The organism is Fervidobacterium pennivorans (assembly GCF_001644665.1).
GTDB lineage: Bacteria > Thermotogota > Thermotogae > Thermotogales > Fervidobacteriaceae > Fervidobacterium > Fervidobacterium ngatamarikiense.
Genome location: NZ_CP011393.1, coordinates 631,816 through 689,486, shown reverse-complemented (window position 1 = coordinate 689,486; position 57,671 = coordinate 631,816). Strand labels below are relative to the sequence as shown.

54 protein-coding genes and 4 pseudogenes (2 of these 58 only partly in view) are annotated in these 57,671 nt (G+C 37.1%); 21 read left to right on the top strand and 37 right to left on the bottom strand.

What is annotated here, in order from left to right; genetic code table 11:
• Both JM64_RS03255 and JM64_RS03250 read right to left on the bottom strand, forming a co-directional pair.
• Window positions 1–1,081, bottom strand: the 5' portion of a protein-coding gene (locus JM64_RS03255) for a CPBP family intramembrane glutamic endopeptidase (RefSeq protein WP_011994754.1). Its footprint begins 164 nt before the window's first position; 1,081 of the gene's 1,245 nt are visible here — the first part of the coding sequence; it begins with the start codon at window positions 1,079–1,081; its stop codon lies beyond the left edge, outside the window.
• Between the two features lies 1 nt (window position 1,082).
• Entirely contained in the window at window positions 1,083–1,493 is a 411-nt protein-coding gene (locus JM64_RS03250) for a hypothetical protein (protein ID WP_011994753.1), read from the bottom strand.
• Between the two features lie 196 nt (window positions 1,494–1,689).
• Here JM64_RS03250 and hisE point away from each other — a divergent pair, with 196 nt between their 5' ends.
• Entirely contained in the window at window positions 1,690–1,869 is a 180-nt protein-coding gene (gene hisE / locus JM64_RS10290) for a phosphoribosyl-ATP diphosphatase (protein ID WP_082204756.1), read from the top strand.
• Window positions 1,870–2,022: 153 nt separating this feature from the next.
• Window positions 2,023–2,748 (top strand): glycogen/starch/alpha-glucan phosphorylase, encoded by a 726-nt coding sequence (locus JM64_RS03245; protein ID WP_033192267.1) that lies wholly within the window; start codon window positions 2,023–2,025, stop codon window positions 2,746–2,748.
• Here the strand turns inward: JM64_RS03245 and JM64_RS10140 are convergent.
• The gene (locus JM64_RS10140; RefSeq protein ID WP_231882451.1) at window positions 2,690–3,157 is read right to left on the bottom strand and encodes a hypothetical protein; all 468 of its coding nucleotides are present in this window, start codon (window positions 3,155–3,157) and stop codon (window positions 2,690–2,692) included. The genes JM64_RS03245 and JM64_RS10140 overlap by 59 nt on opposite strands.
• On the opposite strand from JM64_RS10140, the gene JM64_RS10135 reads away from it, so the two are divergent.
• Window positions 3,143–3,742, top strand: a complete 600-nt coding sequence (locus JM64_RS10135; protein ID WP_158510139.1) for a DDE-type integrase/transposase/recombinase — start codon at window positions 3,143–3,145, stop codon at window positions 3,740–3,742. The two genes, JM64_RS10140 and JM64_RS10135, sit on opposite strands and share 15 nt — an antisense overlap.
• A gap of 321 nt (window positions 3,743–4,063) precedes the next feature.
• Here the strand turns inward: JM64_RS10135 and JM64_RS03235 are convergent, their stop codons facing one another.
• From JM64_RS03235 to JM64_RS03215, 5 genes are read right to left on the bottom strand one after another with little or no spacing between them, the layout of a single operon-like run.
• Entirely contained in the window at window positions 4,064–4,534 is a 471-nt protein-coding gene (locus JM64_RS03235) for a pyridoxamine 5'-phosphate oxidase family protein (protein WP_011994751.1), read from the bottom strand.
• Window positions 4,535–4,552: 18 nt separating this feature from the next.
• Window positions 4,553–4,828, bottom strand: a complete 276-nt coding sequence (locus tag JM64_RS03230; protein WP_064011464.1) for a PD-(D/E)XK nuclease domain-containing protein — start codon at window positions 4,826–4,828, stop codon at window positions 4,553–4,555.
• 40 nt (window positions 4,829–4,868) lie between these two features.
• Entirely contained in the window at window positions 4,869–5,819 is a 951-nt protein-coding gene (locus tag JM64_RS03225; protein WP_187146486.1) for an IS3 family transposase, read from the bottom strand.
• Between the two features lie 32 nt (window positions 5,820–5,851).
• Window positions 5,852–6,268, bottom strand: coding sequence for a transposase (locus JM64_RS03220; protein WP_011993257.1), 417 nt, complete (start codon window positions 6,266–6,268; stop codon window positions 5,852–5,854).
• A gap of 56 nt (window positions 6,269–6,324) precedes the next feature.
• Window positions 6,325–6,771, bottom strand: a complete 447-nt coding sequence (locus JM64_RS03215) for an IS110 family transposase (protein WP_231882448.1) — start codon at window positions 6,769–6,771, stop codon at window positions 6,325–6,327.
• A gap of 587 nt (window positions 6,772–7,358) precedes the next feature.
• On the opposite strand from JM64_RS03215, the pseudogene JM64_RS03210 reads away from it, so the two are divergent.
• The 9 genes and pseudogenes from JM64_RS03210 (at window position 7,359) to JM64_RS03170 (ending at window position 15,955) form a co-directional block, all read left to right on the top strand.
• Window positions 7,359–8,601 (top strand): annotated as a pseudogene (locus JM64_RS03210) (IS110 family RNA-guided transposase).
• Window positions 8,580–9,386: pseudogene (gene rho, locus JM64_RS03205) on the top strand (transcription termination factor Rho); the annotation flags it as partial. The pseudogenes JM64_RS03210 and rho (JM64_RS03205), both read left to right, overlap by 22 nt.
• Window positions 9,387–9,432: 46 nt before the next feature.
• Window positions 9,433–10,296: a sulfide/dihydroorotate dehydrogenase-like FAD/NAD-binding protein gene (locus tag JM64_RS03200; RefSeq protein WP_004103198.1), complete on the top strand. Its 864-nt coding sequence runs from the start codon at window positions 9,433–9,435 to the stop codon at window positions 10,294–10,296.
• The gene (gltA, locus tag JM64_RS03195; RefSeq protein ID WP_004103199.1) at window positions 10,287–11,690 is read left to right on the top strand and encodes an NADPH-dependent glutamate synthase; all 1,404 of its coding nucleotides are present in this window, start codon (window positions 10,287–10,289) and stop codon (window positions 11,688–11,690) included. The genes JM64_RS03200 and gltA overlap by 10 nt, the downstream gene beginning before the upstream one ends.
• 13 nt (window positions 11,691–11,703) lie before the next feature.
• A complete protein-coding gene (locus tag JM64_RS03190) occupies window positions 11,704–11,976 on the top strand; it encodes a hypothetical protein (RefSeq protein ID WP_004103200.1) in 273 nt (90 codons plus the stop codon).
• Between the two features lie 412 nt (window positions 11,977–12,388).
• A complete protein-coding gene (locus tag JM64_RS03185) occupies window positions 12,389–13,636 on the top strand; it encodes a radical SAM/SPASM domain-containing protein (RefSeq protein WP_011994746.1) in 1,248 nt (415 codons plus the stop codon).
• Window positions 13,633–14,370, top strand: a complete 738-nt coding sequence (locus JM64_RS03180) for an ABC transporter ATP-binding protein (protein WP_004103201.1) — start codon at window positions 13,633–13,635, stop codon at window positions 14,368–14,370. The genes JM64_RS03185 and JM64_RS03180 overlap by 4 nt, the downstream gene beginning before the upstream one ends.
• Before the next feature lie 11 nt (window positions 14,371–14,381).
• Window positions 14,382–15,155 (top strand): ABC transporter permease, encoded by a 774-nt coding sequence (locus JM64_RS03175; protein ID WP_011994745.1) that lies wholly within the window; start codon window positions 14,382–14,384, stop codon window positions 15,153–15,155.
• Window positions 15,149–15,955 carry an ABC transporter permease gene (locus tag JM64_RS03170; protein WP_004103205.1) on the top strand — a complete coding sequence of 269 codons (807 nt, stop codon included), beginning with the start codon at window positions 15,149–15,151 and terminating at the stop codon, window positions 15,953–15,955. The genes JM64_RS03175 and JM64_RS03170 overlap by 7 nt, the downstream gene beginning before the upstream one ends.
• Before the next feature lie 73 nt (window positions 15,956–16,028).
• Here JM64_RS03170 and JM64_RS03165 read toward each other — a convergent pair.
• Window positions 16,029–16,619 (bottom strand): annotated as a pseudogene (locus JM64_RS03165) (substrate-binding domain-containing protein); the annotation flags it as partial.
• Window positions 16,620–16,720: 101 nt separating this feature from the next.
• Between JM64_RS03165 and istA the strand changes: the two are divergent.
• Window positions 16,721–17,950, top strand: a pseudogene (istA, locus tag JM64_RS03160) (IS21 family transposase).
• On the opposite strand, the gene JM64_RS10285 reads toward istA, so the two are convergent.
• The 7 genes from JM64_RS10285 to JM64_RS03125 form a co-directional block, all read right to left on the bottom strand.
• The gene (locus JM64_RS10285) at window positions 17,868–18,113 is read right to left on the bottom strand and encodes a transposase (RefSeq protein WP_409976130.1); all 246 of its coding nucleotides are present in this window, start codon (window positions 18,111–18,113) and stop codon (window positions 17,868–17,870) included. The pseudogene istA and the gene JM64_RS10285 overlap by 83 nt on opposite strands.
• 290 nt (window positions 18,114–18,403) lie before the next feature.
• Window positions 18,404–18,658, bottom strand: coding sequence for a transposase (locus tag JM64_RS03155; RefSeq protein WP_033191379.1), 255 nt, complete (start codon window positions 18,656–18,658; stop codon window positions 18,404–18,406).
• A 128-nt stretch (window positions 18,659–18,786) separates the two neighbouring features.
• Window positions 18,787–19,347, bottom strand: coding sequence for a hypothetical protein (locus JM64_RS03150; RefSeq protein WP_033191378.1), 561 nt, complete (start codon window positions 19,345–19,347; stop codon window positions 18,787–18,789).
• Between the two features lie 449 nt (window positions 19,348–19,796).
• Window positions 19,797–20,654 (bottom strand): metallophosphoesterase, encoded by an 858-nt coding sequence (locus JM64_RS03145; protein ID WP_064012482.1) that lies wholly within the window; start codon window positions 20,652–20,654, stop codon window positions 19,797–19,799.
• Between the two features lie 38 nt (window positions 20,655–20,692).
• Entirely contained in the window at window positions 20,693–21,619 is a 927-nt protein-coding gene (locus tag JM64_RS03140; protein ID WP_014451313.1) for a recombinase family protein, read from the bottom strand.
• 605 nt (window positions 21,620–22,224) lie between these two features.
• The gene (gene rlmD, locus JM64_RS03130) at window positions 22,225–23,595 is read right to left on the bottom strand and encodes a 23S rRNA (uracil(1939)-C(5))-methyltransferase RlmD (protein WP_064011462.1); all 1,371 of its coding nucleotides are present in this window, start codon (window positions 23,593–23,595) and stop codon (window positions 22,225–22,227) included.
• A 60-nt stretch (window positions 23,596–23,655) separates the two neighbouring features.
• Window positions 23,656–24,756, bottom strand: coding sequence for an MFS transporter (locus JM64_RS03125; RefSeq protein ID WP_231882446.1), 1,101 nt, complete (start codon window positions 24,754–24,756; stop codon window positions 23,656–23,658).
• 182 nt (window positions 24,757–24,938) lie between these two features.
• Here JM64_RS03125 and JM64_RS03120 point away from each other — a divergent pair, with 182 nt between their 5' ends.
• The 6 genes from JM64_RS03120 to JM64_RS03095 are packed head-to-tail and all read left to right on the top strand — an operon-like array spanning window position 24,939 to window position 31,731.
• Window positions 24,939–25,370 carry a diguanylate cyclase domain-containing protein gene (locus tag JM64_RS03120; protein WP_064011460.1) on the top strand — a complete coding sequence of 144 codons (432 nt, stop codon included), beginning with the start codon at window positions 24,939–24,941 and terminating at the stop codon, window positions 25,368–25,370.
• Window positions 25,348–27,951 (top strand): valine--tRNA ligase, encoded by a 2,604-nt coding sequence (locus JM64_RS03115; RefSeq protein WP_014451318.1) that lies wholly within the window; start codon window positions 25,348–25,350, stop codon window positions 27,949–27,951. The genes JM64_RS03120 and JM64_RS03115 overlap by 23 nt, the downstream gene beginning before the upstream one ends.
• Window positions 27,948–29,258 (top strand): bifunctional folylpolyglutamate synthase/dihydrofolate synthase, encoded by a 1,311-nt coding sequence (locus JM64_RS03110; RefSeq protein ID WP_064011459.1) that lies wholly within the window; start codon window positions 27,948–27,950, stop codon window positions 29,256–29,258. Before JM64_RS03115 ends, JM64_RS03110 begins: the two co-directional genes overlap by 4 nt.
• Window positions 29,259–29,615 carry a ribosome silencing factor gene (rsfS, locus tag JM64_RS03105; RefSeq protein ID WP_082868264.1) on the top strand — a complete coding sequence of 119 codons (357 nt, stop codon included), beginning with the start codon at window positions 29,259–29,261 and terminating at the stop codon, window positions 29,613–29,615. It abuts the gene before it with no gap.
• Window positions 29,615–30,847 carry an amidohydrolase gene (locus JM64_RS03100; RefSeq protein ID WP_064011458.1) on the top strand — a complete coding sequence of 411 codons (1,233 nt, stop codon included), beginning with the start codon at window positions 29,615–29,617 and terminating at the stop codon, window positions 30,845–30,847. Before rsfS ends, JM64_RS03100 begins: the two co-directional genes overlap by 1 nt.
• Window positions 30,848–30,888: 41 nt before the next feature.
• Window positions 30,889–31,731, top strand: a complete 843-nt coding sequence (locus tag JM64_RS03095; RefSeq protein ID WP_064011457.1) for a TIGR01212 family radical SAM protein — start codon at window positions 30,889–30,891, stop codon at window positions 31,729–31,731.
• 462 nt (window positions 31,732–32,193) lie between these two features.
• On the opposite strand, the gene JM64_RS03090 is transcribed toward JM64_RS03095, so the two are convergent.
• Window positions 32,194–34,041 (bottom strand): ABC transporter substrate-binding protein, encoded by a 1,848-nt coding sequence (locus JM64_RS03090; protein ID WP_064011456.1) that lies wholly within the window; start codon window positions 34,039–34,041, stop codon window positions 32,194–32,196.
• A 309-nt stretch (window positions 34,042–34,350) separates the two neighbouring features.
• Here JM64_RS03090 and JM64_RS03085 point away from each other — a divergent pair, with 309 nt between their 5' ends.
• Window positions 34,351–34,803: a peroxiredoxin gene (locus JM64_RS03085; protein ID WP_064011455.1), complete on the top strand. Its 453-nt coding sequence runs from the start codon at window positions 34,351–34,353 to the stop codon at window positions 34,801–34,803.
• 25 nt (window positions 34,804–34,828) lie between these two features.
• The gene (locus JM64_RS03080; RefSeq protein WP_064011454.1) at window positions 34,829–35,314 is read left to right on the top strand and encodes a ferritin; all 486 of its coding nucleotides are present in this window, start codon (window positions 34,829–34,831) and stop codon (window positions 35,312–35,314) included.
• Window positions 35,315–35,385: 71 nt separating this feature from the next.
• On the opposite strand, the gene JM64_RS03075 is transcribed toward JM64_RS03080, so the two are convergent.
• The 20 genes from JM64_RS03075 to JM64_RS02980 all read right to left on the bottom strand — a co-directional run.
• Window positions 35,386–36,048, bottom strand: a complete 663-nt coding sequence (locus JM64_RS03075; RefSeq protein ID WP_064011453.1) for a hypothetical protein — start codon at window positions 36,046–36,048, stop codon at window positions 35,386–35,388.
• A 146-nt stretch (window positions 36,049–36,194) separates the two neighbouring features.
• Complete coding sequence (locus JM64_RS03070; RefSeq protein WP_064011452.1) at window positions 36,195–36,857, bottom strand: endonuclease V; 663 nt, start codon at window positions 36,855–36,857, stop codon at window positions 36,195–36,197.
• Between the two features lie 30 nt (window positions 36,858–36,887).
• Window positions 36,888–38,180: an ArsB/NhaD family transporter gene (locus JM64_RS03065; RefSeq protein WP_064011451.1), complete on the bottom strand. Its 1,293-nt coding sequence runs from the start codon at window positions 38,178–38,180 to the stop codon at window positions 36,888–36,890.
• A gap of 17 nt (window positions 38,181–38,197) precedes the next feature.
• Entirely contained in the window at window positions 38,198–39,445 is a 1,248-nt protein-coding gene (locus tag JM64_RS03060) for an ArsB/NhaD family transporter (protein WP_064011450.1), read from the bottom strand.
• Entirely contained in the window at window positions 39,442–40,611 is a 1,170-nt protein-coding gene (locus JM64_RS03055) for a tetratricopeptide repeat protein (RefSeq protein WP_064011449.1), read from the bottom strand. Before JM64_RS03055 ends, JM64_RS03060 begins: the two co-directional genes overlap by 4 nt.
• Before the next feature lie 29 nt (window positions 40,612–40,640).
• Window positions 40,641–41,891 carry a transcription termination factor Rho gene (rho, locus tag JM64_RS03050; protein ID WP_197473464.1) on the bottom strand — a complete coding sequence of 417 codons (1,251 nt, stop codon included), beginning with the start codon at window positions 41,889–41,891 and terminating at the stop codon, window positions 40,641–40,643.
• A 72-nt stretch (window positions 41,892–41,963) separates the two neighbouring features.
• The gene (gene upp / locus JM64_RS03045) at window positions 41,964–42,587 is read right to left on the bottom strand and encodes a uracil phosphoribosyltransferase (RefSeq protein ID WP_014451331.1); all 624 of its coding nucleotides are present in this window, start codon (window positions 42,585–42,587) and stop codon (window positions 41,964–41,966) included.
• 2 nt (window positions 42,588–42,589) lie between these two features.
• Window positions 42,590–43,639 (bottom strand): peptide chain release factor 1, encoded by a 1,050-nt coding sequence (gene prfA / locus JM64_RS03040; RefSeq protein ID WP_014451332.1) that lies wholly within the window; start codon window positions 43,637–43,639, stop codon window positions 42,590–42,592.
• On the bottom strand, window positions 43,639–44,697 hold the full coding sequence (locus JM64_RS03035; protein ID WP_064011447.1) for a type IV pilus twitching motility protein PilT: 1,059 nt from the start codon (window positions 44,695–44,697) through the stop codon (window positions 43,639–43,641). The genes prfA and JM64_RS03035 overlap by 1 nt, the downstream gene beginning before the upstream one ends.
• Window positions 44,698–44,723: 26 nt before the next feature.
• Window positions 44,724–46,319, bottom strand: a complete 1,596-nt coding sequence (gene dnaX / locus JM64_RS03030) for a DNA polymerase III subunit gamma/tau (protein WP_064011446.1) — start codon at window positions 46,317–46,319, stop codon at window positions 44,724–44,726.
• A gap of 41 nt (window positions 46,320–46,360) precedes the next feature.
• On the bottom strand, window positions 46,361–47,269 hold the full coding sequence (gene miaA / locus JM64_RS03025) for a tRNA (adenosine(37)-N6)-dimethylallyltransferase MiaA (protein ID WP_064011445.1): 909 nt from the start codon (window positions 47,267–47,269) through the stop codon (window positions 46,361–46,363).
• 64 nt (window positions 47,270–47,333) lie between these two features.
• Window positions 47,334–48,002: an LPS export ABC transporter periplasmic protein LptC gene (locus JM64_RS03020; RefSeq protein ID WP_064011444.1), complete on the bottom strand. Its 669-nt coding sequence runs from the start codon at window positions 48,000–48,002 to the stop codon at window positions 47,334–47,336.
• Window positions 48,003–48,053: 51 nt separating this feature from the next.
• The gene (locus tag JM64_RS03015; protein ID WP_064011443.1) at window positions 48,054–48,809 is read right to left on the bottom strand and encodes a hypothetical protein; all 756 of its coding nucleotides are present in this window, start codon (window positions 48,807–48,809) and stop codon (window positions 48,054–48,056) included.
• Window positions 48,781–49,563: a patatin-like phospholipase family protein gene (locus JM64_RS03010; protein ID WP_064011442.1), complete on the bottom strand. Its 783-nt coding sequence runs from the start codon at window positions 49,561–49,563 to the stop codon at window positions 48,781–48,783. Before JM64_RS03010 ends, JM64_RS03015 begins: the two co-directional genes overlap by 29 nt.
• 30 nt (window positions 49,564–49,593) lie before the next feature.
• Window positions 49,594–50,868: an S-layer homology domain-containing protein gene (locus tag JM64_RS03005; protein WP_064011441.1), complete on the bottom strand. Its 1,275-nt coding sequence runs from the start codon at window positions 50,866–50,868 to the stop codon at window positions 49,594–49,596.
• 36 nt (window positions 50,869–50,904) lie between these two features.
• Window positions 50,905–52,326 carry a PEGA domain-containing protein gene (locus JM64_RS03000; RefSeq protein WP_064011440.1) on the bottom strand — a complete coding sequence of 474 codons (1,422 nt, stop codon included), beginning with the start codon at window positions 52,324–52,326 and terminating at the stop codon, window positions 50,905–50,907.
• A 44-nt stretch (window positions 52,327–52,370) separates the two neighbouring features.
• Window positions 52,371–52,835, bottom strand: a complete 465-nt coding sequence (locus tag JM64_RS02995) for a MarR family winged helix-turn-helix transcriptional regulator (RefSeq protein ID WP_064011439.1) — start codon at window positions 52,833–52,835, stop codon at window positions 52,371–52,373.
• A 17-nt stretch (window positions 52,836–52,852) separates the two neighbouring features.
• The gene (locus JM64_RS02990; protein ID WP_082868260.1) at window positions 52,853–54,196 is read right to left on the bottom strand and encodes an aminopeptidase; all 1,344 of its coding nucleotides are present in this window, start codon (window positions 54,194–54,196) and stop codon (window positions 52,853–52,855) included.
• A 37-nt stretch (window positions 54,197–54,233) separates the two neighbouring features.
• Window positions 54,234–55,172 carry a UDP-N-acetylmuramate dehydrogenase gene (murB, locus tag JM64_RS02985; RefSeq protein WP_082868259.1) on the bottom strand — a complete coding sequence of 313 codons (939 nt, stop codon included), beginning with the start codon at window positions 55,170–55,172 and terminating at the stop codon, window positions 54,234–54,236.
• Window positions 55,156–57,671, bottom strand: the 3' portion of a protein-coding gene (locus JM64_RS02980) for a diguanylate cyclase domain-containing protein (protein ID WP_064011437.1). Its footprint extends 1,435 nt past the window's final position; the window shows 2,516 of its 3,951 coding nt (coding positions 1,436–3,951); its start codon lies beyond the right edge, outside the window; it ends in the stop codon at window positions 55,156–55,158. The genes murB and JM64_RS02980 overlap by 17 nt, the downstream gene beginning before the upstream one ends.

Here is a 57,671-nt window from a genome sequence, read left to right as displayed (position 1 = left end):
TAAAAGCTAAAAAATTATACAACAAACCGTTTTCACGTACGAGAATTGCTACTAAAATTGCTACTGATAGAAGTATTACACTAAGTTTCATTTTCAAAACAATTTCGATTACTATTAATACAGTGCTTAGGCTTGGAATAAGAATGTATTCAAGCTTATGTATAATCTTTTGTTTTCTTAGGTGAACATAAAGAAATATGTATAAAATAGAAAAGTTTATAATGTTTTTTCCTTCTTTTACATTCAGAAAGAGGTTTAAAAATATGTACCAAAATGTTGTGTAAGTGTATGCCATAAACACCGAAAAGAAATTTTTGAATTTTTCAGAGAAGTAGAAAATAAAGATCGATACTGATGTTAAAACAAAAAGAACGCTCACGTACGTTTGAATATTGTTATACTTAGGATCAATAAATATCTCTTCTTTTTTTAAATCATACCCGTACAAAAACGGAATTGACAAAATAATGAGAAAATGCTGAGATTGAAGATAACACCATTGCAAAAAATCCATAAAATTGAGCTTTTTTCTTTCTTCTTTTTGAATAGGTAAAGTTGAATTTTTCTTATAATAAAAGTACAAAACTAAAAAGAACGAAACAAAAGATATAACTGCAGAATCTGAATAGGAAACTGATATAATAGGGAAAAATTGTTTTGGAATTTTTTGCCTAAATACATTTTCCAAAAAGTGCATTAAGGAAGTAAAAAGAACGGAATTCGTATAGTCAAATATTACACAATACTTTAACCCCAAAATGAAAATGTTAAATAACAAAAGAGGTGAAGAATAATATTGTGTGTGCGCAATTGAAAAGATAACTGACGAAAATATAGCGGCGATTATGGAATTTTTCCTTTTTCTTAAAAAACCATACAAAAATTTCCTGAATATAAGCTCTTCAAAAAATGCAATAACAAACATATAAAATACCCCACCATATGTGGGGACAAAGCTTTCTTGTGCTCCGTTTATTAAAGAAAAGAATATTACAAATAAGGTTACGAAAATTACATATTCAAAAATTCTACCACGATGGCTCAAAAATCGGTTTAAAAAACTATCCTTTGACTGTTTCATTTCACTCTCCATTTTCGGTTTTTTCAAAGTTATTCATTGTGAAGTAAGAGATTGGATATATTTGTTCTATAGTCAATGTACTTGAAATAACCTTTTTGTTATACTCCATCATCTCTTCCTCTTGAATTGCATTGTAAAGCTTCCATATAGCTTCTTCTGTAGTTTGCCCAATTGCTCTGACAGTCTTGATTCCAGTTTCTACTACACCTACGATATTAAAAAATTTATACACATACTTTGCTACCACTATAAATCCTTGCCAAGGTGAATTTAATTGATAATCAGAGAACGAATTATTGAACGAATTATTTTGCAATCTCAGAGTTTCCGCTTTTAGGACAGAGCCATTAATGAACAAAAAAAATAATGTTACCATTATCAAAAGAAATCTACTTCTTTCTTGAATCTTCATAATACTTCCTCCCCGTAATATTGATTTATATCCATCAAACCGGTTTGATGTTCTGACTAATTTTATTATAGTACAACTTCTTTTGATGACAATCGCGAGTAATTGTAAAAAAAAAAAGAAATCTAATTAATTAATGCTCAATATATTTTCTAATCTTATGATTATTTATTATTTTGGCTTGTAGAAGGTTCTTGTTATAATACGATTCAAAAAATTCGGTGAAGAAAGTATCGAAGTTGTATTGGCAGCCATGGGAGAAGATAGAGAGCATTTGATATACAAATTAGCCGATTTGAAGTACCACCTCACGTTACTGTTGTCGGCGAAGGATATTGAATGGAGTGAATTTGTAAATGAACTGATTAGGAGGCATTAGCATCACAAAACAACATTTAATCGTCTAAAATTTGAGAATTCAAGAGTATGTTCGTTTTTCCTTGTGTATTTGACATTTTTCGAATTTAGTGTAAATTTTAAGATGGATTTTTGTTGGAAACGGTTCTGAAGTTTTAGAAAAGGGGTGCGGATGGTGGCAAGAAATAGCAAAAAACTAGACTTATCGACGCAATTTAAGTACCACATGCATCATTCCTTGGCGGAAAAAACGGAGTATTCCACGTTGCTACAGAAATTCTTTGCACTTTCCTACTCTGTTAGAGACCTGATTGCCGAAAAATGGCTCAACACAGAAGAGATAATCTACAAAAAGAAAGATCTGAAAATAGTCAATTATCTATCGATGGAATTTTTGATAGGTAGGTTGTTGTACAACAATATCTTGAACTTGAAAGCGGAAGATGAAGTTAAAGAACTTTTGAGTAAATACAACGTATCTCTCGATGAAATTGCGCTTTTGGAAGAAGATGCAGCGCTTGGTAACGGTGGACTTGGAAGACTTGCCGCCTGTTTTCTCGATTCCTTAGCCACCCTCGGTTGCCTTTCTTACGGATACACGATTAGGTATCAATACGGCCTGTTTAAACAAGCTATCGAAAATGGATTTCAAAAGGAACTCCCAGATGATTGGCTAAAGAATGGATATCCATGGGAATTTCCAAAGCCGGAAGAAGCGGTAAAGGTTAGATTTTTTGGCAGAAGTGAACCTTATACAGATGAAAAGGGTAATTTGAAATTTAGAGACTGTTCTAGACTGTTCGATAAAATTATGATAACCATCCGAATTCGTTGTATAATTCTTAAAGAGGGGTACACCCCCCTCCATCCTCACGAAAGTAGATTACCCTATGCCACGTAAATCCGACTTCTCCAATCGTCCTCGCTGTCCTTACTGCGATCATCCAACTAAAGTCTACATCAACGCTCACTATCATCGTCGTGCTCCCGATGGTTCTTTGGTTCAAGTTACCAGTTTCATCTGTTCTGAATGTAAACGCACTTTCTCTTTCCCTAAAGCTCAGCGTAAGAAACGCTTCGATTTCCCTTATCCTCGCTGCCCTCATTGTGATCGCCCCATGAAAATCTCCAAAGTCCGTCATTCTTACGTCCGTTTCCGTTGTCGCACTTGTGATTTCAAAACTAACGTTGACCTTTTTACTCTTTCTTTGGTTGAGTATTTCTCTTCTATCCGTTTTTCGCCTAAGTATCCTATTTCTGTCTGCTTGCATGCCTTTGAGCTTTTCTATTCTAATTTGTCTATCAGACAAATTAGAAATGTTTTAATTTCTCAAGGTTACTCTCCAAGTGTATCTACTATTTATCAGTGGATCATCAATCTTTCTAAAGCTATCGTATTTTCTCCTATCCTGTCTGATATTATCAACGTCGATGAGAAGTTTGAGAAAATCAAAATCGGTGATGAAAGACGTAATTTGTACATTTTCTTTGCCGTGAGTAAGTACAGAATCGTTAACTTTGTTGTTTCCACTAATCGTGATACTTTTGAAGCTTTGCAACTAATCTTTCCATGTAAACCTAAACTTGTTTACTCTGACGGTCTACCTTCCTATGCTGTAGCTTGCGAAAAACTCAATATCAAGCACAAAATCATCGATTCAAAGAAAAATCAACCAGCTGAATCAAGAAATAGTCTTCTTGCAATGTTTACTCAAGTTAGAAGAGGATTCAAAAAATTATCGAATGTGTTTTATTACATCAAAGCGTTTGTGGTAATGCACAATATCAAAAGAGAACTAAGAATAAAACATCAAGCAAAAAACTGGACAAAGATACAAAAACCGTTACTGAATTACTTGTTTGAACACCATCAAGAACTATTTGCACTACAGTAAAACAAACAAGTAAAGAAAAATCAAATCCAAGTAAAAAAGCAATGTGGAGACAGTGAAGATATTTTTTAGTGAAAAAAGCTTAGAAATTGACTATCAAAGAACGAAAATTACCAATTTCAAAAACCGACGAAGAAAAACGACAAAGGTTTTCAGAAACAAATCTTGATGAAGAACAAGAATTTTACTTTTTTGCCCTACTTTTTCATATCACCGAACAGTCTATTGGGATTTTTTCCTTTTCATATATATAGACACCCAGGATGGAAATTTCTGACAAATGAAAAAAATATCGCAAAATGCGATATCGCATTTTGCGATATACTATCTTTTTCTTGATTTACCAGATATGTGTTCGATTTCTATTTTTATAATGCTCACTCTCTGTATTGAATCTGCGATTTCGCCTTTTATTTTCTCTAAGTTATTTGAATATTTCTTTCCTATCAGTTCAAGTGCTCCGCGCTTTTCGTCTTCATTTTCAACTATTGAAGCTTTTCCAAAGGCAATTACGCTTTCATATGCAGTTGATAGTTCATCAGGCAAAATTTCGTAGCTTTTGACAATAGTAAAGCATACGTTTGAAAATTTTTTTATGTTTTCTATCTTATGACCTTCTTTAGCACAGTGAATATAGATATACTCTCCATCAAATGCATAGTTTACTGGTATCCCATATGGATATTCGCCGTTAAATGTTGCTAAGACACCATAATCACCGGATTTGAGTATTTCAAACGTTTGTTGTTCTGGTAATTCTCTATCTTTTCTACGCATAGGTGGAAATTTCTCCATCGTTATCAACCTCGCTTTTTACTTTGCCTCGATAACTTCGTAGGTCCATTCCTTTATGTTTTTTAACCGACTATCTATACTCACACCTATAAGATAACATTTCTTGCTTGTGAATCCTTCATAATATCTTCTTTCCTTTATCTGTTCAAGCGCTTCTTTTGCACTTTTGTCAACCTTCAGCTCAATTATATACGCAACCCCGTTGTTTTCTATCAGAATGTCTATTATCCCTCCGGATACTTCTTTTTCTATCTCATGGTACACTCCACTTCCAAATAATATCCCGCTTATCACCGGTTAAACCCCCTGTTTTTGGAGAATAATTAAGCGAGTCTCATTTTTTCACAACCACCACTCTGTTAATTGCGCCTTTCCTACTTTCTTGCTCGTTTAATAGTTCATCATATTCGCTCGGTGTCATATATCCTAATGATCCGTGCGGCCTTATCTCTTGGTAGAAGTATATGTATGCTTTGTATGCATTGTATACGTCTTCTATGTACTCAAATTCATTCATTTGTACGAATTCTCTCTCTACTACTGAATGATGTGACTCTATGTATGCTTGGCTGTTTGGATTGTTCTTGTATCCAAATTCATGCTCTATTCCCATTTCTTCCAGGTATCCTTCCGTTGCTTTTGATTTGAATTGTGGCCCATTGTCTGTCCTTATCGTCAGTTTCTTCGTATCTACTTTCCTGTATTCTATCGCTCTTTCTATGCATTCTATGAAGTTCTTCGATTTGCTCTTCTGTCCCAAATGTGTCCCTACTATCGTTTTGTCTCTCACGTCTATTATGTCAAGCATCGGTACGTATCCGTCTTTCTTTGTCGGTATGAATTTAATGTCTGCTTCCCAATATCTATTTGTCTCTCCTATTTCATGATCCTTTGGCCTTTTCTTTGGATGTTTTGCATGTTTCTTGTACTTACGTATTAGTCCGAGTTCTTTCCTCATTCTGTATATTTTCTTGTGATTTACTATTATTCCGTATCTTCTCTTCAGTACTTTCGAGAGCTTCTTGTCTCCAAGTGTCTTGATGTAGTATTCTGGATCATTACAGTTCTCATTCTCGTATATCGTAACTAAAAGTCCCTCTATTTCTTCGTCGCTGATTGTTTCCCCTGTTACCTTTGTTGAGTAGCCTTTGCATCTTCTTTTGCTCTTTCCCTTTATCCAATCTATTGAAAAGAACGTTCGTGTTGTTGCGTAAAATGTGCTTGAACTCATTTGAAACTTCCCTAAAAGATATCTTAGGCATACTCCAATTCTCTTGTACTTCAAACTTATTAACAATTCTCCAACATTTGTCGATTTTACTTTTGTTGATTCTCTTTCTTGCTGTTTGTTTTTTTTAATAACTCTATTTGGTCTAATGCTATCCTCAATTGTACTTCCTTCTCGAGCAGTATCTTCTCGTAGTATTCAAGTTTCCGTTTCAAGGCAATTGTGTCGTTCGGATTGGTTGAATCGTCTCTCCGAACACCTGCCGATTCAAAGATGAATGGCGGTATCTTTGAATAATCTGATATGATTGATCCCGGCCTTCCTCTGCTGACATTGAATACTGAATCATCGTATCCTGATTCCTTGTAATTCTTCAACCATCTGAAGAATATGCTGGGAGAGATTGAATATTTCTCACAAATCTGCGCTTGTGACTTATCACCGTTAAGATATTCCTTGACGACAGTAAGTTTGAACTCTGGAGAATACTCTTTCCTGCTCTGCATACGACTCACCCCTCTAAGATGAATTTTATCACTCTCCTAATTTCCCTCCAAATCCTTCATGGGGTGAATATGAAATGCATATCGAAATATCTTCCATCTTTGATTAATTTGGCTATTAATCCTGCATCTTTCTTGTCATTTTTACTAGGTGAGTTATCATCAAATTCTTTGCTTTTCTTCACATGATATGGATTTACTCCAACAAGATAATTTACTTGCTCGTTAGATTTCATTTGCCAAGCTAAAACCTTCCAATAATGCCCTGATGGTTCCATGCCTAAGATTACGTTGTTTAACCCTTCCTTTTGCTTAATAATTCTTATTTTTTCCTCTAACATTTTAATACCATCTATGGTATTATTAATCTTGAAAGGGCTAATCAAATCAATTCCACGATAATCAGTCATCCTAACCCAATGATTTCTTTTAGCAACATCAATACCGACAATTAGAGTGTCTTGAGAAATTCTTGAAACTTTTGGATTAACATACTTTTGTTCCATGGTATCGCCTCCTGATTTTAGTGTGATGGGGTAATTATATATTATCAGGAGGCGATACTTTTTTCAAAATCTATTTTTCCTTACAGGAATGCTCGTATAATATGATTATCAAATCAATAAAAAATTTATTTCTCAATTGGTACATTAAATTATTAGTACCAATTGATTACTGGAAATTCATTAAATTAAATTCTCTTCCCTAAACACTCACTTCTTAAAAATTGAATATTAAAATTGACTGCTACAGCTTAAATTTGCCCTTTATCTTTGGTAAACTAAAATCAGAAAAAAGTTAAGCCTGATTTTAGTTTGTTGGATATTTTTGGCTCACCCCTGCTGGACGTGCTTTGATAACTGCACGCCACAGCTTGCGAGAGACTGAACCCCAAAGGATTACATGAGTAATGTTTACTCGTTTGCTGTGCACGGTCAGTTTACCACATCTGATTTGAGCATATCAGATGTGTGCACCCTGTAAACTGCTCCGTAGCTCTAATATCGGCGAGGCTGCTATTGTCATGTAATCCCCAGGGATAAAGGGCTTAACTCTTTTCCTAACACCACACTTTAGAAAGGAGGTCTTTCAATTGCCAAACACTTTAATTGTGGGCATTGATATAAGTAGTCAGTCAAATTCTATCTTCTTCATCGATGATGCCGGTAATCACTTGATTAAAAAACCTTTTTCCTTGCCTAACGATCAAGAAGGCGCTAACGAATTAATCAAAAGAGTTATTGATTGTCTCAGCCAGTATAATCTATCCTGTATTAAGTTTGGCATGGAAGCTACTTCACATTACACATGGCACCTTCACCTTCATCTTGCTTCTTCTTCTGAACTACTACCTTACAAACCAACCTTCTACGTACTTAACCCAAGCATCGTCAAAGGATTTAAAAAAATCTACACTTTCTTGCCTAAAACAGATAACATCGATGCCATCATTATCGCTGAATGTGTCAGGTTCAGCAAACTCAATCCTACTCCTTTACCAGACTTTAAATATGCTGCACTACAACGTCTTACCAGAATGCGCTACCACCTTGTTCATAATCTAACTCGTGAAAAAAACAGAGCTCTCAATCTCATATACCTTAAATTCTCTACTTACTCTCAAGACTGTCCATTTTCAGATATCTTCGGTAAGGCATCTTGCGCTATCATCGAAAACTTTACACCTGATGATATCGCTTCTATGCCTTTAGAAGACTTAATTAAATTCGTATCCGATAACGGCAATAACAGACTCTCAGATGTTAATAAAATTGCTGAAATACTTAAAACTGCTGCTAATCGCTCTTTTAGATTACATCCTCTGTTGGCTGAGGCAAATGATTTAGCTTTGTCTATGACACTTGAAAACATTAGATTTATGCAAGAACAACTCAAAAAACTTGACAAAGAAATCTCAAAACTTCTTAAAGCTTTCTCTCAAACATTAACAACCGTCCCTGGCATAGGTGACGTTCTCGCAGCCGCTATCTGCGCTGAAATCGGTGATATCAAGCGCTTCAAAAATGAAGCTGCTTTAGCTAAATACTCTGGCCTGGTTTGGACTCAATATCAATCAGGCAATTTCAATGCCCAAGATGTCTCATTAGCTAAGTGTGGTAACCAATACCTGAGATACTATCTTGTTGAAGCTGCTAACTGTGTAAGGGTGCACACAGTACGTTACAAAGCCTTCTACAACAAGAAGTTCTCAGAGGTTACCAAGCATCAGCATAAACGTGCCCTCGTCCTCACCGCAAGACGCTTAATTCCTTTGATCTTTGCAATGCTCTAGCCCTGGTCAAATATATCAAGAAAGGTTTACCACCAAAGGTTGATTGACTTGTTCACACCGATAGGTAAAGGACAAAGGGGAATGATCGTCGCTCCACCGAAGACCGGTAAGACCACGATACTCAAAGAAATTGCCAACGGAATTGCAACTAACCATCCTGATACAATTAGAATCGTATTACTCATCGATGAACGACCTGAAGAAGTTACAGATATCAAAGAATCGGTAGATGCAAAGGTTATAGCAGCCCCGTTTGATATGCCTTCCGATAAGCAGATAAAAATTGCTGAACTTACGCTTGAAATGTGCAAAAGACTTGTTGAATATGGAAATCACGTTGTTGTGCTCCTTGATAGTCTTACACGACTTGGAAGGGTTTATAACATAACCGTTCCACCAAGTGGTAAACTGTTGACTGGTGGTGTTGATCCGGCTGCACTTTACAAACCCAAACATTTCTTCGGTGCTGCAAGAAACACAAGAGAAGGTGGAAGTTTAACCATCATCGCAACCGCACTCATAGAGACTGGATCGAAGATGGATGAAGTGATATTTGAAGAATTCAAAGGTACAGGTAATATGGAACTTGTGCTTTCAAGACAGCTTGCTAACAAAAGGATTTTCCCAGCCATCAATCTTGCACTTTCGGGTACAAGAAAAGAAGAATTATTGATTGGGCAAAACGAATTGAAGAAAGTGTGGATCCTTAGGCGTATGTTGAGCTCTATGTCTGAAGAAGAAGGTCTCAAACTCATACTTTCAAAATTGAAAGAAACGAAATCGAACGAAGAGTTCTTAGCTTTAATAGACGCCCAGAAAACAGTATAACAATACATTTTTTTCTTTGCTCACCTAAGTATAGGAGGAATTATCAATGAACCAAGAAGAGCTTAACAACGTGATATTGCGTAAGCGTAAATTAGCCTACGGAGTTCATGATGTCTGGATTAAAAATGATCTCATTGGTAGACAAGCTAAACCTGGTCAGTTTGTTATAGTGAGGATAAGTGAAAAAGGCGAACGCATACCTCTAACGATAGCCGAGTCCAATGGTGAAGCGTTCAGAATCGTTGTCAAAGCGGTTGGGAAATCCACATACGAACTGTGCTCGCTCAACGAAGGCGATATACTTTACGATGTAGTTGGACCACTCGGTAAGCCAAGTGAAATTAAGTATCATGGAAACGTACTAATAATCGGTGGTGGAGTTGGAATAGCCGCTATATTACCAATTGCAAAAGCGCTAAAAAGTGCAGGCAACAACATAACAGTTATAATTGGAGCAAGAACAATCCAAGATTTGATATTAAGAGATGAATTCACATTTGCCGATAAACTTTTACCAACAACAGACGATGGAAGTTTCGGATACAAAGGTAACGTGATAGATGCCATGAAAATCGAGCTTGAAAAAGAAAATTACAACGTAATTTGGTCGATAGGACCAGCTATCATGATGAAACTTTCAAGTGAAATTGCCACAAAATACAACATTCCCATTTGGGTTTCGTTGAATTCTATCATGATAGATGGTACTGGTATGTGTGGTGGTTGCCGAACGGTGATAAAAACTGATAATTCCGAAAAGATACAGTACGTATGCGTTGATGGACCAGAATTCGATGGTAGATACGTTGATTGGGATAGCTTCATCAAAAGGCTAAACCAATACAAAGAACAAGAAAAATTGGCTCTTGAAAGATATCTGAAAGAAGTTGGTGAACCTACATGGCTGTGAAAGACAGAGTCCACGTGCCAGAACAACCTGCTGAAATAAGAAAAACTAACTTTTTGGAAGTATCGCTCGGTTACACACCAGAATTGGCGCAACAGGAAGCCTCACGATGCTTACAATGTAAAATACCAACGTGTATATCCGGTTGTCCGGTCGGTATCGATATACCGGGCTTTATTAAAGAGATAGCTAAGGGTAATTTCGAAGGTTCGTATAAGATTTTAAAATCTTACAATTATCTGCCAGCAATATGTGGACGTGTATGTCCACAAGAGGTACAATGCGAGGGGTTATGCATTTTAAATAAAATTGGAAGATCAATCAACATAGGTGCACTTGAACGATTCGTCGCAGATTGGGCGGATGAAAACAACATCGAATACGAAAATGAAAATACTAAATTTCAATTCAACATAAGCAAAGCAAAAGATAAGAAAGTGGCTATAATCGGCTCTGGACCAGCCGGATTGACGGTTGCATCTGAACTTGGTAGATATGGTTTCACCGTGGATATATACGAAGCCCTGCACGAATTCGGCGGTGTATTGACGTACGGTATACCAGAATTCAGATTACCAAAATCGATAGTCAAAAAAGAAATTGCCGCACTTGAAAAACTCGATGTGCGATTTTTCAAGAATATACCAGTTGGATACGCTATATCCGTTAAGGAAATCCTCGAATCTTACGATGCCGTTTTCATCGGTGTCGGTGCTGGCACACCTAAATTTATGGGCATACCCGGAAGTGAGTTGAACGGTGTGTATTCTGCCAACGAATTTTTAACAAGGATAAACCTTATGAGAGCGTACAAATTCCCGGAGTACGATACACCTATACGAATCGGCAAAAAAGTGGCTGTAATCGGTGGTGGAAACACCGCAATGGATGCAGCAAGAAGTGCTCTAAGACTTGGTGCAGACGTCACTATAATATACCGTCGAACAGAAGCAGAAATGCCAGCGAGAAAAGCGGAAATCGAACATGCGAAAGAAGAGGGTGTTAAATTTTACACACTCGCAACACCTGTCAAGTACATCGGTGATGAAAATGGTAATTTGGTAGCTATCGAATGTATCAGGATGGAACTTGGCGCGCCTGATGAAAGTGGTAGAAGACGACCTGTTGAGATTCCAAACAGTAACTTTATCTTGGAAATGGATACAGTTATCGAAGCGATAGGTACTGAAGCGAATAAATTTCTGCTCAGTCAATTTCCAGATTTAAAGACAAACAAATACGGTTACATAATAACAGACGAATACGGTCAGACAAGTAATCCGAAAGTCTTCGCTGGAGGAGATATTGTAACAGGTTCAGCAACAGTTATCTTAGCCATGGGAGCTGGTAAAAAAGCTGCGCAAGGTATAATGAAATTCCTATCAGAAAACAGATGAAGGTGAAGATGATGTGATTTACATCGAAATACTATCTGCGATAATTGTTCTTCTAATACTCGTTGCAATAGTCTTATCAACTATCCCCATGCAAAGAAACATGCTTGAAGAAGCACTAAGGCAAGAGAAAGCCCAATTAAAAGCGGAAAATATCTTTTGGGAAACGATCGATGACACGGTTTTGAAAAACCTACCTGATACTTTTTCGATAAATTACCAAGTTGAAGTTGATGGCAACAAATACATCGTCACCATCAGTGCGGAAAAATTTCAAAGGCAAAAGTAATTGAGAAATGAACATCCCCCGGAAACACATTTAACTTCGTCGGGGGATTTTTTATATCTTATAGGTGATTTTATTTCTATTCAACGAATATGGTGTTACAGTATTGACTTTTTTTTTTTTTTTTTTTTTTTTGATATAATTAAAATAACTCTGCGCAGAGTAAATCGTGTTAAAAATTATTGATTCTTACAAGGAGGTATAACAGATGAATATTTTGAAAAGATTAATCAATGGTAATGTTCCACTTGGTGGTTGTATAAATAGAAGTCAAAGATGTGCGAGCATTGAGATTAGTAAAAAATAACCTAATGGTTTAATGTTACTAGACCCGGGTCTAATATTTTATTGGATCGAATTAGAAGACTTGAATTTCAGAATAAATAACTGAAATTCGAAATAGGGAGGAACCGAAATGAGTAGATTTGTTGTAAAAATTGATAAATATGATAAGATAATATATTATGATCTTTTAATGCGTGAAATTAAGATAGTAAATAAGAACTCATTGAACACAAAATTCGAAAGTTATGATTCAGATGAAAGAATTGCATTAATGAATTATATTAATAATAAGATAAAATATTCAAACGATACTTTGTCAATAACAGATGCAATTACCTATGATTGTAATTTAAGTTGTGTATATTGCATGCAAAATGGACCAAAAATAGACAAAACCCAACTGGAAATTGAAACTGTGAAGAAAGTGGAACTTTACAGAAAACTTCTCAGTATCTTCAATCCAAAATCATTTATTATTACATTTTTTGGCGGGGAACCTTCGCTAAAAATTGATTATTTGCAGCAGGTTCTTGAACAAATTGAATCTGAAGAAAAGTTTAAACAGTTTAATATAATATCAAATGGAAATTTTGTTTTTGATGATTTGTTTTCAATATTAAACCACAGAAAATTTGGAGTTATTCAGTTGACATTAGATGGTCCAAGAGAGCTCCATAATGCAAGACGTCCACGAAAAGATGGGGCAAGTAGTTGGGACAGAATAATGGATAACATGAGTAAAATATTTTGTTATTCAAATTCAACTGTGGTGATTCATACCGTTTTAGATGAGACAAACTCTAATTTTTATTACAAGAAGATGCTAGACGAGCTCGTTGAGATATTCGGAGTGAAAGTATTATCAGAAAGGGTTATTTTTAATATTGGTTTATTAACGAATCCAGAAAATGGTGGATTATCATTAAAAGGAATCAATATTTGTCAAAAAGAGTACGCCGAAAAATACGTTGAAGCAGTCAAATCTGTGATTAATTTTGGCTTTAGGATCATCGATTTTCTAAATGTTTGGCCTTGCACATACAAAAAAGAATCCGACCTTGTCTTAGCTCCGAATGGTGATGTATACAATTGTATTTCTGGAATTGGAGTAAGTAATTTCAAAATCGCAAATTACGAAGAGATAATGTCTAACGAAGAGATATTCATTAAAAAATATGCTAATTTCTTAGAATCCATTTCTCATGATAAAACTTGTATGAGTTGTACTTTTCTTCCAATTTGTGATGGTGGCTGTAAATACAACTCATTTTTAAAGCAAACTCCGAAAGATTGTTGGAAAGAATTTTTAGAAACATTGTATAGTTCAGATTTAATTGAATTATATGTATTAAATCAAGAAAGGGTGATCGTTCCTTGAGTCTTGTTTTATTGAAAGGTGTTAGTAAATCCTTTGGAGACCAAAGAGTGCTTGAAAATGTAAGTTTGAACATTTCAGAAGGTGAATTCACCGTATTGGTAGGTCCAAACGGCGCTGGTAAGAGTACGCTTTTGCGAATCATGGTAGGTTTACTTTTACCAGATGAAGGTGAAGTGAACATCTTAGGTTTTGACGTAAAAAAGCACTGGAAAAAACTCGCAAGGTATATCGGTGTTGTGCTTGCTAACGAAAGAAGTTTATATTGGAAGCTAACGGCTTGGGAAAACCTTGACATATTCGGTGGAATTTACAATGTTCCAAAAAAGAAGCGAATAGAACGTGCCGAAGAGTTACTTAACTTTTTTGGTTTATACGATGACAAAGATAAGCTCGTTGAAGATTATTCAACTGGAATGCGTAAGAAATTGTTACTTTGTAAAGCTTTAATTCATCAACCAAAGATTCTCTTCATAGATGAGATTTTGAATGGTCTCGATGTTAACGCCGTCATTCAGGTTAATTCTTTTTTAGAAAAGTCGAGCAAAGATGGTGTGACTGTCGTTATGGTAAGTCACATACTGCACAATTTGAGTGAGGATGCAAAGATAGTACTTCTGAAAAATGGAAAAATTGAGCTTATTTCAAGGTACGGTGATATTTTCGCAAGTAAAGATGTTTACAACCAGCTTTCTGAACTCTTTTTGCAATCTTCCGAATATGCTGAAAACGAATGAAGGTGAAGAACGTGCTGGATACTTTAAAAAGTGTGTTTATCTTAGCGATGAAAGACTTGAAAGTGCGTAGGAAGTACAAATTTGTCTGGATAAATATGGCGCTCACTCCATTTTTTATGATTGCACCGTACGTTTTCAGTGCAAAGATAACAACTCAGCAAGATATAGTAAACAACATACTTATTGGTACACTCCTTTGGTATTGGTTGAATCAATACTTTTTCGGTGTTGGTGATGGCTTTTCGGAAGAACGTATGGAAGGAACACTTGTAACAATTGTTTTATCACCGATTTCCACAGTTGCATTTTTATTTTCAAAAGCAATTGATACATTCATTATGAATTTGTACATAACACTTTTCACACTCTTGTTTTTTTGGTTGCTTGGCATAGATATTTATTTATCGTTCTATTTCTTTTTATTGTTACTTGTGAGTGGGCTTTATATTACTTTCTTTTCGATATTTTTTGCTGGTTTGAATCTTCTGTACAAACGCATCGGAACTTTAAATTATTCGATTCAGTACGGAATAGGTCTTCTATCTGGTATGGTAAATCCTGTTAGCAATTTCCCGTTCTATATTCGTATAGCAAGTTACTTACTGCCATTAACGTATTTAATCGAAGCTGGAAGGGTAATCTTAAACTCCAACGATGTTACGAAGTTTTTCTTTAATTTACTTACAGTGAGTATCATTAGTGTAGTGTATCTTGTTGTCGGTGTTGCGATGTTGAAAAAAGCAGAACACTTGATAAGGCAAAAAGGAGAATGGGAAGAATGGTAAGAGGTTTGTACTTGATTAAAGCACAATTTCTTTCGGCTAAAAGGTACAAGATAGATTTTTACGGTTCGTTCTTCGTGCCATTGCTCACAATAATTCCGTTATTATTCTTGTACTATCTTGGTAGTAAATCGAATATCGTAAAGTTTTTCTATGGGACATCGAATACAACGAATATCTTCGGTTACCTTGCGCTTGGTGCTGCCTACTGGAATTACGTTGAAATTCTGTGGGGAGTAATCTTCACATTGAGACGTTACATGAGAATAGGACAATTTGAAGAAATTTTCTTAACACCAGTGAGCGGACTTGAGTACATTCTATCTTGGAGTGTGTTCGGCATTTCAAGAGTAACCATAGAATCTGTACCTATATTAATACTTGCACTTTTGAGCAATTTATTGACAATAAAACCACTAAACTTGTTACTTTTTATATGTTCATTTGTTATTTCCATTATTGCATCGTTCGGATTTGTCTTCCTTTTCTTTGGGTTAACGTTACTTTTAAAGGACGCCGATGAACTGGTAAGCTTGGTAGGAAACGCTGCACCTTTGATAGGTGGGATGTTCTTTCCAGTGACCGTATTACCGAAGTTCTTACGTTACGTTTCGTACGTCTTTCCTTTTACGTGGGGCTTAGATTTATCAAGACATTTTCTGATGGGTACAAAAACGATTTTTGATTTGAAAAGTGAGTTTATGATTTTCACAGTGATATCTTTTCTCTATATTATCGCTGGTTACTTGAGTTACGTTATACTCCAACACAAAGCACGCCAAAAAGGAGTACATGGGTTTTAAAATGTTTGCAAAAATAAACCATCCCCAGAGACTATCAAACAATCTTTCCGGGGATGGTTTTGTTTTCATATGATCACATTATCTTTTTCACAGATTCTCGTTCGATTATTTTTGTGGGTAATATAACGTTTCTTGGTAATCTGAGATGTTTGTCAAGGATACGTTCTATCAAAAGTTGTGCTGCGGTTGTGCCCATCTCCCAGCGTGGTTGCATCACAGTTGTTAATCTCGGGTTTGTGTATTGTGCAAACGGTGCATCGTCGAAACCTATTATCGATACTTCGTCAGGTACCTTTATACCGTAATCTTTCAGTGCATCTATTGCGCCAAGAGCCGCCCAATCGTTTACGGCAAATATTGCGGTGAAGTTCAATCCGTATTTGTTTAGATGTTGTGTTACACTAACCCATCCATGCTCGGAGTCGTACCCACGGTGTTCACCAAGGTACACCTTTACTTCATCTTTCTTTGATATTTTATCGAGGAACTTGCGAATACCTTTTTCCCTGTCTTGCGCTGCTGGAGATAACTCAGGACCAGGGATAAACAATATATCTCTGTGTCCGTGGTCGTAAAGATATTTCATAGCCAGATAACCACCGGTTACGTTATCCACGTTGACCACATCGAAATCGATCTCATCAACTCGAAAGTCTATAACGACGTGTTAATGATAAAATAAAAATGTACTGAAAGTGGAATATAAGGATGTACAAAATTGTACATTGATATGATATCCTTTCTCATAGTGAGGAGGGATATCAAATGCAGAACTTAACAGCACATTTAAACATGATAAGGGCGATGAAAATGAAACCTAACTTTTCAGAACTTGCAAGAATATATGGGATAGACAGAAGAACAGTAAAAAAGTATTATGAGGGTTATGAAGGAAAACCTAAGAATAGAAATAAACCAAGTAAATTGGACAAATACTATGATGAGATAAAATCAAAGCTTGCTATCAAAGGAGTTACAGTCAAGGGTGTTTATGAGTATTTAAAATCAAAAGATGAGACAATAGGAACATACTCAAATTTCAATAAGTATGTTAAGAAAAAAGGATTAAAGCCAGAGAAGAAAGTAAAAGGTCACCCAAGATTTGAGACAGATCCAGGTGAGCAAGCGCAAGTTGATTGGAAAGAGAATATAAAGCTTGTCTCAAGAAATGGAGAGGAGTTTGTTATTAATGTTCTTGATTTTAAATTAGGTTATTCAAGATATTGCTGCTTTGAGATAAACAGGACAAAAACTCAAGAAGAATTAATAGAAAGTCTAATAAGAATATTCAAAGATATAGGCGGAGTACCTAAAGAGATTTTATTTGACAATGCAGCAGCAGTTGTTGATATAACAGGTGAGAAAATTAAAGTAAATTCAAGATTTAAAAGTTTTGCAAAAGACTTTGGGTTTGAAGTGAAACTGTGCAAACCAAGACATTCGTACACAAAAGGAAAAGTTGAAGCAGCAAACAAGTTTATAGATTGGATACTGCCATAACAGGGTGAATTTGAAACAGAAGAGGACTTAGTAAGGATAATAAAAGAGATAAACGCAAAGGTCAGTATGCAGCCAAATCAAACAACTCAAGTCCCACCTGCTCTTCTGTTTCAAAAAGAAAAAGAGTATTTACAACCCTTGCCAGACAAAAGGTTAATAGAGAGTTACCTAAATTCCTACAAGTCAGTTAAAGTCCAAAAGGACTCTCTGATTTACTACAAGGGAAGTAAATACTCTGTTCCACCCGAATACATAGGAAAAACAGTCCAAGTAAAGGAGGTGGAAAACAAAATTTATATTTATTATAACACAAACCTGTTAAGGATACATGTTATTGATGAAAAAAGTATCAATTATCACGATGAAGATTACAAACAGCTAATGCTAATGAGAGTTGGTCAAAAAGAAGAGCTTAACAAGATATGTGAGGAGAACCTAAAGAAATTTGATAATCTGTTGAAAGTTGATTGGAGCCAGTTATTTTCTCGCGTTTAGCTAACTTCCTGGGACGATTAGGGTATGTTTTTCTCTTGGGACGCAAAATATCTAGTTCTTTACATAATCTATATACTTTCTTGTGGTTAATTACCAGCTTATAATCCTCTTGTAAACAAGTGGTCAGCTTCTTATAACCATAGGGATAGCCATCACCAGTTATAAGCTCACAGAGATGTTCTTTTACACTTTCATCAGGTATCTTATTACCCTTTTTATCCTGGGTATAACCAGAAATTTTGCGTCCTGGTTTATGCTGTTGTGCTTTATTTTTGTTATTTATATTATTTCTAGCAATACAGTAGTAGGTGGATAAAGATAAACCGACAAAGCCAAGGACAATAGTTACTCTATATCCTTTTTGGATCCACCTTTTAGCAATAGCAACTTTGTCGGCTACCGAGAGTTTGTCTTATCCCTTAGTTCCCTTAAAATTGCTAAATCTAATTATTTTTAGGCTATTAGACGTTTTAACATATCGTTTTCAGTGCTTATTTCTTTTAATTGTTTTTCCATTGTCTTATATCTTGCTTCTTTAGTTTTAGGTAGTGATGCTACAGAGCCTCTTTGGCGTTTTTTACTAATCCAGGTGTGTATTGTACTTGCTGATATATTATGTCTACGGGCAACTATTGCAACATTACCAGTCTCCTGACACTCATTTATTATTTGTTCTATAAATTCTAAACTATATTGTTTTTTAGCCAATTCAATTACCCCCTATTTCTATTATTTATGCTAACATATTACGCATTTTTTCTCCAAATCTATTAGGGGGCTAGATAGATATCGATAGGTCTCATGTTTACATCCTGGGAATAAATCCGAAACTTTTATTAGTCCTTGACATCTGCTATATTGTAGGACTTTATAGATACAGCAACAGAGGCACCTAAAGAGATGTACATCCAAAGGCTTTCAAAGCCTAATGGTGTATTTTTATTTAAGTAGAAAACAAAAACGAGTATTAAAATTGGCAACGTTGAAAAAAAGCTCGAAATCAAAAAGTGGGGTATCGATTGCCATCCGTGCAATTGAATTCCAAAGACTACACTGTAAACAATAACAGGTAGCATAATTCGAAATACGATTTGGGCTAATGAAAACTCTTGCCCAAATGTGCTCGTCAACAACATAAAATTGATAAGAATTACTGCCAAATATGAAGTAATTGATATGATCAAGAATCTGAGCAAGTCTTGTTTTCTACATCCATTAAGCAAAATTCCTACTAATAAGCCACCCAAACCTGCAGCAATTAACGGTACTCTTGGATATAAAAATGTATTTTCTCTGATCCATTCAAACGATAAAGAAGTGATACCGCCAATTAAATAGGCTATGCTCCCCAAAATATATACTTTTATAATTTCAATAACATTATAGTTTCTCCCCATTTACACAACTCCTTGCTCCCAAGATATCTAATTTGGAAACTTGAAAAATGGCATCTAAATCGACCACTTCAAGCCCACGTTATCTAAATCGACCACACGCAAACGTATGTTATCTAAATCGCTCTGTCACGTTCGAAATCATGCCTTTGGACTTGTTCCCTTGAGCCGATATTTTCATGATTTTTACTCATCGGATTATTGCGCTCTAACCCCGGAAAGCCCTTATTTCAAGGCTTTTCTACACTCTTACTTATCTACCCGCGACATCAAGACCACCGTCTCAACGTGAAATACTTAGGCTATTTATGGAATAAGTCAATAAATCGTAAGATATCTTTATTTATCAATGTTTACTCGTCGTTTTTCTTTTCTATGTCATCTATGCTTACCTTTAAGAAAGTAGGCTATTTTGTTTTTATGCTTCAAAAGACCCTGTAAGCTAGGTTTTATCATTGAGAATATAATTGGACAATAACCACTTCTGGCCTGTTATTAATTCTTACAGGAATTATGCTGTTTCCAATACCACGACTGACAATCATCGTAGTATTGGCTTCATGATATTCTCCTGCATCATATTTTGGGAAAAACCCCTGATTTGGAGCAATAACGCCCCCTATAAAAGGAATTCTGAACTGCCCGCCATGTGCATGACCACTGAGAACTAAATCAATGTCATTTTTTACATATACTCCAAAGAATTCTGGTCTGTGCGACAATAAAATCTTGAACCCATCTTTTAAATTCATATTGTAAAGTTTAGCCTCTAGCATGCTCTCTTGAAGGTAAGGAGCCTGATCTGAAAAATCAGGATCGTCCAAACCAATCAGTTGAATGCTGTCTTTATCATTCGATATTGTAATCACCTCATCACGTAATACAGTGACACCTGCGTCGAGCAATTGTTCTTCCAGTTCATAGTAGATATCTCCAATCCATGCCTCATGGTTGCCTGTCACATAATAGCACGGAGAAATTTTTACCGCCTGTTGAATAAACTTTATTGCAATGTCTATGTCCATGTGATTTGAATCTACCAGATCACCAGTAATAACAATGATATCAGGATTCTCCTCTTTCAAGATTTTAATTGTTTTCGAATTATCCTCTCCAAATTCTGAATTATGCAAATCTGCAATCTGTGCAATCTTATATCCTTCAAATGCAACTGGCAAACGCTCCAAAGTTATCTTATAACGAGTGGTGCCTACTGTAAGATTACCCCAGACGGTTATACCTCCAAAAACAGCCAATAAGATTAGAATTGTAATTATGATGATTCTTTTTGATTTATTATTATTTTTCATTTTTTTCAATCCAAATAACCTCCATAAATCCAAATTTGCTATTTTCTCTTAGAACTGTACTTTTTATTTTTTCTCTGGTTGCCATCTTCACCCTTTATAACATTACTTCTATTTGCCTTCTCAATCTGTACTGCCTTAAACTGTTCATCACTTATAATAGAAGGATTATTATCTTCAGAAATATAATGAGCTTCGTACTTCCCTGAATTTAATAGTCGAACTATTCCTATATATTTTTCATTACTTAACATTACATCAATTGTCCTTTTACTCCACTTATCTTTTCCAGTTGGGGATTTAATACCAAGCTTTTCTAACTCTTCAATTATTCCTATAATACTTTTGCCTTGAAGGTAAAAATCAAATATTAGCTGTACATTTTTAGCCTCTTCATCATCTATAATAAGACTGCCATCAACATCATTTTTATAGCCATAACATTTACGGTTATACAGCTTTGAAGTGCCTTGTGCCGCTCTTTGTTTAATACCCCATTTTATATTATCACTTCTAGATTCATTTTCCGCCTGTGCAATAGCTTCGATGATAGATATCATAAGGTCACTATCTGTATTTGCAGTATCTAGATCTTCTTGCTCAAATATTACACGAACTCCTAACGTTTTTAGTTGATTTAATGCTTCAAGTGTATCCACTGTATCTCTACCAAATCGGCTAATACTCTTAGTGAGTATTATATCTAGATTATGGGAGTTGCAATCTTCAAGCATACGAGAGAACTCTTTGCGAGAAGAACCGGTTTTCCCAGAGGCAATATCCATATAAACATCAACAAGTAACCATTGAGGCGTGGCCGCAGTTACCCTTGTAAGGGCAGATACTTGAGCAGTAAGGCTTTTCAATTGTTCAAAACTATTACTACTGACCCGGCAGTAAATACCTACTCTTTTCTCTCGTTTTGGAGGTTTAGGTGGTATAAAATGAACTTTTGGGTTTTTAGACATGTTCTACCTCCAAATTAATATTTTTTATAAACAATCAACATAAAAAGTATTATTAATTTCTTTCATTTTCTTTTTTATTAATAACTTAAGAATAATAGCAATAAATATTATTACAGCAGTACCCCACCCATATACTTGAATACTCATGTGCCAAGGTGTCGATTGAATCTCATATAAACCTGGATTATTTCTAAAATCAAAATATGTATATATACTATGAGCAATAAACACACCGATAAATGAACCAATTAAACAATTCAAGAAATTATTTATTTTTTTAAACATGCTGATCCCCACTTCCAATTCATATAAAATAAAGCCTTAAAATTTTATAAACGTACACACTGACTATTCAACATATAGCAAAACATTATTTATGATATGTAGGCTATTTAAAATATCTTATCACATCTATCCTATCTCCACAACCCTACCAATCCATCTAATCTGTCAACTCAACCCTATGGCAATTTTAGTCTTTGATATGTTTCCTCAACCACTAAAAATAAGGGTTTCCCAGCATTATCAGCTCTAGAAAATAATCTAGAAAAACTAACTACACTTGGAAACCCTTGATTTATCAATGTTTTAAATACACCTTATTTTTATACCCTTGACATCAATACCACCGTCTCAACATGATACGTTTGAGGAAACATGTCAAATGGTTGAACGGCTAGTATGTTGTAGTGTTCTTTCAAAACGGCCAAGTCCCTTGCAAGTGTTGATGGATCGCAAGAAATATATGCGATTTTCTCGGGTTTAACTCTTATTATATGTTCACATACGGACTTTCCTGCGCCTCCTCTTGGAGGGTCGAGCACGATTACATTTGCTTTATCATCGTAAGAACGAATGAATTCCTCAACATCTGTTTCTTCATATTTTACATTTCTCAAGTTGTTTATATTGGCGTTTGCTCTCCCTGCTTTGACCGCTATATGCGAACTTTCAACAGCGACAACATATTTCGAAAGCATCGCCAACCTCATTGTAAACGTTCCTACGCCTGCGTATAAATCTAAGACCTTTTCGTTTCCTTTTAGGTCAAGTTGCTTAGTAACGTATTCTATCATCTTAGCTGCTATATGGTAATTATTTTGGAAGAAAGCGGTTGGTGGAATTTGGAATTTTTCATAATCCATCTCCACTTCCAAAACGCCTGAACCATAAAGTGTTTTATACGGTCCTCTTAAAACTACGCTGTCGGAAGAGTTCATAACATGGATAATAGAGTTTACTTGTGGAACTCTTCTAAGTAGTTCAGCACGTATAAATTTTGCCTCATCAAACCTTTCGGTTTTTGTTACGAATATTGCCATAGTTTGATTATTTGAATGGGAATACCTCATAACCAAATGCTTAAGCATACCAGAACCCGTTCTCGGATTGTAAATCTTAGCTTTGCTCAATTCAACAATTTCAGGCGCGACTTCGAGCACCTTGTTAAATGAAGAAGGCGAAATAGGACATTCCTTTATATTTATTACCTTGTTGCTATTTCTCATTTTCAATCCCAGTATAACTCCTTCAGTATTGCTGTAAAAAAACGCAAATTCCATTTTATTCCTGTATCCGAATTCTAAATCACTTGGAATAGTTGGATTTACATCGACATCAATCTTTCCTATCCGTTTCAACTGTTCCTTTACAACCAGGGTCTTTAATTCAAGTTGCTTTTCGTACTTGACGTCCATCATCTGACATCCGCCACAAATACCGTAATATTTACACCTAGGTGTTCTTCGAAACTCTGACTTTTCAAGTAAAGTTTTCAACCTTCCAAAAGCCACATCAGATTTTTCTTGCACGACTTCTATTTCAGCCAAATCACCCGGATATGTCCCCTCAACAAAAACCAATTTACCACCGGGCAGTTTTCCAATACCGTACCCTCCGTAAGCGTACCTTTCTATGTAAACTGTGTAAAGTTGCTCAACTTTTTCACTTTTTTTGTAAAAGTCTTTATCAGTCATAACCATCTTCCTCCTGCTTTATCGTGTCTAAGTCATTCTTACCCAATTTTAACACACAGATTATTTTGTATCAAATTTTTGGACGATCCCGAAATATATCGACGCTACAAAAGCTACGGGTATAGCAAGCCCTAATGATAAAACCACATCGTTGCCGAATACAGAATTATAACCAGTTGCTATGAAATCCCCCAATGACCATGCAAACCCCATAGCAACAGATGATGCTAAGGCTTTCCTATTCGGTAATATTTTCTGTGCTTGAACAACATTTGCTGACATGAGCAAAAATCCAAAAAAGTCAAAAAGGACAAAGGAAATGAAAATTGGTAAAACACTTTTACTGGATATTAACCAGCATATCGCTAACCCCATACCTATAAATGCTGCTAAATCTTGTTTCTTCGCACCTATTTTCTCCATTAAAATAACTCCGAGGTAGTTTGCAAAGACGCCTGCAATCATTCCACTTGTTATTAACAAACCTGAGAGAGAAATCGAATAAGAGCGTATTTTTGTGACGTATATAGGTGTATAAGCGTGGACAACAGACATGAGAAAACTTCGAACCGTGACAACTAATAGTATGGGCAATAGTTTTGCAACCTCTCTTAAGTCGAATTTTGAGTTGTGCACAGTCCTGTTTGGAATATTAAGTCTGAGTAAGAAACTAGCTAAAATAAATGCCGGTAGTGATACAACCCAAAGTGATTCTATCGGAAAATGTGATACATAAATGGATATAAAAACAGGTCCGAGTGCAGCACCAATTGTTCCTGCAATAGAGAAGAATGCAACACTCCGACCACCAACCTCGCCAGCCATAGAAGCACCTAAAGGATGAAAGGCAGAGTTTGCAATTCTAACAACAAAAACCGCGGATATGAACATCCAAAAGTTTGTGGAAATACCTATCAGTGATACACCTATCGCTTCCAAAACATACATTGTAAAGAGCAAACTCTTGGTGTATTTGACTCTGTCAAAAAAGAATCCAAAGAATATCTGCAAAAGGCTAGCTATCGCTGATGATAATGCCAAAAAAGAGGTGAGTATGCGAATTTCTATTGGAAATTTCTGAATAATGAACGGTCCCAAGGGATTGAAGAAAGAAACGTAAAAGTCTAAAAAGAAGTGTGAAAATATTGAAAGTAGCGACATTAAATTAAACCCCATAAAATTTTTACACTCCTTTCTAGGTTCTTGTTTATCACTTTTAGTCATTTAAAAGTTTGTCATGCGAACAATTTAAATTTCGTTACTTATTCTATCACACATGCCATATTCTCACAATATGACAAATGTGGTAAAATAATTTAAACAGGAAAGTGGGAGGTATTCGGATGAAGGGTATTCACAAGTTATTAACAGGCGAATGGGTTGATCCAATTACGAGACTTCCAAATCAGGAGTTCGTAAAAAACGTATTTGAAGAACTTAGGCAAAGCAATGAAAAATTTTATGTTTTGCACATCACACTGAAATTTCAAGCTAGCACCGAAGATTTAAGAAATTTTGTGCTCTCTAGAGTTTCTTCTGTTATAAAACACAGTGTGAGGATACCCAAGGATTTTGTTTGCAAACTTGAAGGGAACGATTTTTGTATAGTTCTCCACGGGGTAGGAGAAAATGAGGTCATGAAGATTTCTAATAGAATAAAGGATTCTTTGCACTACCTTCTGTTAACCTACGGTTCAGAGAGAATACAGATAGATTGTGACATAGAAATAAGTGCTACCGGAGGTGTCAAGGATGGAGATAGGAACGCGATATGACCCAACAAATATTGAGATGAAGTGGTACAAAAAGTGGCTTGAAAAAGGTTATTTTACGCCAAAGGGGAGTGGTCCAAAGTACTCAATTGTTATTCCACCGCCAAATATCACGGGCAGAATTCACATGGGACATGCCCTTAATATCACTATTCAAGATATTTTAAGTCGTTACAAGCGCATGCAAGGTTTCGACGTACTATGGCTTCCTGGTGAAGACCACGCAGGTATTGCAACGCAAACAGCTGTTGAGAAATACATTGCTACTCAGGGCAAAAGTAGGAGAGACTTTACTCGAGAAGAGTTCTTAAGGATTGTATGGGATTGGGCAAATAAATACAGAGAAGAGATAAAAAAGCAAATAATGTCAATTGGTGCGTCCGTTGACTGGACTCGTGAACGTTTCACGCTAGATGAAGGTTTGTCCAAGGCAGTCAGAAAGGTTTTTGTAGAGTTATATAAGAAGGGTTTAATCTATAAAGGTAAGTACATAGTTAATTGGTGTCACAGATGTGGAACAGTGCTTTCAGATGAGGAAGTGGAATATCACGAGGAAGAGGGAGCTCTTTACTATATCAAATATCCAATCAAAGGCGAAGAGGATTATTTGGTGATAGCTACCACAAGACCTGAAACTATGCTTGGTGATACCGCTGTTGCAGTTCATCCGTCAGATGAGAGATACAAAAATTACGTAGGAAAGACTGCGATATTGCCGTTAGTTGGAAGAGAGTTACCAATCATAGCCGATAATTACGTTGACCCATCGTTTGGGACTGGTGCACTGAAGGTAACACCAGCGCACGATCCAAACGACTATCTCATAGGTCAAAGGCATAACTTGCCGTTTGTTGATATATTCGACGAAAATATTGTTATCAACGAAAATGGTGGTAAATTCAAGGGATTAACCGCATCTGAAGCAAGGAAGGCGGTCATTGCTGAGTTGGAAGCGCAGGGATACCTTGTAAAGATTGAAAAGATTAAACACTCAGTCGGACATTGTTACAGATGTGACACTGTTGTAGAACCAAGGTTGATGGACCAATGGTTTGTGAGTATGAAACCACTGGCAAAGAGAGCGATAGAAGCTGTTGAAAATGACGAAGTCAGGTTCATTCCTGAAAGATGGAAGAAAGTTTATCTAAATTGGATGTATGAAATCAGAGATTGGTGTATAAGCAGACAACTTTGGTGGGGACACAGGATTCCTGTCTGGCAATGTCAAGATTGTGGACATTACAACGTTTCAGAAGATGAACCGAAGGTTTGTGAAAAATGTGGTAGCGCAAATCTAAGACAAGACGAAGATGTACTTGACACGTGGTTCAGCTCAGCACTTTGGCCATTTAGTACAATGGGCTGGCCTGAGGAGACAGAAGACTTGAAACGATACTATCCAACCGATGTTTTAGTCACAGGTTTTGACATTATCTTCTTCTGGGTTGCAAGAATGATAATGATGGGCTATGAATTCATGAAGGAAAAACCGTTCAGTGAAGTGTATATACACCAACTTGTAAGAGATAAATACGGTAGAAAGATGAGCAAGTCTCTTGGAAACGGAATCGATCCGCTCGAAGTTATTGATGAATATGGTGCCGATCCTATGAGGTTTACACTTGCTATCCTTGCCGCACAAGGAAGGGACCTAAAACTTGATGTACGATTCTTTGATACATACAAGAAATTTGCTAATAAGATATGGAACGCCTCTCGATTCGTATTCATGAACCTTGATGACTTTGAAAAGATGGAAATTCAGAAAGAGCACCTGAAATTGTCAGATAAATGGATTCTCTCGAGGCTACAGAAAACGATTAAAAAAGTGACAGAGGCACTTGATAACTATGATTTCAATATAGCGGCGGGAGAAATTTATAACTTCTTCTGGGATGAACTCTGCGACTGGTATATCGAGGCTGTAAAGAATAGGCTTAAATCTGAGGACAAGAAAATTGTACAAAACGTGCTTGTTTACGTACTCGATATGAGCTTAAGACTGTTGCATCCATTTATGCCGTTCTTGACGGAGGAATTGTGGACAAAACTTCCAACTGCTGGTGAATCAATAGTTGTTGCTCCCTGGCCAAAGGTAGCAGAGGAATATGTTGACGAAACTGCCGAGAAGAGATTCGAAGAAATAATGGCTCTCATTAGAGGCGTCAGAAATGTTAGAGCCGAAGTAAATGTTCCGCAATCAACAAAAGTAGATCTCTTTATCAAAGGAATGCTAAATGAAGAAGAGCAAGAATATATAAGATTCCTTGGCAATGTTTCAAACATTCAGTTTACAGAATCAAGGCCAAAGCTTTGTGCAACAGCTTACGTGTCATTAAACTTAGAAGCTTACGTTTCTCTTGGAGAACTTATCGATGTGAATGCGGAAGTTCAAAGGCTCAAGAAAAAGGTTGAAAAACTAAAGGCAGATTTAGAAAAATTTGCAAAGAAACTGGAAGATGAAAACTTCCTTAAGAATGCTCCTGAGGATATCGTCGAAGAAACAAAAGAAAAGCAAAGGACATTCTTAGAACAGATAAATAGAATTGAATTGATAATTTCCGACTTGGAGGCTCAGGGATGATTTCCGCAACATTTTTAGACACTCTAAAATATCTATACTTCACACGCCCTTACAACACAATGAAGCTTGGTTTGTTCAGAATAGAAAATCTCCTCTCCAGAATGGGTAACCCCCATTCTGGAGTTAAATATTTCCATGTGACTGGTTCAAATGGAAAAGGGAGTGTTACAACTTTTCTTGAATACTTGACATATCACCATGGGCATAATGTAACGGGATTTTACTCACCACACTTATCAACAATCCTGGAGCGGTTCCATTACAACACACAGAATATAAGTCAAGAAGAATTTGTGGAAGCAGCATTTGAGGTCAAAAAACATGCGGAAGAGATGGATAAACTTGGTGAAGAATTCTCTCCGAGTTTCTTTGAGTATATGACTGCGATGTATTTTTACATAACGAAAAAAAAGAACGCAGAATATGGAAGTGTTGAAGTTGGATTGGGAGGAAGGTTTGATTCAACGAACGTTATAATACCAGAAATTTCCGTAATTTGCACCGTCTCTTTAGAACATACGAACGTTCTCGGTAATACTGTTGAGCAAATTGCCTTTGAAAAAGCCGGAATCATAAAAGAAAAGAAGCCTGTCGTCGTTGGTTTAATGGCAGATTCGGCATTAGAAGTAATAAGGCAAATTGCCAAACAGAAAAATTCTAAAGTATACGAATACGGGAAAGATTTCTATGTGGAACCTGTTCAGTTTTCGTTTAACGAAAATGTCTATGATTACTACGGTGATACAACCATCAAAGGTATAAAAGTTCGGTTGAATGGAAAGCACCAGCTATACAACGTTGGACTGGCATTAAAAGCTTTTGAAGTTACGCACAGAATTAATGAAAAAGCTGTAAAAAAAGCATTTGAAGAAGCATTTATACCCGGCAGATTTGAAATGGTGAACGGAGTAGTATTAGATGGTTCGCATAATCCACAAGCGGCCGAAAAATTCGCCGAAAATCTAGATTTATACTTCCCTGGAAAAAGAAGAGCTTCAGTTTTTGGTATAGTAGATGACAAAGATAAAGAGGGTGTGCTAAAAGTAATTGCTCCGAAATTCGATCTAATAATAGTCACAAAGCCACCTTCAAAAAGGGCCGAAAAAGTAGCTGAAACCTACGAAATTGCGAAGAGATATAATCCAAACGTGATTCTTGAACCAGACTATATTAGAGCCGTCGACTTGCTAAAAGAAACAGATGAAGATGTTAAATTTGTGACTGGTTCATTTTATCTGGTTGGGTATGTTCGCGATTATCTATTGAATGGAAAGATAAGTGAAGAACTAACGATAGGAGGTGCGTAAGTGTTGGTGAGCAAAGAAAAAAGTGAAATCAGCTTAATCAAAGATTTACTTGTATTACTTGAAAAAAAGGAAGCAATTGAACCTGTTGTGCTTAATATGAGTAAAACAAGACTCTTAACTGACTATTTTGTCATTTGCACGGCAAACAGTAATATCCATATGAAAAGCCTTAGAGATGAAGTTGTTGAGTTTTTTAATGAAAAAGGTAAAGAAATTATCTATTACGACCGAGGAGAAGGTTACGATTGGGTTCTTATCGATGCTGGCGATATTGTGGTACACATATTCACTAAAAGTGCTCGAGAGTTCTACGATTTAGAGCACCTATGGATTGATGCAGAAAGGGTTGTTTTTTAATGCTTTTGAAGAATGGGAAAGCTCTTATTGGATTAGAACTTAAAAAGTGTGATATCAGAATAGAGAATGGAATAATAAAGGAAATATCGGAAAATTTGGTTCCACTAGACAATGAAGAGGTTGTTGACCTTACAGGGAAGATAATTACTCCTGGCTTTGTTAACACTCACACCCATGTTGCTATGTCCTTACTCAGAGGATATGCGGAAGACCTTCCGTTCAAAGAGTGGCTCTTTGGTAAAATACTCCCAGCAGAAGAAAAACTCACTCCTGAAGCCGTCTACTACGGTTCCCTAGTCTCGATGATGGAAATGGCAGCGCATGGTGTTGTTGCCTTTTGCGACATGTATTTCCATGAAGATATGGTGGCAAAAGCTGTTGCAGATTTTGGTTTGAAGGCATTGCTGACAAGAGGTCTTGTTGACATTGGCGGTGATGACAACGGTAGACTTGAAGAGAATTTGAAATTATTCAGAAAGTGGAATGGATATGAAGATAGAATCTACGTTGGACTTGGTCCACATGCTCCTTACAGCTGTTCCAAAAGTTATCTTTCAAAGATTGTAGATATCGCAAAAACTGAAGATGTTCCAGTAACAATGCATTTTTTTGAAAATGCATGGGAATACGAAATGTATACTCCCAGGGAAATCATGGACATAGGATTCCACGAAGTACACTTCATTCCCGTCCACTGCACGCAGTTAAAGCGTGAAGATATACGTTTGCTTGATGGCTCATTTCCGTCAATAAACACAGTAAGTAATATGAAACTCGGGAATGGAATACCACCTGTCACTGAAATGCTCAAAAATGGAATCAAAATTACAATTGGAACAGATGGACCTGCAAGCAACAACTCACAAAATTTGCTCCTTGATTTGCGTATATCCGTTTTGGCTCAGAAGAGCTATTCACCTGAGAATTTCAAAGTTGAAGAGGCATTTAACGCCTTAACAAAGAACGGTTATTCGGCACTTCGTTTGACTGGTGGGACAATTGAAGTGGGAAGCCCGGCAGATTTTGCAATTTTTGAAGCCTCACACATCCAGTTACAACCAGTCGATAACTTTTTGCAGAACCTCATTCATGCTTACACGGATAGAGTTTATGCAACAATGGTAAATGGTAGATTCGTCTATATTAACGGCTCATATCCGACGGTTGACGTTGAGGAGGTGCTGGAAAAATTTTCGACTTTCTCGAGGATGGTTACAGGTATAGAAAGCTAAGCGTTGAACTAAAGAAAAAATTTGGAGAAAAGGTTCAAAGATTGCCACTCAATGCAGGTTTCACATGTCCAAATAGAGAAAATGGAAGACCAGGTTGTTTTTTCTGTGATGAAACGGGTAGTGGTTTTAGCACTTTTGCAGGATTAAGTGTTAAAGAACAGTTAGAGAAAATGAAGGAGAAGTATCGAAAAAAGGGTATTAGAAAATTCATTGCGTATTTTCAAAACTATACAAACACTTACGCCCCATTAGACGTCTTGAGGAAGACCTATACAGAGGCAATAGACGAAGATGTTGTTCAACTTGATATCGCAACAAGACCAGACTGCATAAACGAAGAAATTTTAAATATGGTTGATGATATAAGGAAAGGGCACGGTATTCAAGTCTCTTTTGATGTAGGTTTACAAACCGCGAATTATCATACTCTGGTTAAGATAAACAGAGGTCATACCCTGGGAGAATACATCTACGCTGTGAATCTTCTAAAAAGATATGGATTTGAAGTTGTATCGCACGTAATTTTGAATTTGCCAGGAGATAATACATTAGATGTTGTAGAAAGTGCAAAGATAATTTCCGCACTTGGAGTGGATGGTGTAAAACTTCACTCTCTGTATATTGTCGAGGGGTCTGTTTTTGGTGAAATGTTTAAGTCAGGAAAATTACAGGTAGGAACCCTTGAAGAATACGTTGAACGAGCGGTTACTTTCCTCGAGAATCTGTCGCCACGGATAGTTATTCACAGACTTGTTGCAGCCCCACCCTTAACTGGTACACTTTTTGGAAATTGGGGAAGGACAAAAACCGAGATCGTTAACTTGATAGAAAATAGATTGATAGAAAAAGATACTTACCAAGGCAAAAGGGCTAAGATAATGTAAATAATCGAGTAGGAGCTAGGTAATTAGGTAATTTACCCAATGTTCTCTCACACCACCGTACGTACCGTGCGGTATACGGCGGTTTCTTAGTTGATTTGCGCTACTGCACACTGGCTTGTGATTCTGGAACTGTCGTTGATGGCATTAACACTGCTTGGTTATGCCCGGGTTCCACCATTTTTTCTCCAAGCTATCACTCTTCGGTTTTCTGCTTCCCATCACCTTTCGGCTACTGAGCTTTGCTGATTTCTGACGATTCAGCTACACATCAATGAGTAGGTTAACAATAGGTGTATCCGTCCTGGGGTAAGAACGCCCACTTTCATCCCATTTACTTGCCACATTTACGTTCCCACTACCAAGCCCATAGCAAAACTTTTACCGCCAAGCTGCCGCTCATGCCGGGCACACAAAAAGAAAGGGTCGCCTTGCAAGGCGACCCTTTTAAACTAATGAAAACTATTATTTTGCTTTGTAGAGTATGTAGAAGTCGTTACCAGGTCTCATTGGGTTGTCATACCAACCTTTTACCCACGTTCTTTGGACACGAACACCAACTGGTTGGTAAACTGGAACACTGATACAGTTGTCAATAACGAACTTTTGAATCTGCAAGTAAAGTTTTGCCCTAACTGCTGGATCTGTTTCTGCTGCGGCTTGTTCGATGAGATCGTCAAGGCTCTTACCGCCAAGTTCTTTTCTTGGAGTGCTTACGAATTTTCTGAAGTTCTCACCTTGTCTTGATGAGTAGTCACCGTTGCTGTGGTAGTATGTAAAGATGAAGTTATCTGGGTCTGGGAAGTCAGCAAGCCATCCGAGTATAAACACTGGCAGTTCGCCGCGTTTCGTTGCATCCAAGAATGTTGGCCACTGAAGTGGTTGAACATCTATCTTAACTTTTCCCGGCGCTGCCATTTCCATGTACATCTTTATCATTTCTGCAATTCTTTGTCTTGCAACGTTACCCTGGTTGTAAGCAACACTGAACTTGATTCCTTTCTTCAATGCTTCTCCTTTCCAAGCTTTCTGGAGATTTGCGCGCACTTCGTTCAAATTAAATTTGTAAAGTGGAAGAGTTGGGTCAAATCCAAGTAATCCTTCTGGCAACGCCGTTGGAATTCTCTTACCGAAACCTTTTAGAACATCCCTAATGAGTGCATCGTAGTTAATAGCTGCTGCAACAGCTTTTCTGGCATATACGTCGCTGAAGAAGTCAAGAGGTATTCCGTTACCGTCCAGTTTTCCACTTCCAACATACTTACTTGATGGGTTGATGGACCAGTTGAAACCAACAACTGTCACAGAGAGTGTTGGAATGTTTTCGATAATCTGAATATCCTTGTTACCTCTGAGTTGGTCGAGGTATTCAAGAACAACAGCTATAGAATCTGCGTCACCTTTCTCAAGCATTGCTTTTCTTGTTGACCATTCGTCAATACCCCAGATTATTACTTTCTTAAGTTTTGGAGGTTCTCTCCAGTAATTTTCATTAGCAACAAGCGTGATTTTTTGTTGCTTTCTGTCCCATTCTACAAATTTGAAAGGTCCAGTACCCATTGCCCATGCATAGAGTGGTGATTGTTCTTTTTGCATATCCTTGTATTTCCACCATGTATCTGGTTTTCCATCCCAAAGGCCAAGTTTAATACATGTTTCTTTGTCAAGGATTGCTGCCCAGTTTGCACTTTGTGCAATGATGTTGAGGAATGGACCGTATGGTCTTTTGAGCTTAATAATTACGTTGTCTCCCTGGACTTCTATTGCTGGATCGACAACTTGTTTGTAAAAGTCTATCAGTTTTTGTTTATATTCTGGTTTTGGCTCTCCGCTTTTATCGAATATTTCACTAACTGGTTTTCCAACAAACTCTTCGAGAGCCTCATCTCTTGAGTGCACACCAAAGATTGCATACCAAAGCATCCACATTGGACCGCCTTCTGGGTCGTAAAGAAGACCGCGTTCAAATGAGTATTCAACATCTTCTGGTGTCAGCGGATTGCCATTGTGGAACTTTACGCCTTTTCTGATTGGAAATACATATGTCTTCCCGCCGTCTTTAATGAGTCCGTTCTTGACTGTTGGAACTTCCGTTGCAAGCCTTGGTTCAAATTCACTAACGCTTCTGCCTTTGTACTGAATAAGGTTTTCATATACGTTGTAGATAACTTCACCGCTTGCAGTGTCATAAGCTAGATGTGGGTCGAGTGTGTCTGGTTCACCTATGGTTGCCGCCACGTAGACCGTAGGGTCAAACGCAAGGAGCACTACCGCGAGGAAAACACTTAGGAATGCTACTACTACCTTTTTCACAAAAATCCCCCCTTCAAAAAGGATGTGATGAGAGACTATTAACCCGCACAGTGGGTTCAGCTATATTATACCACACATTTCAAAAAAGTTGCAATTGTTACTTTGAAGTTTTCAGTGACTTAAAGTGAGGAAAGGAAGATTAGTGTAAATTACTGTAATTTTCTTTTTCAAACTCAATATCTCTGTCGATTGGATTTACGCACCAGTCTAGCCAACGATTTTGTTTTTCAAAATTGGTTGACTTACAAATTTATATTTGGTATAATATGTTAGGTGATACAAATTTTTTACCACGAGGAGGTTGAGTTTATGGTTCAAAAAGGTTCAATAGCCCCAGATTTTGAATTATTCGATACTAATCTACAAAAAGTGAAACTTTCCGAAATTCAGGGTAAGGTAGTTTTGGCCTTTTATCCCGGTGCATTTACGAGTGTCTGTGAAAAGGAGCTTTGTACTTTCCGAGACATGCTAGTAAGATTCAACAATTTGAATGCAACTGTGCTTGGAATCAGTGTTGATAGCCCGTTTGCTAACAAAGCATTTGCCGAGAAAAACAGACTGAATTTTAGGTTGCTCTCAGATTTTGGAGGCATTGTTGCTCGGCAATACGGTGGTGTGCATGAGAACTTTGTCGGTATTCCAAATTACACAGTTGCTAAGAGAGCTGTTTTTGTTGTTGAAAACGGACAAGTAATTTACGCTTGGGTTACCGAAGACCCAAGAATAGAACCATCGTATGATGAAATTGAAAAGGTACTTTGAAAACTATGAAAGGGTGGGATTTAGCATGAATGAAAAGGTACTTAAGGCTTTAAACGAGCAGGTAGGTAAGGAAATTTTCTCAGCATATTTATATCTTTCAATGGCAACCTACTTTGATGCTATGGATTTGCCAGGTTTTGCAAAATGGATGAAAGTGCAAGCCAAGGAAGAATTAGGACACGCAATGAAAATTTATGATTTTCTTTATGAACGCGGGTCAAAGGTTGAACTTCCTGCTTTGGAAAAACCTAAGAGCACTTGGAAAAGCCCGTTAGAAGCATTTGAAGCAGCGTATGAACATGAAAAATCCATAACAAAGAGCATCAACAATATACTGGAAATCGCAAGGAAAGAGAAAGACTATGCTACCGAACAGTTCCTTGCATGGTTTATAAAAGAGCAGGTTGAAGAAGAGGCTCAAACAGACCTGATAGTTAGAAAACTTAAAAAGCTCCAAGATAGCCCAACAGGTTTATATATGCTCGATAGAGAACTTGGAAGTAGAGAATAATTGACCAAGGAAATCATAAAATTCAAAACAAAAGCCAGGCATGAAGCCTGGCTTTTGTTTTGCTTTTATCATCAGAGTCTATGTCTGAAAAATCTCGGCGTGAATCTTTGCTTAAACACAATAGTGCGTCGACTAAGATTTGTCAAAAGTTCTTTAGCAGGTAATATGTATGTCTTTCCATTGACAGTGATGCTTTCTTTGATTTCAAATACTCTTTCGAAACCTGAGATGTTAACTTCATCGCCTTCTTTTAAATTCCTCCAGAACGGGACTAAACCAGCGGGGAATTTGTACTCTTTGTTGTTCTCGTCCAGGATTACAATGTTTGCATAGTTTTTACCAACTTCGATTTTCTTGATTTTGGCTTTAAGTTCTGTTAATTGAACGTTTTTTGGAACCTTATTTCTGAAAACAAGTCTGTAGCCCTTTGTTTCCAAGCTAATAGGTATGAAAGCCGTAATCTTTGAGCCTTTGACAGTTACTTTTTCATCAGGTTTTACTACCAATGAAAGTTTTTCGTCAACTGGCACTTTAACCTCTGTTGCCTCTGTTGTCAAAACCAAATATCCAAACCTTCCAGGTCTGTATACAACTTCCTTAACTGTTCCTGTAATTTCAAAGGGCTCCTTTTCTAAAATAAAGTTGTTTAAAAGAGCTTTCATCTGCGGTTGGGTAGCTGAAAATACTAAGAGTGATGTAAGCAGCACAAAGAGTAACGGTAATACTTTTCTCATGGCAACACCTCCCCTTCTAAGAATAAATAGTAGTTCATCTTTCAACTACCACTGATGATTATATCCATTGAAGCTTAGAAAATCCTTAGAAAGCTATGGATAATCTCCGGTGCTTTGGCTAGTACTGTTGTGTACAATGTACACAATCAGGATTTTAATTTCTGTGAATAGTGATGAGCTAGTCTTACAGGTTCCGGAAGCTTAAAACCATTGATGAGGGATTTAACGATGTAGAGGGAACTCTCCAAGTTTGTTTTATATCCCGGAGAGATTACTATGGGTTTTGTGTTTTTCTTTGAAAGATAACAGAAACCTATAACCTCTCCATTTCTATCCTTTAGTTCTGTAGCTTGTCCGACATCGGATGGTTTTTCACACTTTCCATATAATATACTCTTTGCTACTCCGATTGTAGGGATATCTAAGAGTATACCAACATGAGATGCTATTCCAAGTCTTCGAGGGTGTGCAATTCCTTGACCATCGAATAATACAACATCAGGCTTGCTTTTAAGCTTTTCGAAACATTTTAAAATTACGGGTGCTTCTCGAAAAGCAAGAAACCCGGGAACATACGGAAATGTAACCTTCAATGTCTCATGAATTACTTCAATTACCTCAAAGTTTTTATTTATCACAACAACGACTCCTAATGCTTGATCTCCAACATAGCTGACATCAACACCGGCAATCAAAGTCACCTTAGAAAAATCAAGAGGAAGTAAGACAAGTTTTTTCAAAAATTCTTTTTGTATCCTTTCTGCTTCCTCTAGAGTCTTTGGGTACAAAAAATTTGAAATATCAACCATACTTTTCATTCCAATATCCAAAATATGTTTTTAAAGAATTTTGAGGAGTATTAGTGAAAAAACATTTGACACTACCAAACTTATGGTAACAACAGCAAAAGAATATTTAATAAAACTGCGAAACGCTATCTCTTTTCCTTTGTACTTTTTCAGGAGTGTGAGTCCAACAACATTTGCCGATGCGCCAACAGGCGTGAGATTACCACCTAGACAAACTCCCAAAGACAGTGCGTACCAAAGCGGCGTTATGTTAGAAAATTGGGGACTAATTGTTGGTAAGCCTTTTATCACTGGAATCATTGTTGCTGCAAATGGTATGTTGTCTACAAATCCGGAAACAATACCAGATGCCCACACTATGACGGAAACTAAGGTAACCGCGGAACCTGATGCTATTTTAACAAGAAAATTTGCTATGTCTTTCATTATCCCAACTTTTTCCATAGCACCCGTTATTATGAAGAGACCTAAGAAAAAGAATATGACTTCCCACTCCACCTTTTCCAAAAATGGTGTAATCTCTTGAGGTTCAAATATTAGCAAACCGAAAAAGCCAGCAATCAAACCTATAATGGAACTTTCAAGCTTCAAAGGTTTTTGCAGCAAAAACAAAAAGATTATGAAAAACATGAATCCGGATGCTAATACAAACCGTTTTCTGCTTTTAACAACCTTTGCTTCATCAAACGCTTCCAGAAAATCTCTTGAAAATTGCCTGCTGAATTCCTTTTTGAAAATAACGAGCAATGAAACATCGGCTAAAAACAGTATAATTAAATTCACTGGAACCATATATTTTATGAACTCAATGAATGGAATCTTAGCTGCGGAAGTAATTAATATGTTCGGTGGGTCTCCTATTGGGGTCATTGTACCACCAATGTTAGAAGCGAATATCTCTCCAAGAACAAAAGGAACAGGGTCTATGTTTAAAATATCACTGATTGCAAATGTAACAGGAACGAATATTAAAATCGTTGTTACGTTATCGATAAAAGCCGAGACAAAACCAACAACAAAAGTTAAGGCAAAGAACAATTTTGGTAAGCTTGTGCCAGCAATTTTGACAGTCTTAATAGCTATGTATTCAAATATTCCCGAGGTTTCCATTACGCGTACAAATATCATCATGCCAATGAGGAAGAGTAAGGTGTTGATATCTATAGATTCTTTTAAACCTTCATACGGGTCAGGAAAAACTCTTATAGCTAATAATGTTAATCCTCCAACCATAGCGGCAATGGTTTTGTTGAGTTTTCCAGTAACAACAAAGTACAAAACTAACGAAAACGTCAAGGCTACTACTAATTTCAACTGCGTCACCTCCTAAAAATGCTACTTTAAAACCCAGTGAATGAAAACACTAACAAAAACACACTTGAGATTATACCACTAAGCAAAACCGGCTTCAACATATTCTTTGTGAACTGAAGAAACGTTAATCGTTCGTTTTTTAAATTCTTGAAAAGGTTGTTACCAACGATATTACACATAGATGCTATCGGGGTCAAGTTCCCCCCGATGCCAACTCCAATGGCAAGGGCCCAGTACAGTGTATTGGGTGCTCCCATAAGGACTAATTTTTTAATGATGACCAAATACATTAGGGTAACTGGTAGGGCGCTTAGAAATCCTGTCAAGAAAATTGAAGACCACAGAACAGACAAAACAAGCAAATACGGGCTGTTTATTTTGGAAAGTACAGAGACAAAAGGTCTATAAAAATTAAGGTGCTCTATTGAAAAATTCAAAAGGTACAAACCTGATATGAGTATTAATGTGTCCCAGTCAATTTCATCTACAACCGACTGAAAACTTTTCCCTTCAACAAACAAAACGCTCATCGCTCCTAGCATTGTTATTGTTCCAAGCTCAATACCAAGTTCTTCGTGAAAGACCATCAAAGTAACAATAAAAACAAATGCAAGTAGATAATACTGCCATTTACGGTTTTGAGAAGTATCGTTCTCCACACTTGATTGGAATATCGTATTTACAGCTTCTGCACGGAGTTTTCTCCCTAAGAATATAAATTGTACAAGCAGCAGTGCTATACCAACAGGCATTAGATGGGTTATAAAAGATATGAAACTTAAACGGGACACGCTGTAAATAATTATGTTTGGAGGGTCGCCTATGGCTGTTGTCATTCCACCTAGGTTGGAAAAAAGCACAGCATTTATAAGGAGCAATTTAGAATCTATTTGAAGCGCGTCGGAAATATAGAAAAGTATCGGTATGAAAATCAAAATAGTAGTGACATTATCCAAGAAACTCGAGAGGAAGAATATAGCGATGTATATGAAGAATATAGCTACGTAAACCCTTCCTCTACTGGCTTTTAGGATTATTTTGGAGATTTCAACAAAAACACCGTTTCCCTTTAAAATGGAAATCAATGTCATCATTCCAAGAAGAATAAACAAAGTGTTAAAATCGATGATTAAGGATAACCGTGAAAAGTCAAAGTTACCAATAACTAAGACAGACGTTAAGCCGAACAAAAACGTTGTTACAGAAGAAATTTGAGGCAAAAAAATTATGTAAGCGTAAGCTACTGCATACAAAAGCAAAACTATTCCAATCAATTATTCTCCCCCTGCCTAAGTTTAATGAGTTTTTCAACTAATATTTTAGTTTCTTCTTCTGTTATTTTTTCCAAAGTGTCATATTCTGAGAAATCTTTTTGTATCTCCTCGTAGAATTCGGCTGAGGGCTGGCTCTCTTCAGCCCAGCTATCTCTTTGAGTCCTTAATTTACTCAAAAGTTCTGCTTCAATGCTTTCTATTTCTATTTGTTCTGTTTGAGGTACCTCTTCTTGAGGTTGTTCAACGATTTCTTTCCCCAAATCCTCGATTAGTTCCTTAGTTTCACCCAGTATTTCCTCAACGATTTTCTCTCTTTCAACCGCTTTATCGGCTGCTTCAGCGAGACGTTCCTTTTCAATTTCTTCTGCACCTTTAGCTTCTGTTGGTTTTTGCTTTGTTTCCTCTTTTTGAGGTATTTGTTCGAAGATATCTTTGAAAACATCAATTTCACTTTGCAATAGTTGTTCAAAATCAACAATTCTTGCTTCTTTTGGTATAAGTTCGAACTCCTCAGAAAACAATTTTTCAGAAGGCTCTACAAAACTTTCAGAAACATTTTGACCAACGGTCGAGGGTGGCAAGGTGGCTTCGGCAGGTTTTTTAGGAAGCTCAATTACCATCCTTCTAGCTTTGTAAATTCTAAACTCTGCAATCAAAAGAACAGCAAATGTTATCACAAAGATGAGAAAAATAGGTAAAAAGTTACTTTTAGATTTTTTCTCCACTTGAGAAGCTACTTGTGTAGCTTCTTCTACAGTTGTTGGTCTGTAGGTTGAAATCCATTTTTTCCATTCATCCTGAGCTTTTCGCTGGCTTATAGAATCAAGCAGGGCTCTGACAAATTCATTGTTGTAACCGGCAAGATAACTTCTTGCTTTGTCGTAGTCACCCACCATATAGGCAGATATACCCATTTTAAACTTTATCTGAGAATCGTATCCTTCTATTGTAGGATCGGTCGAGAGCGCTAACTCGTAATTTTTCAAAGCAGTCGAATAGTCCCCGGATTTATAGGAAAGTTCCGCAGCAGAGTAATATTCTATTGCCTTCTGTGAAACTGCTAACAGTAAGGTCACATGACTTAAAAATATCACAAATGTGATTAGAAAAACCAAAAATCTTCCATTGGGTTGTTCCCACAGTAAGTAGGAGCGTTCAGAAGACATAAATGCACCTCTCACACCGCTCAATAAATCTAAACATTTTTTTGAGCATCTATGAGTGCTAAGAATTCTGCATTTGTTTTCGTATCTTTAAGCTTGTTTAGAAGTAATTTCAGACCTTCTTCTTCGCTCATGGAATCAAGCATACGTCTCAATAACCAGATTTTCTTAAGGTTGGACTGCTCAATGAGCAGTTCCTCTCTTCTAGTTCCAGAAAGTGTAATGTTAATTGCTGGGAATATCCTTTTGTTTGCAAGTTGTCTTGACAAAACCAGCTCCATGTTACCTGTTCCTTTGAATTCTTCGAATATTACTTCGTCCATTTTTGAACCGGTTTCAACAAGTGCGGTTGCTATTATGGTCAAACTTCCACCCTCACGAGTGTTACGGGCAGCTCCGAAGAATTGCTTAGGTTTATGAAGCGCAGCAGGGTCAACACCACCAGTTAATAATTTCCCACTCGGTGGTACCGTTACATTGTAGACTCTTGCAAGCCTTGTCAAACTATCCAAAAGCACAACAACGTGATTGCCGTACTCCACAAGTCGCTTACACATTTCCAATGTTAATTCAGCTATTTTTATTTGCTTTTCAGATGGCATATCAAAGGGAGCGGCAATTACTTTTGCATCAACAGATTCTTTAATATCGGTTACCTCTTCCGGTCTTTCATCAATTAGCAAAACTATTCTGAATGTATCCGGATGATTTTCCGCAATTCCATTCGCAATCTCTTTAAGGATTGTTGTTTTCCCAGCTTTTGGTGGTGCAACAATCATACCTCGTTGCCCTTTTCCTATTGGAGCAAATAAATCTATAAGCCTTGTAGAGAAAACGTCAGGTTTGGTTTCAAGTATATATCGCTCTTTTGGATAATCTGGAGTAAGGTTTTCAAAATTGACACGTTCGTTGGCAAATTCTGGTGGTTTATAATTTATTGCTTCAATCTTAATCATTGCGTTGAAACGTTCACCCTCTTTTGGAGGACGGATAACACCAGAAACAATGTCTCCGGTATTCAGATTAAATTTTCGAATTTGCGACTGTGAAACATATATGTCTTTTGGTCCTGAAAGCATCGTTTCCAAACTTCTCAAAAAGCCATAGCCATCCGGGGCTATTTCAAGTACACCTTCTCCAAAAAAGTATCCTTCAGCTTTTGCTTTCGCTTCGAGAATTTCGAATATTAAATCCTGTTTCCTCATACTAGTATATCTTGGAATGTCGTATTTTCTCGCTAGCTCATACAATTCTTTCATTGTCATTTCTTCAAGTTGTTTCATGCTGATACCTTCGCTCAATTATTAGCCACCTCCTAAAAATCAAAAAAATCATTAACCCATGATAAAAAACCGCTACTTTGTTCTGAAAAGTCTATCTCCTGCATCACCGAGTCCTGGGAGGATGTAACCGTGGTCATTCAATTCTCTGTCTAGGGAAGCTGTGTAAATATCTACATCTGGATGTGCCTCTTCCAATGCTTTGACTCCTTCAGGCGAGGCTATAAGTGATATGAAGGTTATTCTCTTGCCACCAAGTTCTTTGACCTTTCCAATGGCATCAATTGCAGATACTCCTGTTGCAAGCATAGGGTCTAGGATGAAGATTTCACTTTTATCATGTAATTTCGGGGTTTTAAAGTAATAGTCAACGGCTTTCAGTGTTACTGGATCTCTATAGATACCAATATGACCTACCGATGCATTCGGAAGCAGCTCGAGAATTCCATCAACCATTCCAAGCCCTGCCCTTAGTATGGGAATTACAACAATGTCTTTATCGTTTATGTAATAACCCTTCGTCTTTTCCAAAGGTGTTTCTACCTCTATTTCGTAAACCTCAATGTGTCTGGTCGCTTCGTATGTTATAAGAAGTGTAATCTCTCTGAGTAATTCTCTGAATTCTTTGGGTCCGGTTTCCTTTTTACGCATTATGGTCAGCTTGTGTTTGATTAAGGGATGTTCAACCACGTGTAGCATTATTATCCCTCCACTGTTTGTAAAATTCCAAGTTCTTTGAGCTGTTGTTCGATATCATATTGCATAAGTTTTGGTATTATCAAATCGAGGTTCCCGTCAAGAACTGCTTGAAGATTATATATTGTCAAGTTTATCCTGTGGTCCGTCACCCTGTTTTGTGGGAAGTTGTAAGTTCGAATCTTTTCGCTTCTTTCACCAGTACCTATTTGATTTTTTCGTTCTGAAGATATCTTTTCTTCCTGCTCTCGACGTGCAAGCTCATACAGCTTCGAGCGAAGAACCATCATTGCCTTTTCTTTATTTTGATGTTGGGATCTCTCTGATTGACAAGTAACTACAATTCCCGTAGGTAAGTGCGTGATTCTAACTGCTGATTCTGTTTTGTTTACATATTGTCCCCCGGCACCTGATGCCCGATATGTATCAATTCTTATGTCTTTTGGGTCAATGTATATGTCTACATCTTTGATTTCGGGCAAAACAGCTACAGTTGCAGTTGATGTATGTATCCTTCCTCCAGATTCTGTGACCGGGACCCTTTGGACTCGATGAACCCCTCTTTCATACTTCATATAGGTACCACTATTTTTACCTTTTATCCTTACAACCACTTCCTTGTAACCACCCAAGTCGGACTTACTTTCATCAAGAATTTCTGTTTCCCAACCCTTTGATTCGGCATATCGTAAATACATTCTCAACAAATCCCCTGCGAAAAGTGCCGCTTCTTCACCACCAGTGCCTGCACGAATTTCTAAGAATACGTTTCTATCTCTGAATTCGTCTTCAGGAAGAAGTTGGGCGATTATCTCATTGGCTAACTTCTCTAACTGGCGGTCTATTTTCTCAATTTCAACTTCGCTACCAGGCTCTTCTTTCCAAAGTTCCTTTTCGTCTAGTAGATTAAAATACTCAGTTATCTTTTCGTCAATTTCTTTAAAATTACTATAATCAGCTGATATTTTAATCATTTCTTTCAAATCCAAATTTTCTGTCATTTTTCTTTCAAGCTCATCCAACATCTGTTTAACCCAAGTCCTGATACTTTCCATTAAATTCCTGTCCATCCTATCTTTTTAGCCACCTCCTCTGGATTGCGAGCAAAACCGATTACTGTTTCTTTCGTTATTTCTCCAGTGAAATATGCTTTTAGTAAAGCGTCGTCAAAAAGCACGTTACCAAGCTTTTGAGCAGTTTGCATGATACTTTCTATTTGGTGTATCTTTCCCTCTCTTATGAGATTTTTTACAGCAGCGTTAGCTACAAGAATTTCGGCAATTGGCATCATTCCTATCGTTTTCTTTGGGACAAGTCTTTGATAGATAACGCCAACCAGTGTGTTGGCAAGTTGCAGAGAAACTTGTTTTTGCTGATGTGCAGGAAAAACATCAACGATTCTCTCAGGAGCTGTTGCGGCGGAATTTGTGTGAAGAGTTCCAAGCACAAGATGTCCCGTTTCGGCAGCAGTTAAAGCTAATGATATCGTCTCTAAATCCCTCATTTCACCAACGAGAATTATATCAGGGTCCTGTCTGAGAGCGTATTTGAGACCATCTGCAAATGACTCCGTGTCCCTTCCAACTTCGCGTTGATGGATCAATGAGTTCTTGTTTTCGAAAACGTATTCTATGGGGTCTTCTATTGTAATAATGTGGTAAGCGTATTTAGAGTTAATGTAATCAACCATGGCTGCAAGGGTCGTTGATTTACCACTACCCGTAGGACCTGTTATAATAATTAACCCTGTATCCCTGTCACAAAAATCTCGAATTGTTGTTGGCAGCCCGAGTTCTTCGAAAGTTCTTATACGTTTGGTAATAATTCTTAAGGCAAGTGCAGGGTTACCACGTTCGTAGTAGAGATTTGCCCTAATCCTAACATCTTCGAATCCGAAAGAAAAGTCTACTTCTTTATTATGACTCATGATGTCATGTTCTTCCAAAAGTCGAGTTACAATTTCCTTTACCTCACCATAAGAAAGTGTTGGATAACCTTGCATTTTTGTTAGATAACCGTCCACACGAATTATCGGAGGATTTCCCACAGATATATGAACATCGGTAGCCCTTGCATTTTTTGCTTTACTTATGATTTCATAGATATCAACCATGTGATGCTCACATCCTTTCTTTTAATTTAGTCCGTGAGCAGAATCTTTAACTTCTCCAAAACAGGGTCGTGCTCATCATCCGAAAGCTCTACAACAACTTCTCTGTTCTTGCCTGATTTTTTCTGGTAAAGTAGAGCTATTTGGTCTTTCTTTTCTTTCATTACCTCATAACTGAACTGTTTTGATTTGTCAAAGACAATTCTTACAACATCGTCGAGTTCATAGACTGTCGCAAGCGACAAACCAACAAAAATGGATAAGTCTCCATTGAGTTTTAACTCTTCTAATATTTCTTTTGTTACAAATGTTTGATTTAGTTGAGAGGCGTTTTCTGAAGCAGAATGTTCTACATCTTTCTTATCTGAAGTTGAAAATTCGACAAGTTTTGGAGATTCTCTCGTATTTTCTTCTTGCTTGACGTCACCAGATTGCTCAAGTGGCATTTCTACTCTTGGTTGCATAACTTCTATAACTTCTTCTTTTTCTTGGTTATTTCCTCCGACTTTTCTATCGTGCTCCGTAGGAGTTAACGCTTGCTTCTCATTTGTGACTTGATTGTTGCTGGTTATTCTTTCACCTTTTGCTGAAACTGTCGAGGTTATCTCTAAAGTTGTTGTTCCAATTGCTTTAGTGGATGGCAACGCCAAATTAATTAACAACACTTTTGCTAACAGTAGTTTTTCTTCGGCAAGTTTTAACTCTTTTTGTATTCTATAAATTTCAGAAGCTAATTTAATACCTTGACCGCTTTTCTTTTCCAATAGCTTTTCCATAACTTGTGTCAAAAATGTATCAAAATCTCCTCTTTCGGTGTAAACTTCATCGATAATACTTTCAATACTTTCCAAATTCCCAGTGATTATAGCCTCGATAAATTTATCGATTGTTTCCTCGCTTACTAATCCCAAAGCCTCGTTCACAGTTTCTGCAGTAACTTCACCACCTGAGTACCTCACTACTTGTTCCAGGATGGAAAGTGCATCTCTAAGCCCACCTGCGGCCTTTTTCACTATTTTCTCTAAAGCATCTTCTGTCACGTCGTAACCTTCTTTAATACAAATCTCTCTGAGCCTGTTTTTAATTTCTTCGTTTGATATGTTTCGGAATTCCAAAACCTGGCATCGAGAAATGATAGTTGGAGGTATCTTTTCAGGGTTTGTAGTGGCTAGGATAAAGACAACATGTTCGGGAGGTTCTTCAAGGGTCTTCAAAAGAGCATTGAATGCTTCTTTCGTAAGCATATGAACCTCGTCAATAATATAAACTTTATATTTCCCCATAACTGGTGTGAAATTGACACCATCTCTAATTCTCCTTACTTCGTCAATTCCTCTGTTTGATGCAGCGTCAAGTTCTATAACATCTAAATGCGAACCACTGTCGATTGCTTTACAAGAAACACACTCGTTGCATGGTTCCCCATATTGATTCTTCTCACAATTTAATGATTTTGCAATAATTCTTGCAGTCGTTGTTTTTCCTGTTCCACGAGGACCAGCAAAGATATATGCATGACTAATTCTTCGTTTTTCAAGGGCGTTTTTTAACAACCTCTTGATATGTTCTTGTCCCACTATTTCTGAGAACCTTGTAGGCCTATATTTTCTATACAGCGCTTCCATATGCTCCACCTCTGCTAAACGCTGAAATACTGATGTAAATTTCACAAGATCGATTGGACTTCTTTTTGTATGATTTTAAGCACTGTTTCCAAAGCCTGTTTACCAGGTTCAAGCCATACAGCATTTGGAAACCTTCTAAGGTAAATTATCTGTCTTCTTGCGTAATGGCGAGTATTTCTTTTTATTAAGTGCAAAGCCAATTCTAGACTGTAAATTCCATCCAAGTAGTCGATTATCTCTCTGTAACCTATAGTTTTGAAAGCATCAAGGTTCTTACCGTATTTTTCCACAAGCATCTTTACTTCATCGATAAGTCCGTGTTCTATCATCTTTTCAGCGCGTTGATTTATTCTTTCGTAAAGTTCTTCCCTTTTCGGGTTCAAAACAATAAGAATGAAATCATCGTAATTTGCTTTTTGGGTCTGCAATTCAGAAATTCTTTTACCTGTTTTTAGGTATACCTCTAATGCCCTTATCGTACGCTTCACATCTTGTGGATGTATTCTGGCTGCAGCTTCTGGGTCGAATTCCTCAAGCATCTTTCTTAGAATCCCCGGTTCTTGCTCATTTAGCTTACTGAGTTCTTTCCTAATGTTTTCATCACGAGAGACACCTTCAAAGAAGCCTTTTACTAAGGCATCTATGTATAGACCTGTGCCTCCTACGTATATTGGTATTTTACCAGCTTTTTTAACCTCTTCTTCCTTCTCCTTTGCCATTTTTTGATACAGAAAGGCGTTAAAATACTCGTTTGGTTCGATAATGTCAATCATGTGGTGCTTTACTAACGATAACTGGTATGGATCCGGTTTTGCCGTTCCAATGTCCATGTATTTATATATCTGCCTAGAATCCATGGAGATGACTTCTATCGGTAAGTGTTCTGCGAGCTGGATCGAAAATTCGGTTTTTCCTGAAGCGGTTGGTCCGGAAATTATTATCCTCTTCACCTTAATCCCCCATCTTTTTGAAGAGTCTTCAAAATTTTCTTATTCTGGGTTTGGTGAATAACGTTTAATCAACCTTCAGTTCAATGCTAACATTGTTAGCTTTCATGTCGTTCTTTTCGGTGTATATAACAGCATCTGATGCTGTCATCTTAATACCTTTTTTCGGGTCGTTAATTACCACCGCTCCGTAAAGATAAACTTCTCCTTTCTTTTTGTCATATTCGAACCTGTCAGCCACAGCGGTTATGTCACCTTTTGTAATACTTACCCCGCCTTTTTTAGTTCCACTGTATTTGTCGTTTTCAAGGTCGTAACTTAGGTTGTCCGTAACCACAATTATTTTCTCATTACTTTTCGTATCAATAATAGTGACTGTCGAGTTGGTCAGAACACCCGTTCTGTTATCTAAGTCATAGGTCATTTTATCGGCAACGGCGCTACCACCATCAAATGTGAATTCGACCTTAGTTGGAATTTCTACGATTTTCCACTTGTCTCCAACCTTTTTAACGTACATCTCCGTTGTTCTAAGACTTACCTTATCCTCATCGATATTTACAAAAACACGACCTTTGTAGTAAATAACGTCACTTTTTGGTTCAACATAATCTGCTGAAACCCGCACTGTCTTAGATTTTTTCTGAGTTGCCGTTGTTGAGGTTTGAGAAGTCAAAACTACTACAACGGCAACCAATAAAATAATAATGCCAGCTATCCTAAAAAACCTTTTCATAAGCATCCCTCCGAAGTGTATTAATTTTTCTTTAGATTTCGATATTGCTGATCACAAACACTTTTCTATGAGCTCTTTACCAGCTAAATAAAAACGATTACTGACGTATCTAAAATCCGTAAAAGCGGAACCACTAAGTCTGATACTTACTGTTGCTTTTGCTTTTTCAGTTACACGCTTAATAAGAGAAGATGTCCTGGCAAAGGTAGCCATCAGAAGGAAGTCAGTGGCCCTACGAGGTTCAAAAGGAACATACCAATCAATGTATATTATACCATCACCTTCAGGAATTCCAACGACCCAACTTGAAGAAATATACCCGTCAACAGGAGCAAAATCAATAGGATAAGGAAGAGCATGTATTAAAACTTCTCTTGCATTGCCGTAAAGAATTTCATTCTGTTTTTTATCTAAATTAAAAGCATGTATTTTTATTTTGTCATGCTCTTCAATTTCCACATTTGGAATCCACTTCTCAACAAATTCACTGAGTTTTTGTCTTGATGACTCTAAATCTACCTTTTTCTGCATCTTATACAAAAGCAGAATGTCTTTCCCAATGTCTGGTAAGGAAGGTTTAGAGATACCTTTGAAAAACTTGGAAGCTTCACCCCACATTGTTGAAAGAATGTTGTATGAATTATTTCTTTGATATGTCCATAAAATCAAAGGGATACAAGAAAAACCGCTACAATGTATCTCTAAATCTTCTCTTTCTGTAACCTTCTTTTCCGAAAGAGCATTTAAGAGTCCAATAGCTCCCAAATAATGTGGAATATCACCGCCTAATGAAATTCTCAAACTCATCCTTCACTCTCCTTGCAACAATTAAAGCATTTTTATAAACTTCTTCGTATTTAGCAAAATCCTGCCAGTTAACACTTACGGGATAAAAAAATGTGAAATCCGCTTCACTGAGTTCGTTTTGCACAATGTACGACTCTTTAACTGCATCTACGGTAAGCATGAGTTCCGTATGTGTTGCGTACGGTGGTATTAGTTCTTCAAAAGCGCTAGCTACTATGGTATCAGCCCCGTAGTCTTTTAATTCAAAAGTAGGAATTGGTGATAAAACACCACCATCAAGCATTCGAGCACCCGCAATGTACGTAGGCTCAAACACTCCGGGAACAGTGCAACTTGCTAGAACCGCATCGACAAGATAACCTTCATCTATAACGAAACTCTTCCAAGTTTCAATATCGAAAGCTACGACTAAAAGTTTGGTCTTTATCTCTGAAAATTTTTTCTTACCAAACATTTCTTTGAAAAACTGGTAGAACTCATCCAGGCTGTAAAGAGCATCTTTTATAACCATCTCTAAATTCATTATTGGCTCAGGTTTTGTTCTTTGTTTTTTGAGAAATTTACGAACTGTTTCAGCAAAGACCTTGTAAGCAATTTCTGAACTGCCATGTAATGCATATAACGCACCAACAATAGAACCTGCCGATGAACCTGAAATAACATCAGGTTTGACGTTGCATTCTTCAAAAACTTTCAGTGTTGCGATATGCGAAAATCCCTTTACGCCTCCGGCTTGAAGAGCAAGTCCAACCATAATCACAATTCCTTTCTGGTTATTCTACATTCATTTGAGAAGTACAAGAATTCCTGCGACTATGGCAACTAACAAACTAATGTAAGTTATTGTTCGCATAGTCATCAATTGACTGTTTAAGTTCTCTACTTGCGATGAAAGTTTTTTCAAGTTCTCGTTATTAGTTGTATTAGAAGATTCAAGTTGAGAAACTTTTTGCTCTAAAGAGTCTATCTTTTCCTCAGAATTCTGAGAAATGACAAGTTTGTCTAGAATATATTTTTGCTCCAAGACCACTTGTGAAAGACCATCTTCAAGCTTTTTGAATCTTGCTTCAAGTTGGTCAAATCGGTTGGAAAGTACTTCCAAGTTAGAGAATGTATTGATTATTGTCAAAGCATCCAAGGCTTCTAAACGTTGTAAAAAGTCTTGCCCTTTTCCCAAAACTTCCTCAATAGTTCCAATTCGAGACTTTAATTTCTCAATTTCCGCTAATACCTGATTTCTCAAATCGTTTATATTCGCCAAAGTTAAATTCTGCAAATTCTTAATATCTTCCGAAGTACCTGCTTCTAGTTTGGAAACTTTTTCTGATAGTGAATTAATAGTATTTGTTGCGTGGTTAACCTTTTTTTCTAAATCTGTTGCCCTTGCTTTAAGTTTTTCAATTTCATCACCGTAATACTTAAGTTGAGCGTATTCATTTAGTCTCGCTTCTAAACTATTTATTTGAGCTGTCAATTGCGCTATGTCTTTAGTAAAATCTTTTGATTGGGAAAGTGCTGAAATTTTATTTTCAACAGCAGTAACTCTTTTATTTAGTGCCGAAAGTTCACTCTGTAGTGAGGTAATTGTTTGCTGGTCCTTTGAAGAATCAGTACTTTTATTTTCAAGGTTCGTAACTTTACTTTCAACTGCTAAAAGCCTTCTTTTTAAATCATTCAATTCACTTTGTAAAGCCGAAGCACTTTGAAACTGACTGGAAGGAATACTAGATATCTGCCTTTCCAATGTAGTAATCCTTGATTCAAGCTTTACCAAATCATCAGATTTGGTACTTTGTAAACTTGTTAAATTATATCTATCTATAATTGCATACAAATAGCGTGCAAGGTCCAATTTCGTTATAAGCAAAGAAGGTTTAAAGTTTCCATTGGCATCTACATCCATAATCCTTTGTTCTACAAGGAAATTCACAGCTTTATATTCAGCTGCGGATGGAGAAAGGTCTTTTATTGTGGCAGAAAAAACATAGATGCTAATGGAAATTAGGAAAAGAGGGATGATACCTCGATATTTTAACAACCGATAGAAAACATAACTCATGCCCTTCACCTCACGTTGTGGTCTGGAAATGATATTTCAAAACGATTGGCGAAATTCGTTGAGCTGTCCTTGCTTTGCATCAACAATTTGTTCGTTAACCTTTAAACCATTTCGTACAAAAGTTAACTTGTGCTTACCTGCTGATGTGACAAAGAAATATATCGGGGTATTCCCTATAAATTCATCATCCCAGTAAACTTCACAGACATCTTTTGAATATACATTCACCAAAACCCTGTCCTCAGTGTCAATCACTGTGGGCCCTTCCACTTGTATCCTTTCTTCGCTCTTAGCTCTTCTATTGTCGAAAACGAGAATATTAGTGCCTGACGCCACCTGTAAAATCGTGGGTCCTTTGAATATCGTAGTTCCTACCATGCAAATCATATCTTTACTTATCAAGATAGGAACGGTCTTAGGCAGGTTTTTAAGACTTCCATCGCTGAAACCATACCACACTATATTTCCCGCATTATCTTTTATCGTCGTAAACCACGGTTTGACAACCACTCTGTCCCTTACATATCCATCATACTCAATAACATAGTTGTTGTTAACTGTTCTTTGGCTTACCTCCAATTTAGGTTTCAGATTATAGAAAATCTTCGTGTCTTTCCTTAACTCAACCTTTGTTTCATAATCTTCATAGTTTTGGGAGAATATTCGAATATCATAACTATTCTCCGGTAGTACTATCGTTGTTGGAAGTTTCCAAATTTGACCTGATATCCAAGCATAAGCTCCAGCAGGGCTTCCATCAATTATCAATTTAAACATCTGGGTAGAGTCGACTTTGTACACATATTCATCAAGAAACGGTACCTCAATTTCTTGAATGCTCTTCAAAAAGATATTTGGTAAATAAAGTTTGTATTTACCCGGCTCTACCTCTATCGTTGAAGGTAAGTTTATTAGCATGCCGCCTAAGATAGCATTGTCGATGTTTTTTTCAGAAACCAATTTCAATGTTACCGTTCTTTTCAGTGTTATTTCCAAATCTTTTTCTTCATACGGGTTGATTTCGACTCTGAGAGTTTTGGTAGCATATCCCGGAGCTTCTGCTTTAATTTCGTGAACCCCAGAATTTATCTGAAGTCTTGCGGTACCGTTGAAAGTATCAACCTCAACCAATTGACCATTGACAAAAACCCGTGCATTTTTCGGAGTTACTTTTAGATTCAAGAATGATGGCAATGAGAGTTCTACGGTTACAGTCGCATCGTCTGTAAGAGTTTTTTCAAACGGCACAAAACCGGGTTTTACAACCTTGAGAGTTCCTGGAAACTCTGCGTTGAAACTTATGGAGTCTTTTTGCACAACCCCTACAAATTTGTCATTGTAGTAAACCATACTTCCTTTAGGTGCGTAAACTGTTAGCGAGAAAGCAAGGTCTGAAAATAATGCTATTAGTAGAAAAGCAAGCTTCAACAAACTTCCAAGTTTCATATTTTCTCTCAACGAGATTCGCCCCTTATTAGAACTTAGAATTTCGGAATCTCAGATTATTTAGAACTTATAACCTCGTAAAGAGCGTCTAAAGCCTCATGAATTAGCTTTGTCTTATCCTCAGATATTTGCGTGATAACCTCTTCAATGTATTTGACTCGCATCTCTATAACAGCTTTTATCACTCGTTCGCCAAGAGGTGTTATTTCTACCTTAAAAACTCTTCTATCCGTTTCATCTCTTCTTCGATTTAAAAATCCATCCCTCACAAGCCTCATAACAAGGCCGCTAGTTGTACTTTTTGCAATACCTAAAGATTGACTCAATTTCGTCATCGTCTGGGGACCGTTGAAATAGACCCTTTGGAGTAAGTCAAATTGTGCTGCAGTAATGCTGTAGTTCTTCAGAGCCTCACGACCGTGTACTCGTATTCTAAAACATATGGTCCTTAGCAATTGTTCTAAGTGTGCAGGCAACCCGTTTTTCAAATCGCTCTCTGAATAAGTTATTTCTCCGAACATCGAACCACCTCAGTTTTTCACAACTCTTCCATAAGAACTTTGAATGCGAGATAAGTTTCGTAAAGGTCCGCTTTTGAAACTAGTTCGAAGGGAGCGTGCATGCTCATTAACCCAGGTCCTATATCAATTGTATCAAATCCTTCTTTTGCAAGGAACTTTGCAACAGTTCCGCCACCACCAACGTCAACTTTACCCAAGAGGCTAACCTGCCAAGAGATACCATTTCGATTGAGTATAGCTCTTACTTTGCCAACCAGTTCAGCATGTGCTTCACTTGCCCCACCTTTTCCACCTCTGCCAGTGTATTTTACTATAGCAACACCGTAACCTGATTTAGCAACATTGAGCTTATCATGAACATCCGGATAAGATGGGTCAAAAAGGGCGGTTACATCAGCTGATAGAACTGTTGACTTATCAATAATCTCATCTAGCAATTGTTCGGTATCATTAAATCCCTTAACAGAAAGCATCTTTCTCAAAAATGCTCTGTAAAATCTTGCTTGAGCTCCTGCATCACCTTCGCTACCGATTTCTTCCCTGTCAAACAAAATAACACCTATAGCTTTACTTTTTGGTTGTGCGTTCAGTAATGCCATAACACCCTCAAAAGCGCATATTCTATCATCGTGACCATATGCACCAATAAAACTGCTATCTATGCCCACATCCCGTGGTTTCAAAGCGGGAACAAGCTCTAAGTCAGCGCTTATGAAGTCTTCTTCTTCAATGTTATACTTCTCTTTCAAAAGCTTCAGGATGTATTTCTTAACCGGTTCTTTTTCTTCACCTTCTAAAGGTATAGAACCAAGTATGACGTTCATTTTCTCTGCTTTGAACTGTTCACTTACCTTTTTGTCTTCTTTATCCAGATGAGGGAGCAAATCGGGAAGAACAAGAACTGGGTCTTTGTCTTCACAGCCTATGCACACTTTAATTTTTTCGCCGTTTTCTTTTACAACAACACCTACAAGTGCCAGGGGTAAACTCAACCATTGATATTTCTTAACGCCACCATAATAATGGGTCTTCGCAAGTGCTATCCCTGAATCTTCATACAATGGGTTTGGTCTCAAATCAATTCTTGGAGCATCGACATGTGCTGCAACAAAATTAATACCGTTCAGTATTTCTCCGTTAACTGCAACCAGCGATTTTTCCCTATTTATGTAGAAAACTTTATTTTCCTTTCCTGTGTATTTTTCGAGAGGAATGTATCCATTTTCCAAAAGTATTTTTTCAAAATATTCGATAGCTAACCGCTCAGTTTTAGCATAATCAATAAATTCCTTGTACCTATCGGAAAAATGTTCAATCTCTTCCCTTGTTCGTTTTCTCCATACTAGTTCATTCAGTCCCATTTTCAGCCACCTCCAGGTTTTTTAGGATTTATATAATTTACCAGATTTCGACCTCTGTTTCTAGTTCCACGCCGTAATATTCTTTAACTTTGCCTTTGATAAAGTTAATCAATTTCAAAACATCTGAGGCTTTTGCATTTCCCCTATTAATTATAAACCCGGCGTGTTTTTCGGAAACTTGTGCACCACCTATTTGATAACCCTTCAAACCAAGAGATTCTATAGCTGTCCCAACGTAAAAATCAGGCCTCGGTCTTTTAAAAACGCTACCAGCACTAGGATATTCTAACGGTTGCTTCTCGTAACGTTTTCGCATGGTATCAATCATTATTTCACGGATACTTTCCTTGTTACCTTTTGCTAGTTTTAAAACTGCTGAGATTATTATCAGAGATTTTTCGTGTTTGAATATACTATCTCTGTAACCAAATTGTGCCTCAGAAGGACTTATGGTTATAACATTTTTTCCATCAAACACTTTGAGACTAACAACGTTTTGAGCCATTTCCCAACCATAACAACCTGCGTTCATGTAGACAGCTCCACCAACACTACCTGGCAAACCAAAAGCCCTTTCCAAACCTGAAAGTGAATGTTCAAGTGCTATTAAACAAAGGGTCTTGAATGACATTCCAGCTGATACGTTAATCAATTCGTCGTGAATTTCTATGGAGTCTATTCTTTCCGTCGAGATAACTGCAAAATCCTTTTCGTCATCTGTTGGAATTATATTCGTTCCCTTACCAATTATTCTGAAAGGGACCTCATATTCTTTGAGAAGCCTTAACGTATCTAAAAACCCTTCCATTGAACTTGGAATTATGAAGAGTGGAACACTTCCACCAAGCCTAAAACTAACATGATGTGAAAGCTGTTCGTTAAAAAACAGATCACATCCTAAATCCCAAAGTTTTTCAACCAACCTCCTGTTAAAGCCCCTGATTTGTTCGCTAAGTGCATCATGCGTGTAATCCACCGCTCATTCCCTCCGTATAAACAACAATTTTGTCTTTCCCTGTGTTCTTAGCATGGTATAGTGCAATATCCGCTTTTTGTATCAACTCTTCGGAATCGTTGACCTTGCATGCAGGATAAACCGCTATTCCATAACTAAGGGTAATGTTAAATGGGAATTTGTTCAAATCCCTAGTTAATCTTCTCAATCTTTCAACAACAGTCTTTGCTTCTTCCTCACCCGTTGACGGGAAGAGTAAAACGAATTCCTCGCCACCAAAACGTCCTACAACATCTGTTGAACGCACGTTGTCTCTCAATATTCTTGCCACTTCCTTTAAGACTGCGTCACCTGTAAGGTGACCATATGTATCGTTTATCCTCTTGAAATTGTCGATATCGCACATAACAACACTTAATTCCCCTTGCTCAGATTGAGCTTTTTCAAAGTAATGTTGCAACACTTCGCTGAAATGATACCTCGTATAGAGTTTTGTGAGAGGGTCTATTAAGCTTCTTAGCCATGTTAGTGTTCCCTTCATAACTGCTACGAAACTATACTCAAGTAATTGTAAGATTGGTAAAAGCTCATTCTTGTATTCTTCAGGAAATCGAACATTTTGGTTTGAAAGCCAAAGTTCATACGTTGCGTTCTTGTCAATTTTATCGTTAACGTATAGCTCCAATGGAGCCACACTTAAAGTCTCTCTAACTGGTTTTTCTCTGTCTGCTGTTCCCAAGCTCGTTTCGAATGTTTTATCTAGAACCTTATCGTAAAGCCTAAGCAAAAGGCTTCTAGCTGGTATCAGCGACAAAACTTTCGCGGCAAAGTAATTTAAAAGTTTCTCCGGCTCTGTTTTCGGGTCAATTGCTTTTAAACTGGAGAGCAAATCATATGAAAGCGTGCTCAGTTGTTTTGAATGCTTTTCTTTTTCGTCTTTTTCTAATTCGACTCCGTAGAGTTCACATAACATTCTAGCAGCATTTTCAAGTCCTATGTCTTTATAAATAGTTATCGCCTTAGAATAGTATGACTTTGATTTGTATTCATTACCGAGGGCTTTATAGTAATGACCAAATCCTTCGTACACCATTGCCAAGGATAACAAAGCTCCATCAAGCACGTAGTTCGTTTCGAGATACTCAAGTTCCTCTTTGAATAATTCAGGAACAGTTCTTGCCAATTCGTTTCCCAAAACTGCTACTATTTCTTCCCTGAAATACCTAGAACCAGCATCTCTATACTTTTTCCATTTTATTGCAAACTCCTCTGTTCCGACTGCAGAAATGACCTCGACAATCTCCTTTGTGTTTTCATCATACTCCTCGCTACTCAAGACACTTTGTTTGTACTCCATTGCTTTAGGAAGGTTTCTTGTTATAAAGTGAACAGCAAAAATGTCGAATGAACTATCCACCCCGTAACGTTCTTTTATACGCTCAATATGTTGAAGAGCTTCTTCAACTTCGAAATTATAACTATGATAATAAGCCTCTAGTGTTTGTGCAAAGATTATCTCATTTCTTAAGTTTAACATTTCAAGTTTTGGTTCTAATTCAGCAATACCAGATATGAATTCTCCTATCTTACCTGCATAAAGTGCGTGGGAAAGTATGTTTAACCTTGATAAATAGCTTCGAGCAGGCAACCCAATGTTTTCAGCAGCCTTTACTGCTCGTTCAAGGTACTGCATAGAAATAGTGGTGTTTGTAATCTCAACAGCAATGTTGTTATAAATCGATGGGAGTTTATGTGCAACATTGCAATCAAGTGCTAGCTTTTCAGCCTTTCTTAAGTACTCTAAAGCCTTTGATGGGTTCGAACGAGCTATAACCGACATAAATATGTAAATGTCAATAAGAAGCCTCACGTGCAACGGGTTGTTTTCGTCAAGTTGTTCCATTATTCGTTTTGCTCTTTCGTAATAATCTTTTCTTCCAGGAGCTTGTCCCACTTCGGACCGTAATAGTAAAAACTCACGCTTCAAATTACCAAACGGTCCAAGCTCGACGTGCGAATTTTTGAGAAGTTCTACTGCGTTCTTGTAGTCGTAAACTAAGTAGTATTTGAACGATTTCAGATAGACGTATATCTTTTTATCCGGAATGTCCAAGTCTCTTATATAGTTTTCGTCTTCTGTTCGTTCAGCAAGTTCGAGTAGGAATTTATAATAAGCGTAAGACTCTCGATTTTTAAGAATTTTTCTCGCTTTTTGTAGCACAGCGTATATAACTGATGGAGATGCGTAAAAATTTAGAAGCTCCATTGCGTACTTTAGATAAGCAACAGCAGCTGACACTTCATTTCCTGATGATTCCAAATGCCAAGCCCTCTTCTCATAGTCAGCCAAAGAAGATGCCAATTTTTTATGGAGTTCTAACCTTTCCTCTTCAACAATCGATTCGTACAGTATTTCCCAATACTGTTTGAGTGTGAAGCGGATTATATTGTATTCTCTGTAAAGTATCCCATCTTCTAGAAGCTTTGTCAAATCTATATTTTCACCCAATAACTTTTCCA

What these genes read in the sequence shown, in the direction of transcription:
- JM64_RS03110 (WP_064011459.1), top strand. Translation starts at nt 27,948, where the DNA reads ATGATTTCCGCAACATTTTTAGACACTCTAAAATATCTATACTTCACA.
- JM64_RS03035 (WP_064011447.1), bottom strand. Translation starts at nt 44,697, where the DNA reads ATGGTTGATATCTATGAAATCATAAGTAAAGCAAAAAATGCAAGGGCT.
- JM64_RS03145 (WP_064012482.1), bottom strand. Translation starts at nt 20,654, where the DNA reads ATGAAAAATAATAATAAATCAAAAAGAATCATCATAATTACAATTCTA.
- JM64_RS03140 (WP_014451313.1), bottom strand. Translation starts at nt 21,619, where the DNA reads ATGTCTAAAAACCCAAAAGTTCATTTTATACCACCTAAACCTCCAAAA.
- JM64_RS03085 (WP_064011455.1), top strand. Translation starts at nt 34,351, where the DNA reads ATGGTTCAAAAAGGTTCAATAGCCCCAGATTTTGAATTATTCGATACT.
- JM64_RS03215 (WP_231882448.1), bottom strand. Translation starts at nt 6,771, where the DNA reads ATGGAACAAAAGTATGTTAATCCAAAAGTTTCAAGAATTTCTCAAGAC.
- dnaX (WP_064011446.1), bottom strand. Translation starts at nt 46,319, where the DNA reads ATGGAAGCGCTGTATAGAAAATATAGGCCTACAAGGTTCTCAGAAATA.
- JM64_RS03005 (WP_064011441.1), bottom strand. Translation starts at nt 50,868, where the DNA reads ATGAGTTATGTTTTCTATCGGTTGTTAAAATATCGAGGTATCATCCCT.
- JM64_RS03250 (WP_011994753.1), bottom strand. Translation starts at nt 1,493, where the DNA reads ATGAAGATTCAAGAAAGAAGTAGATTTCTTTTGATAATGGTAACATTA.
- JM64_RS03220 (WP_011993257.1), bottom strand. Translation starts at nt 6,268, where the DNA reads ATGCAGAGCAGGAAAGAGTATTCTCCAGAGTTCAAACTTACTGTCGTC.
- JM64_RS03100 (WP_064011458.1), top strand. Translation starts at nt 29,615, where the DNA reads ATGCTTTTGAAGAATGGGAAAGCTCTTATTGGATTAGAACTTAAAAAG.
- JM64_RS03170 (WP_004103205.1), top strand. Translation starts at nt 15,149, where the DNA reads ATGGTAAGAGGTTTGTACTTGATTAAAGCACAATTTCTTTCGGCTAAA.
- JM64_RS03125 (WP_231882446.1), bottom strand. Translation starts at nt 24,756, where the DNA reads ATGTCGCTACTTTCAATATTTTCACACTTCTTTTTAGACTTTTACGTT.
- rho (WP_197473464.1), bottom strand. Translation starts at nt 41,891, where the DNA reads ATGAAACAACTTGAAGAAATGACAATGAAAGAATTGTATGAGCTAGCG.
- upp (WP_014451331.1), bottom strand. Translation starts at nt 42,587, where the DNA reads ATGCTACACGTGGTTGAACATCCCTTAATCAAACACAAGCTGACCATA.
- gltA (WP_004103199.1), top strand. Translation starts at nt 10,287, where the DNA reads ATGGCTGTGAAAGACAGAGTCCACGTGCCAGAACAACCTGCTGAAATA.
- JM64_RS03200 (WP_004103198.1), top strand. Translation starts at nt 9,433, where the DNA reads ATGAACCAAGAAGAGCTTAACAACGTGATATTGCGTAAGCGTAAATTA.
- JM64_RS03080 (WP_064011454.1), top strand. Translation starts at nt 34,829, where the DNA reads ATGAATGAAAAGGTACTTAAGGCTTTAAACGAGCAGGTAGGTAAGGAA.
- JM64_RS03055 (WP_064011449.1), bottom strand. Translation starts at nt 40,611, where the DNA reads ATGTCTTCTGAACGCTCCTACTTACTGTGGGAACAACCCAATGGAAGA.
- JM64_RS03010 (WP_064011442.1), bottom strand. Translation starts at nt 49,563, where the DNA reads ATGGTTGGACTTGCTCTTCAAGCCGGAGGCGTAAAGGGATTTTCGCAT.
- JM64_RS03075 (WP_064011453.1), bottom strand. Translation starts at nt 36,048, where the DNA reads ATGAGAAAAGTATTACCGTTACTCTTTGTGCTGCTTACATCACTCTTA.
- prfA (WP_014451332.1), bottom strand. Translation starts at nt 43,639, where the DNA reads ATGGAAAGTATCAGGACTTGGGTTAAACAGATGTTGGATGAGCTTGAA.
- JM64_RS03150 (WP_033191378.1), bottom strand. Translation starts at nt 19,347, where the DNA reads ATGGGGAGAAACTATAATGTTATTGAAATTATAAAAGTATATATTTTG.
- JM64_RS03120 (WP_064011460.1), top strand. Translation starts at nt 24,939, where the DNA reads ATGAAGGGTATTCACAAGTTATTAACAGGCGAATGGGTTGATCCAATT.
- rlmD (WP_064011462.1), bottom strand. Translation starts at nt 23,595, where the DNA reads ATGACTGATAAAGACTTTTACAAAAAAAGTGAAAAAGTTGAGCAACTT.
- JM64_RS03070 (WP_064011452.1), bottom strand. Translation starts at nt 36,857, where the DNA reads ATGGTTGATATTTCAAATTTTTTGTACCCAAAGACTCTAGAGGAAGCA.
- JM64_RS03235 (WP_011994751.1), bottom strand. Translation starts at nt 4,534, where the DNA reads ATGGAGAAATTTCCACCTATGCGTAGAAAAGATAGAGAATTACCAGAA.
- JM64_RS03185 (WP_011994746.1), top strand. Translation starts at nt 12,389, where the DNA reads ATGAGTAGATTTGTTGTAAAAATTGATAAATATGATAAGATAATATAT.
- JM64_RS03020 (WP_064011444.1), bottom strand. Translation starts at nt 48,002, where the DNA reads ATGAAAAGGTTTTTTAGGATAGCTGGCATTATTATTTTATTGGTTGCC.
- JM64_RS02990 (WP_082868260.1), bottom strand. Translation starts at nt 54,196, where the DNA reads ATGGGACTGAATGAACTAGTATGGAGAAAACGAACAAGGGAAGAGATT.
- JM64_RS02995 (WP_064011439.1), bottom strand. Translation starts at nt 52,835, where the DNA reads ATGTTCGGAGAAATAACTTATTCAGAGAGCGATTTGAAAAACGGGTTG.
- JM64_RS03015 (WP_064011443.1), bottom strand. Translation starts at nt 48,809, where the DNA reads ATGAGTTTGAGAATTTCATTAGGCGGTGATATTCCACATTATTTGGGA.
- JM64_RS03115 (WP_014451318.1), top strand. Translation starts at nt 25,348, where the DNA reads ATGGAGATAGGAACGCGATATGACCCAACAAATATTGAGATGAAGTGG.